This window comes from Streptomyces sp. NPDC048142, from assembly GCF_043202835.1.
Taxonomy (GTDB): domain Bacteria; phylum Actinomycetota; class Actinomycetes; order Streptomycetales; family Streptomycetaceae; genus Streptomyces.
This window is the reverse complement of sequence record NZ_JBIDBC010000005.1, coordinates 227,912-285,438: the sequence shown is the minus strand read 5'-3', so window position 1 is coordinate 285,438 and position 57,527 is coordinate 227,912. Positions and strand designations below refer to the sequence as shown.

Below are 57,527 nucleotides of genomic sequence, written 5' to 3'. Positions count from 1 at the left end.
GCCACGGCCGGGTCCGCTTCAGGACCAGGTGCGCGCCCTTGGACAGCCGGATGGAGGGGGCCGCGTTCGGGTCCTCCATCTTCCGCAGGTGGTCGACCCACGGGCCGGTGGCGTTCAGCACGAGCCGCGCGGTGACGCCGAACTCGGTGCCGTCCGTGCTGTCCTTCAGGTCGGCGCCCGTGACCCGGCCCCGGGTGAAGCGCAGTCCGGTGACGGCCGCGTGGTTCAGCACGACCGCGCCCGCGTCGACGGCCGCGCGGACCGTCATCAGCGCCATGCGGGCGTCGTTCATCTGGTCGTCGCCGTAGACCGCGACGGCCTTCAGGTTGTCGGTGCGCAGCTCGGGGACGTCGCGCTGCGCCTTGGCCGGGCTGATCACATGGCCGACGCCGTCGCCGAACGCGGAGAGCGCGGAGTAGGCGAAGACGCCCGCGCCGAGCTTGGCCGCGCCGTGCGGGCCGCCCTTGTAGACGGGCAGGTAGAAGGTGAGCGGGTTGGCCAGGTGCGGGGCCACCTCGCGGGAGACCGCGCGGCGCTCGAAGTGGTTCTCCGCGACCAGCTTGACCGCGCCGGTCTGGAGGTAGCGCAGACCGCCGTGGAGGAGCTTGGAGGAGGCGGAGGAGGTGGCGCCGGCGAAGTCACCGGCGTCCACCAGTGCCACCCGCAGCCCGGACTGCGCGGCATGCCAGGCGGTGGAGATGCCCAGGATGCCGCCGCCGATGACCAGGAGGTCGTACGTGGCCCGGGACAGCTGGTCCCGGGTCTCGGCGCGGCTCGGCAGCGAGCCGGAGGCCGGGTGCGTTCCGAGGGCGGGAACGCTCTGCAGGGTGGTCATGGTGATTGCTCCTCGTCAGCTTTCTTCGTCCTCGATCCAGCCCATGGTCCGTTCGACGGCCTTGAGCCAGCTCTTGTACTCGCGGGCACGGGTGTCCGCGTCCATGCGGGGGGTCCACTCGGCGGCCCGGCGCCAGTTGGCGCGCAGCGCGTCGGTGTCCGGCCAGAAGCCGACGGCCAGGCCGGCGGCGTAGGCGGCGCCGAGGCAGGTGGTCTCGGCGACCATGGGGCGCACCACGGGCGCGTCCAGGAAGTCGGCGAGCGTCTGCATCAGCAGGTTGTTGGACGTCATGCCGCCGTCGACCTTGAGCGCGGCCAGCTCGACGCCGGAGTCCTTCGTCATGGCGTCGCTGATCTCGCGGGTCTGCCAGGCGGTGGCCTCCAGGACGGCACGGGCGATGTGCGCCTTGGTGACGTAACGGGTGAGACCGGCGATCACGCCGCGGGCGTCGGGACGCCAGTAGGGGGCGAACAGACCGGAGAAGGCGGGCACGAAGTACGCGCCGCCGTTGTCCTCGACCGAGGAGGCCAGCGTCTCGATCTCGGCGGCCGACTTGATCAGGCCCATCTGGTCGCGCATCCACTGCACCAGCGAACCGGTGACCGCGATGGAGCCCTCCAGCGCGTACACCGGGGGCTTGTCACCGATCTGGTAGCCGACGGTGGTGAGCAGCCCGTTGTACGAGTTCACCGGGGTACCGCCGGTGTTCATCAGCATGAAGGTGCCGGTGCCGTACGTGGACTTGGCCTCGCCCTCGGCGAAACACGTCTGGCCGAACAGCGCCGCCTGCTGGTCACCGAGCGCGGAGGCGACCGGGATGCCGTCGAGGATGCCGCCCTTGGCGTGGCCGTACACCTCGGCGGAGGAGCGGATCTCGGGGAGCACCGCGGCGGGGATGCCGATGGAGGCGAGGATCTTCTCGTCCCACGCCATCGTGTGCAGGTTCATCAGGAGGGTGCGGGAGGCGTTGGTGACGTCGGTGACGTGCACACCGCCGTCGGTGCCGCCGGTCAGGTTCCAGATGACCCAGGAGTCCATGGTGCCGAAGAGGATGTCGCCGGCCTCGGCCCGCTCGCGCAGCCCCTCGACGTTGTCGAGCAGCCAGCGGACCTTGGGTCCGGCGAAGTACGAGGCGAGCGGCAGCCCGGTCTCGCGGCGGAACCGGTCCTGGCCCACGTTGCGGCCGAGCTCCTTGCAGAGCGCGTCGGTGCGGGTGTCCTGCCAGACGAGGGCGTTGTGCACCGGCTCACCGGTGTTTTTGTCCCACATCACTGTGGTCTCGCGCTGGTTGGTGATGCCGATCGCCTTGACGTCGGCGGAGGTGATGCCGGCCTTGACGATGGCCCCGGCGACGACCTCCTGGACGTTCTCCCAGATCTCGGCGGCGTCGTGCTCGACCCATCCCGGCTTCGGGAAGATCTGCTCGTGCTCCTTCTGGTCGACGGAGACGATCCGGCCGTCCTTGTCGAAGACGATGCAACGGCTGGAGGTGGTGCCCTGGTCGATGGCCGCGATGAACGGGCCGGTGCCGTGGGTGCCGGTGGTGTGTGCGTCGGTCACAGTGTGCTCCCGGAAGTCTGTGAAGTGATGTGGTGCGGCGAGGGCTGGGGGCTGTCCTGTCGATCATGGCCGGGTCCACGCCCTCCGGCATGGAGCCTCGCCCCTGATCGACAGGACACTCCCTACGCGAAGGCGAGGTTGTAGAGCCCGCCGGCGAGGGCGCCGCCGATCAGCGGACCCACGATGGGTACCCACACGTAGCCCCAGTCCGAACCACCCTTGTTCGGCAGCGGCAGCAGGGAGTGCACGATGCGCGGACCGAGGTCGCGGGCCGGGTTGATCGCGTAGCCGGTCGGGCCGCCGAGCGAGAGGCCGATACCGACGACGACCAGGGCGGTGATCAGCGCGCCGAGCGTGCCGAGACCGTTGCCCTCGTTGTTCAGGCCCTGGGTCAGGATCGCCAGGACCAGCACCACGGTCGCGATGATCTCGGTGATGACGTTCTGCACACCGTTGCGGACCTCCGGCCCGGTGGAGAAGATCCCGAGCACCGGTCCCGCCTTCGGGGCGGCGGTCCGGTCGACCATGCCCTCGTCGGTGGACTTGGTCCCGATGACCCCCGGGTCGGTGAGGTGGGCGTGGAACTGCCCGTAGTACACCGCGTAGACCAGTACGGCGCCGATCATCGCGCCGAGCAGCTGGGAGACGAGGTAGACGGGCACATCGCTCCACGCGGTGCCGCCCTCGATGGCGAGGCCGAGCGTGACCGCGGGGTTGAGATGGGCGCCCGATACGCCGCCGGCGAGATACGCGCCGGTCAGCACGGCGAAGCCCCACCCGAAGGTGATGGCCAGCCAGCCCGCGTCCCGGGCCTTCGAGCGCTTCAGCGTGACGGCGGCACAGACACCGCCGCCGAGCAGGATGAGTACGGCGGTACCTATGGTCTCGCCGATGAAAATGTCGGAGCTGGACACCCGCGACTCCTTTGTCCTTCGTCCAGGGGAGAGCGGATCACCGGGTCCCGCCGGTGTTCCGCGCCCCAGGTGGGTATCCACGAAGCGTGGGCAGCCCACCTGTATGGGCTTGACCGGCCCTTGGCACTGTCACACCCTAACGCGTATTGCCGTTAGGCGTTCGACAATGCCGACCGTTGAACGGCAGTGTTTCCCCCGAGTGAAGGAAGCGTCAAGGGTTCTGTGGCCCACGACTCGGTGCGCGACGCGATCGTTACCGCGACGGGCCCGGACGCGCCGGGCGATGGTCCGGTACGCAGGGCCGGGAGCGCCGGGGCGGGTCCGGTACGGAGGGCGTGGGGAGCACGGGGCCGGGCGATGGTCCGGTACGCGGGGTGGGGAGCGCGGGACCGGTAGCGGGCCGTGCGGGCCGCGCGGACCGTCAGAAGCGGCCGGCGCCCAGATCCCGGGAGACCGCGCGGGCGCAGTCCCGTACGGCAGCGATCAGCTCGGGGCGCAGCGTGCCGCCCGGGGCCACCCGCTCCACCGCGCCCGTCACGGCCACCGCGCCCACCGGCATCCTGCGCCGGTCGTGGACCGGGGCGGACACGGCGGCGACGCCCTCCCAGGTCTCCTCGGCGTCGGCGGCCCAGCCCCGGGCCCGGATCAGGTCGAGCATCGCCTCGAACTCGTCGGCGGCGGTGACGGTACGCCCGGTGAAGGAGCGGCGCTCCGCCTCCATGACCTCGCTGTGGGCCACCGGGTCGTACGCGGACAGCACCTTGCCCAGCGCCGTGGAGTGCAGCGGCTGCATGGCCCCGACCTCCAGCACCTGGCGGCTGTCGTCGGGCCGGAAGACGTGGTGGACGATCAGCACGCCGTGCTGGTGCAGCACCCCGAGGTGGACGCTCTCGCCGCTGGAGCGGGCCAGGTCGTCCGTCCAGACCAGGGCGCGCGCCCGCAGCTCGTGGACGTCCAGATAGCTGTTGCCCAGCCGCAGCAGCTCAGCGCCCAGCTGGTAGCGCCCCGACGCCGCGTCCTGCTCGACGAAGCCCTCCAGCTGGAGGGTGCGCAGAATGCCGTGCGCGGTGCCCTTGGCCAGCCCCAGTGAGGAGGCGATGTCGGAGAGCCCGAGCCGGCGCTCGCCGCCCGCCAGCAGACGCAGCATCGCGGCCGCCCGCTCCAGCGACTGGATGTTCTTGGCCATCGCGCCGTACTCCTCCACCTCGGTTCGACAATGCTGAACACTATCGGTCGATGCCGACCTTCGCCGGACTCCGGGGGAAAGTGTCGCCACCGGGCCACACACGCCGCACCCCGCACAGCATGCAGTCCGTCTCATGGACGCACCTACGCCCCCGGGCCCCGTCCGGCTACGCTGGCGGGGTGCGCCTTCCCCAAGAAGGACGCAAAGCCGACAGCCGTCGCATCCCTGGGAGATCATCCATGGCCTCGTTGCCGACATCCGCCGCCGACAGCCGGACCCGCGCAGACGCACTCCGAGAGGCACTCGCCACCCGCGTGGTGGTGGCCGACGGGGCGATGGGCACCATGCTCCAGGCACAGGACCCCACGCTGGAGGACTTCGAGAACCTCGAAGGCTGCAACGAGATCCTGAACATCACCCGGCCCGACATCGTGCGCTCCGTCCACGAGGAGTACTTCGCGGTCGGCGTCGACTGCGTCGAGACCAACACCTTCGGCGCGAACCACTCCGCCGCCAACGAGTACGAGATCGCCGACCGGATCTTCGAGCTCTCCGAGTCGGGCGCCCGGATCGCCCGCGAGGTCGCGGACGAGTTCGCGGAGAAGGACGGCCGGCAGCGCTGGGTCCTCGGCTCGATCGGCCCCGGCACCAAGCTGCCCTCGCTGGGCCACATCACGTACGACGTCCTGCGCGACGGCTATCAGAAGAACGCCGAGGGTCTCCTCGCGGGCGGCTCGGACGCCCTGATCGTCGAGACCACCCAGGACCTGCTGCAGACCAAGTCCAGCATCATCGGCGCGCGCCGGGCGATGGACGCCCTCGGTGTCGACGTGCCCCTGATCTGCTCCCTCGCCTTCGAGACCACCGGCGTCATGCTTCTGGGCTCCGAGATCGGCGCCGCCCTGACCGCCCTGGAGCCGCTGGGCATCGACCTGATCGGTCTGAACTGCTCGACCGGCCCGGACGAGATGAGCGAGCACCTGCGCTACCTCGCCCGCCACTCCCGTACGCCCCTGATGTGCATGCCCAACGCCGGCCTGCCCGTCCTCACCAAGGACGGCGCGCACTTCCCGCTCGGCCCCGACGGTCTCGCCGACTCCCAGGAGAACTTCGTCCGGGACTACGGCCTCTCCCTCATCGGCGGCTGCTGCGGTACGACCCCCGAGCACCTGCGGGCCGTCGTCGAGCGGGCCCGCGGCCTCACGCCGGCCGAGCGGAACCCGCGCCCCGAGCCCGGCGCGGCCTCCCTCTACCAGACGATCCCCTTCCGCCAGGACACCGCCTACCTGGCGATCGGGGAGCGGACCAACGCCAACGGCTCCAAGAAGTTCCGCGAGGCCATGCTGGAGGCCCGCTGGGACGACTGCGTGGAGATGGCCCGTGACCAGATCCGCGAGGGCGCGCACATGCTCGACCTCTGCGTCGACTACGTGGGCCGCGACGGCGTCGCCGACATGGCGGAGCTGGCCGGACGCTTCGCGACCGCCTCCACCCTCCCGGTCGTGCTGGACTCCACCGAGCTGCCCGTTCTGCGCGCCGGCCTGGAGAAGCTCGGCGGCCGGGCCGTGCTGAACTCGGTGAACTACGAGGACGGCGACGGCCCCGAGTCCCGCTTCGCGCAGGTCAGCGCCCTGGCCTCCGAGCACGGCGCCGCCCTGATCGCGCTGACGATCGACGAGGAGGGCCAGGCCCGCACGATCGAGCACAAGGTCGCCATCGCCGAGCGGCTGATCGAGGACCTCACCACCAACTGGGGCATCCACGAGTCCGACATCCTCATCGACACCCTGACCTTCACCATCTGCACCGGCCAGGAGGAGTCCCGCGGCGACGGCATCGCCACCATCGGGGCGATCCGCGAGCTGAAGAAGCGCCACCCGGACGTCCAGACCACACTGGGCCTCTCCAACATCTCCTTCGGCCTGAACCCGGCCGCGCGCGTCGTGCTGAACTCCGTCTTCCTCGACGAGTGCGTCAAGGCGGGCCTGGACTCCGCGATCGTGCACGCCTCGAAGATCCTGCCGATCGCCCGGCTGGAGGAGGAGCAGGTCAAGGTCGCCCTCGACCTCATCTACGACCGCCGCGCCGAAGGCTACGACCCCCTCCAGAAGCTCATGGAGCTCTTCGAGGGCGTCAACATGAAGTCGATGAAGGCGGGCAAGGCCGAGGAGCTGATGGCCCTGCCGCTGGACGAGCGCCTCCAGCGCCGCATCATCGACGGCGAGAAGAACGGCCTGGAGGCCGACCTCGACGAGGCCCTCCAGGACACCCCGGCCCTGGACATCGTGAACAACACGCTGCTGGAAGGCATGAAGGTGGTCGGCGAGCTGTTCGGCTCCGGCCAGATGCAGCTGCCGTTCGTCCTCCAGTCCGCCGAGGTCATGAAGAGCGCGGTGGCCCACCTGGAGCCGCACATGGAGAAGACCGACGACGACGGCAAGGGCACGATCGTGCTCGCCACCGTCCGCGGCGACGTCCACGACATCGGCAAGAACCTCGTCGACATCATCCTCTCCAACAACGGCTACAACGTCGTCAACCTCGGCATCAAGCAGCCCGTCTCCGCGATCCTGGAAGCCGCCGAGGAGCACCGCGCCGACGTCATCGGCATGTCCGGTCTCCTGGTGAAGTCGACCGTGATCATGAAGGAGAACCTCCAGGAGCTCAACCAGCGCAAGATGGCCGCCGACTTCCCGGTGATCCTCGGTGGCGCCGCGCTGACCAGGGCCTACGTCGAGCAGGACCTGCACGAGATCTACGAGGGCGAGGTCCGCTACGCCCGCGACGCCTTCGAGGGCCTGCGCCTCATGGACGCGCTCATCGGCGTCAAGCGCGGTGTGCCGGGCGCGGTCCTGCCCGAGCTCAAGCAGCGCAGGGTCCCCAAGCGGGACGCCCCCGTGCTGGAGGTCGAGGAGCCCGAGGGCTCGGCGCGCTCGGACGTCTCCACCACCAACCCGGTCCCCGAGCCGCCCTTCCGGGGCACCCGCGTCATCAAGGGCATCCCGCTCAAGGACTACGCCTCCTGGCTCGACGAGGGCGCCCTGTTCAAGGGCCAGTGGGGCCTCAAGCAGAACCGGACCGGCGACGGACCGACGTACGAGGAACTGGTGGAGACCGAGGGACGCCCGCACCTGCGCGGCTGGCTCGACCACCTCCAGTCCAACAACCTCCTGGAAGCCGCCGTCGTCTACGGCTACTTCCCCTGCGTCGCCAAGGGTGACGACCTGGTCCTCCTGCACGAGGACGGCTCCGAGCGCACCCGCTTCACCTTCCCGCGCCAGCGCCGCGGCCGCCGCCTCTGCCTCGCCGACTTCTTCCGCCCCGAGGAGTCCGGCGAGACGGACGTCATCGGCCTTCAGATCGTCACCGTCGGCTCCCGGATCGGCGAAGCCACCGCCGAGCTGTTCGCCGCCAACTCCTACCGCGACTACCTGGAGCTGCACGGCCTGTCCGTCCAGCTCGCCGAGGCGCTCGCCGAGTACTGGCACGCCCGGGTCCGCAGCGAGCTCGGCTTCGCGGGCGAGGACCCGGCGGACGTCGAGGACATGTTCGCGCTGAAGTACCGCGGCGCGCGGTTCTCGCTCGGTTACGGGGCGTGCCCGGACCTGGAGGACCGGGCCAAGATCGCCGACCTCCTGCAGCCGGAGCGGATCGGCGTGCACCTCTCCGAGGAGTTCCAGCTCCACCCGGAGCAGTCCACCGACGCCATCGTCATCCACCACCCCGAGGCGAAGTACTTCAACGCCCGGTAGCCCCGTACTCCCGCCACGGACTCGCGCCCTCCGCGCACCGTGGCCGGACACGTCGTACACTGGTCGGTCCAGTGCAGGCCGGTCGCCCTCCCGCTTTTCGGGAATGGCGGCCGGCCTTCTCGTCCCTTACGGAAGGTGTGCCGGATGACCAGTACGGTCCCCGCGTCCTTGACCCGCACGGCCGAAGGCGCCGCCCTGCAGGCGGTCCTTCTCGACATGGACGGAACCCTGGTCGATACCGAGGGCTTCTGGTGGGACGTCGAGAAAGAGGTGTTCGCCGGTCTCGGCCACCGGCTGGACGAGTCCTGGCGGGACGTGGTCGTCGGCGGACCGATGACCCGCAGTGCCGCCTACCTCATCGACGTCACCGGCGCCGACATCCGGCTGGACGAGCTGACCGTGCTGCTCAACGACGGCTTCGAGAAGCGCATCGTGCGCGGGGTGCCCCTGATGCCGGGGGCCGAACAGCTGCTCGCCGAGCTGGGCGCCTACGAGGTGCCCACCGCGCTCGTCTCGGCCTCCCACCGCCGGATCATCGACCGGGTGCTGGAATCTGTGGGCCGTCACCACTTCGCGCTCACGGTCGCCGGGGACGAGGTCGCCCGCACCAAGCCCCACCCCGAGCCCTACCTCACCGCCGCCGCGGGCTTCGGCGCCGACCCCTGGCGCTGCGCCGTCATCGAGGACACCGCGACCGGCGTCGCCGCCGCCGAGGCCGCCGGATGCCGGGTCGTCGCCGTGCCGTCCGTCGCCCCCATCGCGCCCGCGGCCGGACGTGTGGTCGTCGGCTCCCTCGAAGAGGTCGACCTCGCCTTCCTGCGCAAGCTCATCACCGGAGCGGGCGGAACGGGCTGACCCGCACGGACGCGCACACTCACCGAGGGGTGCGTCGGGGAACGGACAGCGGATCCTCAGCTCCCTCCGTGCGAGTTCCGGCAGTATTCCGTGGATGTGAATCAGCCACGAGGGACATATGTGAAGAGGGAGGACAGGTGACCTTCCTCACCCGAAAGCCTCTGGAAGTCCGCCGGGATCGGGTGAGCTGTCCGTAATGATGATCATATGTCTCCCCCTTCCGGCCGCCGGGGGAATGCGAGCACCCCTCCGGACGGTCGGAGGGGCCACCCGCGGCTACTAACTTTGATTCCTCACCTGCCGGGATGAGGGAGAACGTCCAGATGAACCGCAAGACCCTGGTGCTGCCGGCCGTCGTCGGCCTGCTCGCCCCCGTGCTGGCCGCCTGTGGCAGCACGGTCAGCGGCGCCGGTGGCAAGGGAGCCATCGTCGTCGGCACCACGGACCAGCTCGTGGCCTCCCAGGAGAACCCCGCGCCGCTCGACCCGGCCATCGGCTACGAAGCGGGCGTCTGGAACGTCCTGCGGCAGACCGTGCAGACCCTGACCGCGGTGCCGGGCGGCGGCGGCGCGCCGGTGCCCGAGGCCGCCCGCAGCTGCACCTTCACCGACACCGCGAACGAGAGCTACCGCTGCACCCTGCGGAAGGGGCTCACCTTCGCCGACGGCACGCCCGTCACTGCCGAGGACGTGAAGCACTCCATCCAGCGCGTCATCGACATCGACTCGGACAGCGGGCCGGTCGGCCTGCTCGCCAACATCGACATGATCGAGACCAAGGGCGAGGACCAGGTGATCTTCCACCTGAACACGCCGGACGCGACCTTCCCGTACAAGCTCGCCACCCCCGCCGCCGGCATCGTCCCGAAGGACCAGTACCCGGCGAAGGAGGCCCGTGCCGGCTTCCAGGTGAACGGCTCCGGCCCGTACACCATGAAGCCGCAGGTCCAGGACGGCCGGGTCGTCAAGATCGCCTTCACCAGGAACCCCCTGTACAAGGGTGAGCTGAAGGTGCTCAACGACAAGGTCGAGATGGCCCTCTTCCCCGACGCCGAGGCCATGGGCCGGGCGCTCGACGAGAAGAAGATCCACATGATGACCCGGGCGATGTCGCCCGAGCAGGCCCACGACATGCTCGTGAAGCCGAAGGAAGGCATCGAGCTCACCGAGATGCCCGGCCTGGCCATCAGCTACCTCGGGTTCGACACCAAGGACCCCGTGGTCGACAAGCCCGTCCGGCAGGCCATGGCGCAGATCATCGACCGGGGCGAGATCGCCGGCGAGGTGTACGGCACCACCGCCGAACCGCTCTACTCGCTGATCCCGTCCAGCATCGCCGGGCACACCAACGCCTTCTTCAACAAGTACGGCGAGCCCAGCACCGCCAAGGCCGCTACGATCCTCCGCGACGCCGGGGTCGAGACGCCGGTGAAGTTCACCCTGCACTACACCGACGACCACTACGGCTCGGCCACCGCCGAGGAGTTCAAGGCGATCCGGAAGCAGCTGAACAGCTCCGGACTCTTCGACGTCTCCGTCCAGGGCAAGGAGTGGTCGACGTACCGCCCCGAGCAGAAGCGCGGCGACTACGCGGCCTACGGCATGGGCTGGTTCCCCGACTTCCCGGACCCGGACAACTACACCGCGCCCTTCCTGGACGAGAACAACTTCCTCAACTCGCCCTACCGCTCGCGCGAGGCGCAGGAGGTCCTCATCCCGCAGTCCCGCCGCGAGGCCGACCGCACCGCCGCCGCCGCCACCTACAAGAAGCTCCAGGACATCGTCGCCACCGACGTGCCGGTGCTCCCGATCTGGCAGGGCAAGCAGTACGTGGCCTCCCGAGACGGGATCGCCGGAGTGGAACGGTCCGTCAGCGCCACCTCCGAGCTCCAGCTCTGGGAGCTCAACCGGCCCAGCGCCTGATTCCGGCCCACTTCCGGGCCACCTTCGGGCCATTTCCCGGACCACCGAAGCCGTCCGGCCCGCCCCTCCTGAGCCAACAGGACGGGACGGGCCGGACGGCTTCGTCGTATGCGGATTCGTTGCTGTGCGGCTTCGTCGTATGCGGAGAACCGCTGTTCGTCGTATACGGAGAACCGCTGCCGGGGCCGCTACTGCGCGCCGGGGCGCACCAGCCCGCTCTCGTACGCGTACACCGCGGCCTGCACCCGGTCGCGCAGGCCCAACTTCGTGAGCACATGGCCCACATGCGTCTTCACCGTCGTCTCGCTGACGAACAGATCCGCCGCGACCTCCGCGTTGGACAGCCCCCGCGCCACCAGCTTCAGCACCTCGACCTCACGGTCCGTCAACGTGTGCAGGGCGTCCGGAACCGGATCCTCACCGGACGGCAGATGATCCGCGTACTTGTCCAGCAGCCGGCGCGTGATGCTCGGCGCGAGCATCGCCTCGCCCGCCGCCACCACCCGGATCGCCTGCACCAGCTCCGCCGCCGGCGCGTCCTTCAGCAGGAAGCCGCTCGCCCCCGCACGCAGCGCCTCCACCACGTACTCGTCGAGATCGAAAGTGGTCAGCACCAGCACCTTCGCCGGGCCGTCCTTGCCGGGGCCGGTGATCTGACGGGTCGCCTCCACCCCGTCCATCCGCGGCATCCGGATGTCCATCAGCACCACATCGGGCTGCAACGCCCGCACCTGATCGATGGCCTGCAGACCGTCACCGGCCTCACCGACCACCGCCAGATCACCTTCGGCCTCCAGAATCATCCGGAAACCGGTGCGCAGCAGAGGCTGGTCATCGACCAGAAGGACGCGGATCGCCACAGGAACTCCTTAAGGGCCCTCAAGGGCCACGGCTCGGCCGGCCTCGGCCTGGACCGGTCCCATTCTGCCCTGGCCATCCTCATCCGAACCCGCCGGGCGGACCGCCAGCGGGTAGACCGGGGGAGTCCCGCCGAATTCCGGACACACCGCCTGGTGGTCGCACCAGCCGCACAGCTTCGTCGGCCGGGGCCGCCAGTCACCGGTCCGTGTCGCCAGCGCGATCGCGTCCCACAGCGCCAGCAGCTTGCGCTCCACCCGCTCCAGGTCCGCCACCACCGGGTCGTACGTCAGCACGTCCCCGCTGCCCAGGTAGACCAGCTGGAGGCGGCGCGGCACGACGCCTTTCAGCCGCCAGATCACCAGCGCGTAGAACGTCATCTGGAACAGCGGCCCCTCGGAATACTCCGGTCGCGGCGCCTTCCCCGTCTTGTAGTCGACGATCCGGACCTCGCCGCTCGGCGCGACGTCCACCCGGTCGATCACCCCGCGCAGCCGCAGCCCCGACTCCAGCTCCGTCTCGACGAACATCTCGCGCTCCGCCGGCTCAAGACGCGTCGGGTCCTCCAGCGAGAACCACCGCTCCACCAACCGCTCCGCCTCACCCAGCCAGCGCGTCAGGCGCTCGCCCCCGGTGTCCCCGGCGAACAGCTCGGTCAGCTCCGGCTTCGACTCCAGCAGCCGGTCCCACTGGCCGGGAATCAGCGCCCGCGCCCGCGGCGCCGTACGGTCGGCCGCCGGGGCGTCGAAGAGCCGCTCCAGCACCGCATGGACCAGCGTGCCGCGGGTAGCGGCCTCGCTGGGCTTCTCCGGCAGCTTGTCGATGACCCGGAAACGGTAGAGCAAGGGACACTGCATGAAATCGCTCGCCCGCGACGGCGACAGGGACGAAGGCGGCTGAGGCGGCCGCGGCACGGAAGTCATGTCTGAAGACCCTACGGCCCGCCACTGACAGCGAGCGGCATACCATCGACGGCAGACCCTCGCACACTGCATGATCGTGGCAAAGGCCACTCACCGAACCGAAGGGACCCCGTGGACGACAGCGGCGACAGCGGGCGGCCGCAGCCCGGCGCAGGGGGAACGGCCCCCGGCACCGACCCCGACAACGGCCGGCCGAAACGCCCCGCGGAACCGGGCGGCGGCCTGCTCATGGGCCGTCCCTTCGGCGTGCCCGTCTACGTCGCCCCCAGCTGGTTCGTCGTCGCCGCGCTGATCACCTGGGTGTTCGGCGGCCAGCTCGACCGCGTGCTGCCCGAGCTGGGCGGCGCCCGCTACCTCGTCGCCCTGTTCTTCGCCATCGCCTTCTACGCCTCCGTGCTCGTCCACGAACTGGCCCACACGGTCGCCGCCCTGCGCTACAAGCTCCCGGTCCGCCGCATCCAGCTCCAGTTCTTCGGCGGCGTCTCGGAGATCGAGAAGGAGAGCGAGACGCCCGGCCGCGAGTTCGTCCTCGCCTTCGTCGGACCGCTCCTGTCCCTGGTCCTCGGCGGCGTCTTCTACGGTGCGATGCAGTTCGTCGAGCCCGGCACGGTGCCCGGTGTCCTGCTCGCGGGCCTGATGATCTCCAACCTCATCGTGGCCGCCTTCAACCTGCTGCCCGGTCTGCCCCTCGACGGCGGCCGGATGCTTCGCGCCGTCGTCTGGAAGATCACCGGCAAGCCCATGAGCGGCACCATCGCCGCCGCCTGGGTCGGCCGCGGCCTCGCCGTCGTCGTCCTCGTCGGACTGCCGCTGCTCACCCACACCGGAACGCTCGGCGGCTCACCCCAGGACATCGGCGGGGTCGAGACCGTCATGGACGCGCTGCTCGCCGCGATCCTGGCCGGCATCATCTGGACCGGCGCCGGGAACAGCCTGCGCGTGGCCCGCCTCCGCGAGCACCTGCCCGACCTCCGGGCCCGCACCCTGACCCGCCGCGCCGTCCCCGTCGAATCGGCCACCCCGCTCTCCGAAGCGCTGCGCCGGGCCAACGAGGCGGGCGCCCGCGCCCTGGTCGTCGTCGACGGACAGGGCAACGCCAAGGGCGTCGTCCGCGAGGCCGCCATCGTCGGCGTCCCCGAACACCGCCGCCCCTGGGTCGCCGTCAGCGGCCTCGCCCAGGACCTCACCGACGGCATGAAGGTCCCCGCGGAACTGGCCGGCGAAGCCCTCCTGGACCGGCTCAAGGCCACCCCCGCCACCGAATACCTGGTAGTCGAGGAGACCGGCGAGATCTACGGAGTCCTCTCCACCGCCGACGTGGAGCGCGCCTTCGTCAAGGCCATGGCCCGCCCCGGCGCCTGAGGGCCTCCTCCGGCCGGAAGGCCGGGCGGTCGGCGGCCCGGGAATCACCGGTAGGCTGGTCACATGTCTGAACCGACCGGTGCCGCCCGCCGACGTGGGCCCTTCAAGGTCGGGGACCAGGTCCAGCTCACCGACCCCAAGGGACGCCACTACACCTTCACGCTCGAAGCCGGAAAGAACTTTCACACCCACAAGGGTTCTTTCCCGCACGACGAGCTGATCGGTGCTCCCGAGGGCAGTGTTGTCCGAACCACGGGAAACGTCGCCTATCTCGCGCTGCGCCCCCTGCTCCCCGACTACGTCCTGTCCATGCCCCGCGGCGCCGCCGTGGTCTACCCCAAGGACGCCGGCCAGATCCTGGCCTTCGCCGACATCTTCCCCGGCGCCCGCGTCGTGGAGGCCGGGGTCGGATCCGGCTCGCTCAGCACCTTCCTGCTGCGTGCCATCGGTGAGCAGGGCATGCTGCACTCCTACGAGCGCCGCGAGGACTTCGCCGAGATCGCCCAGCAGAACGTCGAGCGCTACTTCGGCTCGCCGCACCCCGCCTGGCAGCTGACCGTCGGCGACCTCCAGGACAATCTCTCCGACACCGACGTCGACCGCGTCGTGCTGGACATGCTCGCCCCCTGGGAGTGCCTGGAGGCCGTCTCCAAGGCCCTGGTGCCCGGCGGCATCCTCTGCGCCTACGTCGCCACCACCACCCAGCTCTCGCGCACCGTCGAATCCATCCGCGAGATCGGCTGCTTCGCCGAGCCACAGCCCTGGGAGTCGATGATCCGCAACTGGCACGTGGAGGGCCTCGCCGTCCGCCCCGACCACCGGATGATCGGCCACACCGGCTTCCTGGTCACCGCCCGCCGCCTCGCGGACGGCGTCGAGCCGCCGCTGCGCCGCCGCCGCCCGTCCAAGGGCGCCTACGGCGACGACTACGACGGACCCGGCAGCCAGAGCGGCTCCGCCGCCTCCCGTAGCTGATCCGTACAACGCACCGGCGCCGCCGCGCAGTTCCCCGACCGACCGGGGAACTGCGCGGCGGCGCCTTTTCGTTGACCCCCGCCGTTCCACCCGGATGTGAGGTGTGGCACGATGCTGGCCACCCCTCAGGGGTGTTCCCCACCCCCTCACCGGGCTTCCAGGAACCATCAGGAGACATACCGCGTGCAGACCTCCGCGCTCCCGGATCTCGCCCACACCGCCGCCAGGCCGGTGCACTGGCTCGCCACGGCCGCGGCGATGGCGGGAGTCGTCGCACTGGCCGGGCTGCTCCAGCCCCGTACGGCCACCGCGACCGCCACGGCCCCCGGGCAGCGGACCACCACCCAGCACGGCGCCCCCGCGCCCGCCCCGGACCCGGCCGGTGTGGACTTCCCGCTGGAGTGCGGCGGCGCCGGGACGACGGTCGCGAAGAAGGCCTCCGGGGATCTCGACGGCGACGGGCGGCCGGAAACCGTCGCCGTGGTGCACTGCGCCGCCGGATCGGGGACCCCGCCCGGCGGCATCTACGTCCTGACACAGAGCAGCGGGGCCGCACCCAGGGTCGTGGCGACCCTGGTGGACCCCGCTGACAGGAAGACGGTCGGGGACTTCGCCGTACGCGACGGGGTCGTCTCGGCGACCCTGCTCGGCTACTCCTCGCTCGACGTCCCCCGCTGCTGCCCCGACCAGGAGGAACAGGCCTCCTGGCGGTGGAAGGGGAAGGCGTTCGTCCGCACCCTCGGGGACCTCGCCCGAAGCGTCTGAGCGCGTCCCGCGGGCCTCGCCCGCGGTGTCCGGGCGGTCGGCCCCGACCGGCTAGCCGGCGTCCGGCCCGTACACCTCGACGCTGTCCTTGACGCGCCGCACGTGGATGCAGTCCCCGGGGCACTCCTTGGCCGAATCGACGACGTCCTGGAGGAGCGGCAGCGGCACCGGAGTGGTCGCCCCCGGGTCCTGCAGGAGCTCGTCGTCGCCGCTCTTCACATACGCCAGGCCGTCGATGTCCAGCTCGAAGACATCGGGGGCGTACTGCACACAGATGCCGTCGCCCGTACAGAGGTCCTGGTCGATCCAGACCTCCAGGTCCTGCGTGTCACTGTCGCCCGGCGAGTCCTGCTGCACGGTCATGTGTCCTGCCGTTCCTGCGTATCTGAACCAATTGGAGCCAGCCCTGACGGGTGTTGAACGGTTCGACGATACAACCGGCGGCTTTCCGGTGCCGAAGGGTGGGTATTCCCTTGACGTGAGGGAGAGCGCAAGGGTGAAGATCGGACACACCCCGCAGTCTTTGTGATCTAGGGGTTTCAATCACCACCCACCCAGGTAGGGTCAGGAAGCGTCCAGCTCCCCATGGAGGAGGTGAGGACCGTGGCAGCCCACGACGACGACATCAACCGCGGCATCCGGCCCGCGCGAGGGTCAGAGGACCCAGCCGGCCAGGTTGCCTATCTCGAGCAGGAAATCGCCGTCCTGCGACGTAAGCTCGCCGACTCTCCGCGTCATACGAGGGTTCTCGAAGAGCGGATCGTCGAGTTGCAGACGAACCTGGCAGGCGTGTCCGCACAGAACGAGCGGCTCGCCAACACGCTCCGTGAGGCGCGTGACCAGATCGTGGCCCTCAAGGAGGAGGTCGACCGGCTCGCGCAGCCGCCGGCCGGCTTCGGTGTCTTCCTGCAAGGCAACGAGGACGGCACCTGCGACATCTTCACCGGGGGCCGCAAGCTCCGGGTGAACGTCAGCCCCAGCGTCGAGCTCGAGGACCTCCGGCGCGGCCAGGAGGTCATGCTCAACGAAGCGCTCAACGTGGTCGAGGCCATGGAGTACGAGCGGGCCGGGGACATCGTCATCCTCAAGGAGATCCTTGAGGACGGCGAGCGCGCCCTGGTGGTCGGGCACACCGACGAGGAGAGGGTGGTGCGGCTCGCCGAGCCGCTGCTGGACATCACCATCCGCTCCGGCGACGCCCTGCTCCTGGACTCCAGGTCGGGTTACGTCTACGAGGTGGTCCCCAAGAGCGAGGTCGAGGAGCTCGTCCTCGAAGAGGTCCCGGACATCGACTACGAGCGGATCGGCGGCCTGGGCGACCAGATCGAGCTGATCCGCGACGCGGTCGAGCTTCCGTATCTGCACCCCGACCTCTTCAAGGAGCACGAGCTGCGTCCGCCGAAGGGCATCCTGCTCTACGGTCCGCCCGGCTGTGGCAAGACCCTCATCGCCAAGGCCGTCGCCAATTCGCTCGCCAAGAAGGTCGCCGAGGTCACCGGGCAGCCCACGGGGAAGAGCTACTTCCTCAATATCAAGGGCCCCGAGCTCCTCAACAAGTACGTCGGCGAGACCGAGCGGCACATCCGCCTGGTCTTCCAGCGTGCGAGGGAGAAGGCGAGCGAGGGCACCCCCGTCATCGTCTTCTTCGACGAGATGGAGTCCCTCTTCCGCACCCGCGGCAGCGGCGTCAGCTCGGACGTGGAGAACACCATCGTCCCGCAGCTGCTCGCCGAGATCGACGGGGTGGAGGGCCTGGAGAACGTCATCGTCATCGGCGCCTCCAACCGCGAGGACATGATCGACCCCGCCATCCTGCGCCCCGGCCGTCTCGATGTGAAGATCAAGATCGAGCGTCCGGACGCCGAGGCGGCGAAGGACATCTTCGCGAAGTACCTGACCCCGTCGCTCCCGCTGCACGCGGACGATCTGGCCGAGCACTCCGGCTCCCGGCCGGCCGCCGCCCACGCCATGATCCAGTCCGTCGTGGAGCGGATGTACACGGAGTCCGAGGAGAACCGCTTCCTCGAGGTCACGTACGCCAACGGCGACAAGGAAGTCCTGTACTTCAAGGACTTCAACTCCGGCGCGATGATTCAGAACATCGTCGACCGGGCAAAGAAAATGGCCATCAAGGCATTCCTGGAACAGGGCCAGAAGGGGCTGCGGGTCGCTCATCTCCTGCAGGCCTGCGTGGACGAGTTCAAGGAGAACGAGGACCTGCCGAACACCACGAACCCGGACGACTGGGCCAGGATTTCCGGCAAGAAGGGTGAGCGGATCGTCTTCATCCGCACACTCGTCACCGGAAAGCAGGGCGCGGACACCGGGCGCTCCATCGATACGGTGGCCAACACCGGCCAGTACCTGTAATGCGCGGACCGGCTGCGGAAGCCCCAGGGGCCTCCGCAGCCGGTCGCATTCCCCTGTTCCGGCCATGCCGGAGCAATGTCGTAATGGAGCTCCCCACCGGCGCAGAGGCGCTCTAGGCTCTGCGGTACCGCCGAGTCGCGCAGTGCGGTGACGGGCACCGCACACGCACCGGACACAGCAGCGGTACTTGAGCGTCGCTCCCGGACGGGACCGACGCCGGGCAAGGAGGGCCGCATGACCGTACGGCGAGTAATGGGCATCGAGACGGAGTACGGGATCTCCGTCCCCGGCCACCCCAACGCCAATGCCATGCTCACCTCGTCCCAGATCGTGAACGCCTACGCGGCGGCGATGCACCGGGCACGACGCGCCCGCTGGGACTTCGAGGAGGAGAACCCGCTGCGTGACGCGCGAGGTTTCGACCTCGCCCGTGAGACCGCCGACTCCAGTCAGCTCACCGACGAGGACATCGGCCTGGCCAATGTCATCCTCACCAACGGTGCCCGGCTGTACGTCGACCACGCGCACCCCGAATACAGCTCCCCCGAGATCACCAATCCGCGTGACGCGGTGCTCTGGGACAAGGCCGGCGAGCGGATCATGGCGGAGGCCGCCGAGCGGGCGGCCGCCATCCCGGGCGCGCAGCCGATCCACCTCTACAAGAACAACACCGACAACAAGGGCGCCTCCTACGGCACGCACGAGAACTACCTCATGCAGCGGGAGACGCCGTTCTCGGACATCGTGCGCCATCTGACGCCGTTCTTCGTCTCGCGCCAGGTCTTCACGGGGGCGGGCCGGGTCGGCATCGGCCAGGACGGCCACGAGCACGGCTTCCAGATCAGTCAGCGCGCCGACTACTTCGAGGTCGAGGTCGGCCTGGAGACCACGCTCAAGCGCCCCATCATCAACACCCGGGACGAGCCCCACTCCGACGCCGAGAAGTACCGCCGGCTCCATGTGATCATCGGCGACGCCAACCTCTCGGAGATCTCCACCTATCTCAAGCTCGGCACCACGTCCCTGGTGCTGTCCATGATCGAGGACGCCTTCATCACCGTCGATCTCGCGGTCGACCAGCCCGTGCGTACCCTGCACCAGGTCTCCCACGATCCGGAGCTGCGGCAGCTGATCACGCTCCGCAGCGGCCGGACACTCACCGCGGTCCAGTTGCAGATGGAGTACTTCGAGCTGGCCCGCAAGTACGTCGACGAGCGCTACGGCGCGGACGCCGACGAGCAGACCAAGGACGTCCTGACCCGCTGGGAGGACACCCTCAACCGGCTGGAGACCGATCCGATGAGCCTGTCGGGTGAGCTGGACTGGATCGCCAAGCGGGAGCTCATGGAGGGCTACCGCCGTCGCGACGCGCTGGACTGGGACGCCCCCCGGCTGCATCTGGTGGACCTCCAGTACGCGGACGTACGGCCCGACAAGGGCCTCTACAACCGCCTGGCGGCCCGCGGGAAGATGAAGCGCCTCCTGGACGAGGACGAGGTCACCAGGGCCCGTACGAAGCCTCCGGAGGACACCAGGGCCTACTTCCGCGGCCGCTGCCTGGAGCAGTACGCCGACGACGTGGCGGCGGCCTCCTGGGACTCGGTGATCTTCGACCTCCCGGACCGCGACTCCCTGCAGCGGGTGCCCACCCTGGAGCCGCTGCGCGGCACGAAGGAACACGTCAAGGACCTGCTGGACCGCTGCCGGACAGCGCAGGAACTGGTCCGTGTGCTGTCGGGCGGCTGAAAGGCCTCCGGGCTGGGAATCAATCACCCGAGCCCCGGACGTTGAACAACTACCGGGCCAAATGTCGGACCCCGTGGGTAGGGTCTGATCAAGAGCTTCGATTGCTTCGAACCGAGCGGGGTGAGCTGTATGGCGACCAAGGACACCGGCGGCGGACAGCAGAAGGCGACGCGTTCCACCGAGGAGGTCGAGGAGCAGGCGCAGGACGCGCAGGTATCCGAGGACCTCGCGGAACGCCAGGAAAAGCTGAGCGACGACGTCGACTCGGTTCTGGACGAGATCGACGACGTCCTGGAAGAGAACGCCGAGGATTTCGTGAGGTCATTTGTTCAAAAAGGCGGGGAATAGGGCTGAATGTCCGAAACTCCCGCCGGGAGGTAATGCTCCCGCTGTCGGAAGACTCTGCCGCGGCAGTCCTTCCCCGGTAACAGGGCCATGCGTGATGGCCTCCAGGCGTATGGCCGGAAGTGCTCCGTCGAGTACTGCCGGCGGCGTCAGGAGGCCAAGGGCGATTCGGTCCGGGCCAGGTGCCGCTGCCACGGAAACGCCGGCGTCGGACGCATGCGGCGCGGAGCGGAATCGGATCAGCCGCTTCAAGCGCCAGCACGGCCCTGCTCCTGCCGGGCCGGACGCGCTGATCGCGGCTCAGCAGGGCGTGTGTCGTATCTGTCCAATCACTCCGGCCGAGCATGTGGATCACTGTCATGAGGCGGGTAGGGTCCGTGGCGTACTGTGCTTCAGCTGCGACGCAGCCCTGGGGCAGTTCAAGGAACGGCCGGATGCCATAAGGCGTGCAGCCGCATACGTGGAGGGAAACGCGTGGAAGCCAACACTCGTAGCATCGGGCGTCTACCAGCTGCCTTCCTGACGCCGGGTTCGTCCTCGTTCATGGACTTCCTGTCCGACCAGTCGCCCGAGATGCTTCCGGGCAACCGGACCCTGCCGCCGCTCCAGGGGGCCATCGAGGCGCCGCACGGGACGACCATCGTCTCGGCGTCCTTCCCCGGCGGCGTGGTCCTGGCCGGCGACCGGCGCGCCACCATGGGCAACATGATCGCGCAGCGCGACATCGAGAAGGTCTTCCCGGCCGACGAGTACTCCGCGGTGGGCATCGCCGGCACCGCCGGGCTGGCCGTGGAGATGGTCAAGCTGTTCCAGCTGGAGCTGGAGCACTTCGAGAAGGTCGAGGGCGCACAGCTCTCCCTGGAGGGCAAGGCCAACCGGCTCTCCACCATGATCCGCAGCAACCTGGCCATGGCCATGCAGGGCCTCGCCGTGGTGCCCCTCTTCGCGGGATACGACGTCGACCGCGAGAAGGGCCGCATCTTCTCCTACGACGTCACGGGCGGCCGCTCCGAGGAGACCGGCTACGCCGCCACCGGCTCCGGCTCGATCTTCGCCCGCAACGCCATGAAGAAGCTCTACCGCGAGGACCTGACGGAGGAGCAGGCCCTCACCCTGGTCGTGCAGGCGCTGTACGACGCGGCGGACGACGACTCGGCGACCGGCGGCCCGGACGTGGCCCGCCGCATCTATCCGATCGTCACCGTCATCACCGACGAAGGCTTCCGGAGGCTGACCGACCAGGAGTCCTCCGAGATCGCGCGCTCCATCCTGGAACGCCGACTCGAGCAGCCCGACGGCCCGCGCGCCGCGCTGCTCTGACCCGGACCCCGAGCCTCCCCAGACGCAATCGTCACTGACAGAAAGGGACGGATAGCCGGTGTCGACGCCGTTCTATGTCTCACCCCAGCAGGCCATGGCCGACCGGGCGGAATACGCCCGCAAGGGCATCGCTCGTGGTCGCAGCCTCGTTGTGCTGCAGTACGCCGACGGCATTGTGTTCGTCGGCGAGAACCCGTCCCGTGCCCTGCACAAGTTCAGCGAGATCTATGACCGGATCGGCTTCGCGGCCGCCGGTAAGTACAACGAGTACGAGAACCTCCGCATCGGCGGAGTTCGCTACGCCGATCTGCGCGGATACACCTACGACCGGGACGATGTGACGGCCCGTGGGCTGGCCAACGTCTACGCCCAGACGCTCGGCACCATCTTCTCCAGTGCGGCCGAGAAGCCGTACGAGGTGGAGCTGGTGGTCGCCGAGGTCGGCAGCGAGGCCGAGGGCGACCAGATCTACCGGCTGCCGCACGACGGTTCGATCGTGGACGAGCACGGCTCGGTCGCGGTCGGCGGCAACTCCGAACAGATCAGCAGCTTCCTCGACCAGCGCCACCGCGACGGCATGACCCTCGCCGAGGCGCTCAAGCTGGCCGTCCAGGCGCTCTCGAGGGAGCCGGGCGGCGGCGAGCGGGAGATCCCCGCGGAGCGGCTGGAGGTCGCGGTCCTGGACCGCACCCGCCCCCAGCAGCGCAAGTTCAAGCGGATCGTCGGCCGTCAGCTGGCCCGGCTGCTGGACACGGAAGCCGCCGGCAGCACACCGACGGACGCTCCGTCCGACACCGAGGACAACGACTCCACCGACAGCACCGACAGTGGCACCCCCGACTCCACGGAGGAGACGGACAAGTAGGAGAGCGGTGCCCCGGGCCTTCTCGGCCCGGGGCACCGTCACGTCCGGTCGGCGGGCGGCGGTGCCGTGGAGCCGCGTACGACGAGCTCCACCGGCAGGCCGCCCGGCTCGGCGGGGCGGCCGTCCAGTACCGCGAGCAGCGCCTCCATGCCCCGCTCCCCGACCTGCTCCGCCGGCAGCCGCACCGTGGTCAGCTCCGGCTCCAGCGCGGTGGCCAGCGCCAGGTCGTCGAATCCGGTGACCGACAGTTCGTCAGGCACCCGCAGCCCGAGCCTGCGGGCGGCCTTGCACGCGCCGGCGGCCAGGATGTCGTCGTCGCAGACGATCGCGGTGGGCCGGTCGCCGGTGACCGCCAGGGCCGCTTCGACCGCCTCGCGCCCCGCCCGTACGTCCAGCGGGGCCCGCACCGTGCGCACCGTCGCGTCCCCTGCCGCGCCCAGCGCGTCGTGCAGCGCCCCGGCCCGCACCGCGAACGTCCAGGTGTCCACGGCTGACGCCAGATGCAGGAAGCGGCGGTGGCCGAGCCCCAGCAGATGGTCCGTCACCTGCCGCATCCCGTCGGCGATGCCGAGGTTCACATGGGCGTCGGGCCCGGCGTCCGAGGGGTCGCTGTCCAGCATCACCAGCGGCAGCTCCGCCCCGTGCAGCGCGCCCAGCGCGTCGGCGGCCATCGAGGACGCGATGACCCCGTCGAGCGCGGCGCGGGCCGAGGCGAACGGGTCCCGGGCCGGGCCCGTGCCGTCCGGTGAGGGATAGAGCACCACGCCGAAGTCGTGTTCGGCGGCGATCGCCGCCGCCCCGGCGTACACCCGCGCGAAGAACTCGTTGGTGAGCGCGGGCACCACCAGCAGCGCGGTCCTGGTGCGGCCGAGCCGCAGACTGCGGGCCGCCAGATTGGGCCGGTAGCCGATCTCCGTCACGGCCTCCCGGACCCGCTGGGCGGTGGCCTCCGACACCCTTCCCCGCCACTTCCCGCCGAGCACCAGGGAGACCGTCGCCTGGGAGACGCCCGCCGCGCGGGCCACGTCGCGGCTGGTGGGCCGGGCGGGGGCGGGCTGCTGCGCGCTGGTCACTCGTGCCTCCGTGCGAGATGTTTCGTCACGCCGCGAGGTGGACCCGCGAACTGCGCACATGGTACGTATGAACCTCGACGTTATACGTAACACTTCGGCGGGCGGTATGGCCGGCCGGGGCGGAGAGGGGCGGGAATGACCGCGGGATATCTGGACATCCTCCGGGCGCGGCATGCCGCCCGGCTGCTGACGGGCACCCTGGTGGGGCGGCTGCCCAACGGCACCGCGCACATCGCGATCGTGCTGTTCACCCGGGCGGAGGGCGGCGGCTACACGCTGGCAGGCGCGCTCACCGCCGCCTACGGACTGGCCACCGCCGTCGGGCAGCCGCTGCTCGGCCGGGCGGTGGACCTGTACGGGCAGCCGCGCGTCCAGCTCCCGGCCGCCCTGCTCTCCGCGCTCGGCATGGCCCTGCTGGCCTTCACCGGCCTCGGCTCGCTCCCGCTGGCCTACCTCGCCGTCATCGTCGCCGGAGTCGCCACACCGCCGCTGGAGGGCGGCCTGCGGGCCCTGTGGCCCAGCGTCCTCAAGGGTGAGGGCCAGGTGCACCGGGCCTACGCCATGGACGCCGTGGCGCAGGAGATCATGTTCACCGTCGGCCCGCTCCTGGTGACGCTGCTCGTCTCGCTCTGGTCCCCGGCCGCCGCCCTGCTCGTCATCAACGCCGTCGGCGTCATCGGCGCGCTGTCGGTCGTCCTGTCCGAGCCCTCGCGCGCCTGGCGCTCCGCACCGCGAGAGGCGCACTGGCTCGGCGCCCTGCGCTCGCCCGGACTCCTCGCCCTGCTCGGCGCGTTCTTCTTCGTCGGGCTCGCCCTCGGCTCCATCACGGTGGCCGGAGTGGCCTACGCGGACGACCACGGCCGGGAATCGGTGTACGGCTGGCTGATGGCCGCACTCGGTCTCGGCGCGCTGATCGGCGGCCTGGCCTACGGGGCGCGGCAGTGGGCCGGTGTGCCCGAGAAGCGGCTGCGGGTCATCGTCGGACTGCTGGCGCTGGGCTATCTGCCGTTGACCCTCACCCCCTCGGTGCCCGTCATGACCGCCCTCGCCGCGCTCGCCGGAGTGTTCCTCGCACCGGCCATCGCCTGCTCCTTCATCGTGGTGGACCGGCACGCCCCGCGCGGCACGGTGACCGAGGCGTTCTCCTGGCTCGTCACCACGTTCGGCGTGGGCGCGGCAGCCGGTGCGGCCGTCGCGGGACCGGCCGTCGAACTCGGCTCGACCGCCTGGAGCTTCGCCGTCGCGGGGGCCGGGGGAGTGGCGGCTCTGATCGTCCTGCTGGCCACCGGCAGGGTCCTCGCGGCTCCCGTCCGTACACCCGCCGTGGTGACGGGATCGGAAAATGATCGAAACGGGGCCGTCGAACCCGGTTTCAGCTCAGGCCATAAGGCGTAATGTTCAGTCATGGACCGCCGCATTTTCGGGCTGGAGAACGAGTACGGCGTCACGTGCACGTTCAGGGGACAGCGCCGACTGTCACCTGACGAAGTGGCGCGCTACCTCTTCCGCCGTGTTGTGTCATGGGGCCGCAGCAGCAACGTCTTTCTGCGGAACGGCGCCCGCCTCTACCTCGACGTGGGATCGCATCCGGAATATGCAACCCCCGAATGCGACAACGTGACCGAACTGGTCACGCACGACAAGGCGGGCGAGCGCATTCTCGAAGGCCTGCTCGTCGACGCCGAACGCCGCCTGCACGAGGAGGGGATCGCGGGCGACGTCTATCTTTTCAAGAACAACACCGACTCGGCGGGAAACTCCTACGGCTGCCACGAGAACTACCTCGTGGCCCGGCACGGAGAATTCTCCCGGCTCGCGGACATCCTCATTCCGTTCCTCGTCACCAGGCAGCTGATCTGCGGCGCGGGCAAGGTGCTCCAGACCCCGCGCGGCGCGGTCTACTGCGTCAGCCAGCGTGCCGAGCACATCTGGGAGGGCGTCAGCTCCGCGACCACCCGCTCCCGGCCGATCATCAACACCCGCGACGAACCCCACGCCGACGCCGAGCGGTACCGCCGCCTCCACGTCATCGTCGGTGACTCGAACATGTCCGAGACGACCATGCTGCTCAAGGTCGGCGCCACCGACCTGGTGCTCCGCATGATCGAGGCGGGCACGGTGATGCGTGACCTGACCCTGGAGAACCCGATCCGGGCGATCCGTGAGGTCAGCCACGACCTCACGGGACAGCGCAAGGTGCGCCTGGCCAGCGGCCGGGAGGCCTCGGCCATCGAGGTCCAGCGGGAGTACTACGAGAAGGCCGTGGACTTCGTCGAGCGCCGGGGCATCCGCACCGGCACCGTCGACCAGGTCCTGGAGCTGTGGGGCCGCACCCTGGACGCGGTCGAGGCCGAGGACCTCGACCGGATCGACACCGAGATCGACTGGGTCATGAAGTACAAGCTCATCGAGCGGTACCGGGCCAAGCACAACATGACCATGTCGAATCCGCGGGTCGCCCAGATAGACCTCGCCTACCACGACATCCACCGCCGCCGAGGCCTCTTCTACCTCCTGGAGCGCAAGGGGCAGACCGCCCGCATCTGCAACGACCTGAAGATCTTCGAGGGCAAGTCGGTGCCCCCGCAGACCACCCGGGCGCGGCTGCGCGGCGACTTCATCCGCAGGGCCCAGGAACAGCGGCGGGACTTCACCGTCGACTGGGTCCACCTCAAGCTCAACGACCAGGCGCAGCGCACGGTGCTGTGCAAGGACCCGTTCCGTTCCGTGGACGAGCGGGTGGAGAAGCTGATCGCCGGTATGTGAGCCGACGTCATCCATGACGGCCCCGGCCCCCAGGACCCACCGGTCCTGGGGGCCGGGGCCGTGACGCGGGGGGCGGCCCCAACCGAATCGGAGAGCCCGACGGCTGTCGTCGCGCGCCCGCCGGGGATGACGCGACAGCCCTTAGAGTGGTGCGGGACCGAATCACCGTGCCCCCTGAGATCTGAGGAACCAGTGCGCCGAATTGCCGGCCTTCTCGTCGCCCCCCTCCTGCTGCTGTCGGCAGTGGCGTGCGGCGACAAGGCCTCCGACTCCGCCTCGTCCAAGAACGGCGTCCCCGCGATCACCGCGGGCGCCGAGTTCGGCGAGAAGCCCACCCTCTCCAAGGGTGAGGGCGACCCGCCCAAGGAGCTGAAGACCGATGTCATCAGCGAGGGGGACGGTGCGAAGCTCAAGAACGGCGACGCGATCCAGGTCAACTACCTCGGCCAGGCGTGGGACTCCACCAAGCCGTTCGACAACAGCTTCGACCGCGATCGGCCCTTCGATCTGACGCTCGGCGCCGGAATGGTCATCCAGGGCTGGGACAAGGGCCTGGTCGGCCAGAAGGTCGGCAGCCGCGTCGAGCTGGTCATCCCGCCGGAGCTCGGCTACGGCGAGCAGGGCCAGGGCGACATCAAGCCCAACGCCACGCTCGTGTTCGTCGTCGACATCGTGAAGGCCACCCAGATCCCGGCCTCCGCCAAGGGCACCGAGGTCGCCCAGGACAACATCGACCTGCCCAAGGTCGGCGTGAAGACCGACGGCAAGGCCCCGACGGTCACCATCCCCAAGGGCGACCCGCCGAAGAAGCTCGTCTCCACCTACGTCCTGGAGTCCGACGGCGAGGCCGTCAAGGAGTCCGACAGTGTCGTCGTGAACTACGTCGGCATGATCTGGAAGGACGCCAAGGAGTTCGACAACACGTACACCGCGGGCAAGACCCAGACCTTCCCGCTGTCCCAGGTCACCCTCAAGGGCCTGAAGAGCGGCCTGGTCGACAAGAAGGTCGGCAGCCGGGTGCTGCTCGTCATCCCGCCGGACCAGGCCTTCGGTGACCAGCAGCAGCAGTCCATCCCGAAGAACTCCACCCTGGTCTTCGCCGTGGACATCCTCGCCAAGGTGTAAGACTGTCCCGGTTGTCCAGTTCATCATTTGGAGGAGCAGTTCAGTGAGCATCGAGAAGCCCGAGGTCGACTTCCCGGGTGGCGAGCCGCCGGCCGACCTGGAGATCAAGGACATCTGGGAGGGCGACGGCGCGGTGGCCCAGGCGGGCCAGTCCGTCTCCGTCCACTACGTGGGCGTGGCCTTCTCCACCGGCGAGGAGTTCGACGCCTCCTGGAACCGCGGCACCCCGCTGCGGTTCCAGCTCGGTGCCGGCCAGGTCATCTCCGGCTGGGACAAGGGCGTGCAGGGCATGAAGGTCGGCGGCCGTCGCCAGCTGACCATCCCCGCCCACCTCGCCTACGGCGAGCGCGGCGCCGGCGGCAAGATCGCCCCGGGCGAGACGCTGATCTTCGTCTGCGACCTCGTCGCGGTCTGATCCGTTCCGGTTGAGCGAAGGGGGGCCCTCGCCGTACGGCGGGGGCCCTCACCGCTGCCCGCCGGGGCCCTGACCGCTCTCCGGCCCGCGGCCCGGCTTTGGTCCCCACACCCCGGGGCGGTACGGTCGACGGTCGTAGCAACAAGAGAGAGGGCGTCGATGGCGATTGCCAAGGCCGAGCGGTTGATGAACCTCGCACTGTGTCTGCTGGGGACCCGGCGCCCGCTCAGCAAGCGCGAACTCCGCGGATCCATCGAGGCCTACCTCGAAGCGGGTTCCGACGACTCCTTCAACCGGATGTTCGAGCGCGACAAGGACGATCTGCGCGAGCTCGGCCTCGTCATCGAGACCGTCGAGAACCTCGACGGCGACACCGGATACCTGGCCCGCCGCGACAGCAACCGGCTGCCCCCCATCACCCTGGACGCCGAGGAGGCCGCCGCCCTCGGCCTCGCCGCCAAGGTCTGGCAGCAGGCCCGCCTCGCCGGGGCCGCCAGCGGCGCCCTGCAGAAGCTGCGGGCCGCCGGAATGCCCGAGGCCGAGGACGCCTACGAGGTCCACAGCGCCCTCGAACCCCGCATCCCTGTCCACGAGGCCGCCTTCGAGCCCCTCATGCTGGCCTGCCGCGACCGCCGCCCCGTGACCTTCGACTACCGCAAGGCCAACTCCGCCCGCCCCGAGCAGCGCCAGGTCGAACCCTGGACCCTCGAATGCTGGCGCGGCCACTGGTATCTGGCCGGCTGGGACCGCGAGCGGGGCGCCGAACGCGTCTTCCGGCTCTCCCGCATCACCGGCAAGGTCCGCTCCCGCGCCGGGGCCTTCAGCGCCGAGGTGCCCGACGTGGTCACCGTCCGCGAGACCGTCGAGAGCTGGGCCGGCGAGACCGCGACCCGTACCGCCCGGATCAGGCTGCGCGCCGGAGCCGGCTACCCGCTGCGATCGCGCGCGACCGCCGTGCGGGAACGCGGCGACGGCTGGGACGAGCTGGACATTCCGTACGGGCACGGCCTCGACGCCTGGCTCGTCGAGTTCGGCCCGGACGTCGTCGTGGAGGAACCCGCCGATCTGCGGGCCGATGTGGTGGACCGGCTCCGCGCCGTGGCCAAGGACTAGGGGCAGGAAACGATGGCCACGAACGCGATCGACCAGACCCGCCGGATGCTGTCCCTCGTGACGTATCTGCGGGAGCGACCCGGCGCCCATGTCCAGGACGTGGCACGGGCCTTCGGGATCACCGAGGACGAGCTGATCTCGGACCTCGACGTCCTGCCGATGTGCGGCACCAGCTTCCGCGGCGGCGACCTCCTCGACATCGACACCGACGGCGACCGGATCTGGTGGCACAACCCGGACGACGTCGCCGAGCCGCTCCGGCTCGCCGCCGACGAGGCCACCGCGCTGCTCGTCGCCGCCCGCGCCGTCGCCACCCTGCCCGGCCTGCGCGAGAGCGACCGGCTCGCCCTCGTCCGCGCGACCGCCAAGCTGGAGACGGCCGCCGGCGAGTCCGGGGCTGCCAGCTCCCGGCTCTCGGTGACCTTCGAGGCCGAGGGCGGCGTCTTCGCCGACGTCGACCGGGCCATCTCCGAACGCCGCCGGCTCTGGCTGCGCTACTACTCGCCCGCCCGCGACGAACTCACCGAACGCGAGGTCGACCCGATCCGGCTCTTCGCCGTCGGCCACACCTACATGGAGGGCTGGTGCCGGCTCTCCGAGGCCCGCCGGACCTTCCGGCTGGACCGGGTCGCCGAGATCCGTCTCCTCGACGCCCCCGCCGCCCCGCCCGAGCTGGAGCTGCGCGACCTGTCCGCAGGGCTGGTCCAGCCCGCGGCCGAGGACCCGGAAGTCGTGATCGAGGTCGGCACCGGCGGCCGCTGGGTCGCCGAGTACTACCCGCACGACTCCGCCGAGGAACTCCCCGACGGCGGCCTGCGGATCACCCTGCGCACCCCGGACCCGGCCTCGCTGCGCCGGCTCGCCCTGCGCCTCGGCGGCGACGGCCGCATCGTCACCCCGCCGGAGCTCGCGGACAGCGCCCGCGCGGCCGCCCGCGAGGCGCTCGCCGCCTACGAGGACGCGCTCCGAGACCCGGGGAGGGGAGACGAACGATGAACCGGACGACCCTGTTTCCGGCCGCCGCCACCGGAACCCGCCCGGCGCTCAGGCCCGGTCCCGTCCCCGTACCGGTACCCGCCGCCGTACGTTTCCGGGCCGCCTGCCCCGACTGCCGCGGGCGCTTCGAGCTGGCCGCCGCGGCACTGCGCCTGGCGATCGGCGCCACCCGCCGCACCACCTTCTACACCTTCACCTGCCCCGAGTGCGGCGCCTCGGTCCGCAAGCCGGCCGGGGAGCGCATCATCGAACTGCTCACCGGCGGCGGCGTACGGACCCTGCGCCTGCACACCGCCCGGTAGCGACCCGACGGCAGCCCGCCCGTCAAAAGCCCCTCTGGAAGCCCGTAGGAAGAGGCACCGCCGTATGTTCTGGCCCATGCTCGCCATCGCCCTCGGCTTCCTGGGCATCGCCGTGCTCGGTGTGCTCGGCATCAAGGTCTTCGTCGAGGCCCGGCGTCTCGGCCGGCAGGTCACGGTCACCACCGAGCGGATCAACCGGGCGTCGGAGGACCTGGAACGGGCGGCAACCCGCCTCGCCGCCACCGGTGACGGCCTGCGGTAACGACCCCCGGGGGGCCTGATGTCCGACAGCACCGAGGGGTACGCTGCACGGGTCGGCCCAGGCAGCGAGGTACGGGCCGCAAGCCGTAATACGCACGGGCATTGCCTCGCGTTTACTCCCGCGGGTTACGATCGCTGCCAAGCACAACGATCGTACGTATGCCCGGTCGAACGGGTAGCGAGCCCACCCTCCAGCCGCCTCAGTGAGAAGGAAGTCGCACATGATCGGCAATCTGAAGCCCCTAGAGATCGTTCTGATCATCGCTGTCATCCTGCTGCTCTTCGGTGCCAAGAAGCTTCCTGACATGGCGCGCTCGCTCGGCAAGTCGGCCCGCATCCTCAAGAGCGAGGCCAAGGCGATGAAGAAGGACGACGCGGCGAACGCGACGCCCACGACGGAGACCGTCGAGGACCCGGCGCCCCCGCAGTCCACCACCGCGCGCACCATCCAGGCCGCTCCGGGAGACGTCACCAGCTCCCGCCCGGTCAGCGAGGCCAAGCCCACCACCCAGAGCTGACAGCTGACGCGTTCCGCCGACAGCCGCCGCACGAGACGAGGGAAGTGGGTTGCTCAAGTCTGCCCGCAAGCAGGAGAAGGACGACGAGGGGCGGATGCCTCTCCTCGATCACCTGCGTGAGCTGCGAAACCGGCTGCTGAAGGCCGTGCTGGCGATCCTGATCGCCGTCATCGGGGCCGCCTTCTTCCACAAGGAGATCTTCGAGTTCCTGATGAAGCCGATCCTCGACTCGGTCGGCTGCAAGAACGGCGTGGAAACGATGGTCAACGGCCGCCCGTGCGCGGAGATGACCACCAACGGTCTGCTGTCCCCCTTCACCATCGCGCTGAAGGTGTCCCTCATGGCGGGCGTTCTCCTCGCCACGCCTGTCTGGCTGTACCAGCTCTGGGCCTTCGTCGCTCCCGGTCTCCACCAGAAGGAGAAGCGGTACTCCCTGGGGTTCGTGGCCGCGGGCGTCCCGCTGTTCACCGCGGGCGCGTACCTCGCGTACGCGATCCTGCCGCAGACGGCCGAGATCATGCTCGGCTTCACGCCGGACAACGTCACGAACCTCCTGCCGCTCGACGACTTCCTCGACCTGATCACCCGCATGGTGATCGTCTTCGGTCTCGCCTTCGAACTGCCGCTGCTGCTCGTCGCCCTCAACATGACCGGGATCCTCTCCGGCGCCCGCATGCTGCGCTGGTGGCGCGGCATGATCGTCGGTCTCACCGCCTTCGCGGCGATCGCCACCCCCGGCGGCGAGCCCATCTCCATGCTGCTTCTCGCGGGCCCGCTCGCGGTCCTCTACTTCATCGCCGTCGGCATTTCCCTGCTGAACGACAAGCGCCGCAACCGCAACAACCCGGACGCCGAGCTCAGCGACGACGAGGCCTCGGATCTCGATCTGACGCCCGAGCCCGTCGGCAGCATCGAGAACGGCTCCGGATCCCGCCCCGCTCTTCCGGGACAGGCATCCGGCGAGGCGGACGGTCCCGGATCGCACCGGATGAACGGTTACGACGACATCACCTGACCTTGTAGGGTCCGGAAGGGTGACCAGCGAGATCACTCTCTTCGTCAATCCCACCGCAGGACGCGGCCGGGGCGCGCACGCCGCGCAGCCGGCCGCTTCCGCGTTGCGGGACGCCGGATTCTCCGTCCGTACGGTGCTGGGCGAGGATGCCGATGACGCCCTGCGCCGGGCCCGCGAGGCCGTCGCGGCGGGGACCGGGGCACTGATAGCCGTGGGCGGGGACGGGCTGATGTCCCTCGCCCTCCAGGCCGTCGCCGGGACCGCCACCCCGCTCGGCGTCGTCGCCGCCGGCACCGGCAACGACTTCGCCCGCGCACTGGGTCTGCCGATCCGCGACCCGGCCGCCGCGGGACGGCTGGCCGCGCGGGCGATCAAGGAGAGCAGCCACCGCGACGTCGACCTCGGACGGGTCGGGGACCGCTGGTTCGGCTCCGTGCTCGCCTCCGGGTTCGACTCCCGGGTCAACGACCGGGGCAACCGGATGCGCTTCGTCGGCGGACGGTTCAAGTACGACCTCGCGATCCTCACCGAACTGGCCGCCTTCGAGCCGATCCCGTACCGGATCCGGCTCGACGGGGGCGAGGTCCGCGAGATCGAGGCCACACTCATCGCGGTGGGCAACGGAACCACGTACGGCGGGGGCATGCGGATCTGCGCCGACGCCGAGATGGACGACGGGCTCTTCGACGTGACCGTGGTGGGGGAGTGCACCCGTGCCACGCTCCTCAAGGTCTTCCCGAAGGTCTACAGGGGCACGCACCTGGGCCACCCCGCCGTCACCGTGCATCGGGTCTCCTCGATCGAGCTGGCGGCGGCCGGGGTCACGGCGTACGCGGACGGTGAACCGCTGGGCGCGCTGCCGCTCACCGCCACCTGCGTACCGGGTGCTGTGCGGGTGCTCACCGGGCGCTGACGGGTCGCTCACCGGGTGCCGGGCGGGCGCCGCGCGGGGGGAAGGGCCGAGGCATTTAAAGATCGCGCTGAGTGTCGGAGGTGACGGGTAGGCTCGTATGCAAGATGACAGAGGACCTCTCACCAGCTGAGCGATACCAGGCGTCTCAGGTCCGTGCGGCCGAGATGGCGACGGCCCTCGGGCCCTTCCGCGAGATGTACGAGTTCGGGCTGGACCCGTTCCAGATCGAGGCCTGCCAGGCACTGGAGGCGGGCAAGGGGGTGCTGGTCGCGGCCCCCACCGGGTCGGGCAAGACGATCGTCGGCGAGTTCGCCGTGCACCTGGCCCTGGAGCAGGGCCGCAAGTGCTTCTACACGACACCGATCAAGGCGCTCTCCAACCAGAAGTTCGCCGATCTGGTCAAGCGGTACGGCGCGGACAAGGTCGGCCTGCTGACCGGCGACAACAGCGTCAACTCCGAGGCGCCGGTGGTCGTGATGACCACCGAGGTCCTGCGGAACATGCTGTACGCGGGCTCCCAATCGCTGTCCGGCCTCGGCTATGTGGTCATGGACGAGGTGCACTACCTCTCCGACCGCTTCCGGGGCGCGGTGTGGGAGGAAGTGATCATTCACCTCCCGGAGTCGGTGACGCTGGTCTCCCTGTCGGCGACCGTCTCCAACGCGGAGGAGTTCGGCGACTGGCTGGACACCGTGCGCGGCGACACCGAGGTGATCGTCTCCGAGCACCGGCCCGTGCCGCTGTGGCAGCACGTGATGGCCGGACGCCGGATGTACGACCTCTTCGAGGAGGAGACCGACCACGGCGGCCGGGGCGCCGGACGCCGCGAGGTCAACCCGGACCTGGTCCGCCTCGCCCGGCAGGAGAACCAGCAGGGCTACAACCCGCGCGACCGCCGCCGGGGCAAGATGGTGCGCGAGGCCGACCGCGAGCGCGAGAGGCGTCAGCGCGGCCGGATCTGGACGCCCGGCAGGCCCGAGGTCATCGAGCGGCTGGACAACGAGGGCCTGCTGCCCGCCATCACCTTCATCTTCAGCCGGGCCGGCTGCGAGGCCGCCGTCCAGCAGTGTCTGTACGCCGGACTCCGGCTCAACGACGAGGACAAACGCCGGCTGGTCCGGGAGATCGTCGAGGAGCGGACCGCGTCCATCCCCGGCGAGGACCTGCATGTGCTGGGCTACTACGAGTGGCTCGAAGGCCTGGAGCGGGGCATCGCCGCGCACCACGCGGGCATGCTCCCGACCTTCAAGGAGGTCGTCGAGGAGCTGTTCGTCCAGGGGCTGGTGAAGGCGGTCTTCGCGACCGAGACCCTGGCGCTCGGCATCAACATGCCCGCGCGTTCCGTGGTGCTGGAGAAGCTCGTCAAGTGGAACGGCGAGCAGCACGCCGACATCACCCCCGGCGAGTACACCCAGCTCACCGGCCGGGCCGGACGCCGTGGCATCGACGTCGAGGGCCATGCGGTGGTCCTGTGGCAGCGCGGCATGGACCCGACCGCGCTGGCCGGCCTCGCGGGGACGCGTACGTATCCGCTGCGCTCCAGCTTCCGCCCCTCGTACAACATGGCGGTCAACCTGGTGCAGCAGTTCGGGCGGCACCGCTCGCGGGAGCTGCTGGAGACCTCGTTCGCGCAGTTCCAGGCGGACAAGTCCGTCGTCGGGATCTCCCGGCAGGTCCAGCGCAACGAGGAAGGCCTGGAGGGCTACCGGGAGGGCATGACCTGTCACCTCGGTGACTTCGAGGAGTACGCGCGCCTGCGGCGCGACCTCAAGGACCGCGAGACGGAGCTGGCCAAGCAGGGTGCGGCGCAGCGGCGGGCGGCGGCGGCCTCCTCGCTGGAGAAGCTGAAGGCCGGGGACGTCATCCATGTGCCCACGGGGAAGTTCGCGGGGCTTGCCCTGGTGCTGGATCCCGGGCTGCCTGCCGGGCGGGCCAACGGGCACCGCGGGTTCGACCACCACGACGGGCCCCGCCCGCTGGTGCTGACCGCCGAGCGGCAGGTCAAGCGGCTGGCCTCGATGGACTTCCCGGTGCCGGTGGAGGCGCTGGACCGGATGCGGGTCCCGAAGTCGTTCAACCCGCGCTCGCCGCAGTCCCGGCGCGATCTGGCCTCCGCGCTGCGGACCAAGGCCGGGCACATCGTGCCCGACCGGCACCGCAAGGGGCGGGCGCCTGCCGCCGACGACCGCGAGATCGGCCGGCTGCGGACCGAGCTGCGCGCCCACCCGTGCCACGGGTGCGACGAGCGGGAGGACCACGCGCGGTGGGCCGAGCGCTACCACCGGCTGCAGCGGGACACCCGGCAGCTGGAGAAGCGGATCGAGGGGCGGACGAACACGATCGCCCGGACCTTCGACCGGATCGTCGCGCTCCTCACCGAGCTGGACTACCTCCGGGGCAACGAGGTCACCGCGAACGGACGGCGGCTGGCCCGGCTGTACGGGGAGCTGGATCTGCTCGCCAGTGAATGTCTGCGGGAGGGCGTGTGGGAGGGGCTCAACCCCGCCGAACTCGCCGCGTGCGTCTCGGCGCTGGTGTTCGAGGCACGGCAGGCCGACGACGCGGTCGCACCCAAGCTGCCGTCCGGTCCCGCGAAGCTCGCCATGGGCGAGATGGTGCGGATCTGGGGGCGGCTGGATGCCCTGGAGGAGGACTTCAAGATCAACCAGGCGGAGGGGGTCGGGCAGCGCGAGCCCGATCTCGGCTTCGCCTGGGCGGTCTACATGTGGGCCTCCGGCCGGACGCTGGACGAGGTGCTGCGCGAGGCGGAGATGCCGGCGGGGGACTTCGTACGGTGGTGCAAGCAGGTGATCGATGTGCTGGGGCAGGTGGCTGCGGCGGCTCCTCGGGATGCGGGCGCCGGTGCCTCCGGCGTGGCGAAGAACGCGCGCAAGGCGGTGGACGCGGTGTTGCGGGGAGTGGTGGCGTACAGCTCGGTCGGGTGACCGGGCCGTACGGGATGGCCCTGGCGGGGCGAGGGGGCGGGGCGAGGGTCCTGGCGGGGCGAGGGTGAGGCTGCGCCCCTGGTGCCTGCGGCGGGCTTGTTCCCCTCCCCGGGCTTGCCGGAGCCGGGGCTCCGCGCCGGGCCCCGCTCCTGACGCGCCGGAGGGGCTGGGAAGCGACCGTCGGCGGGTCTGGAGAGGGGCGGGGCTCGTCGGAGGTGTGGAGGTGCGTCGTGGTCAGGTGCTGCGGCTCTTGGCCGCGGCTCCCGCGCAGACCATGCCCAGCAGGACCACCAGCCCGCCGACGATGATGTTGTTGATCACGATCCCGGCGTCGGGGCTGCTGCCCACCACCCAGGTCGACACGATGATCCACGCACCGATGGCGCAGAGGGCCCAGCTCAGACCGGCCATGCGCTCGGGCATCACGGTGAAGCCGAGGGCCAGTACCGCGATGGCGATACCCATCACCAGGTTGTGCGTCACCAGGGCCGGCTGGCTGGCCGTGAAGTGGAGCACCCAGGGGGAAACGGCGCAGTAGAGGCCGGCGAGGAACACCGGCGCGTCCACCAGGGCCACATCACGACCGCCCATCATGCGGTCGTACCGTGCACGCATTTCGGAGGCATCGGGGTGGCCCGATATGTCGCTCCTCGTGTGTGAGACGTTGCTCATGAGATTTCGTCTCCTTCGTTCCTGGGGGTCCCGTCGTCGTGCGGATGGATGAGGCGGGCACCCTTTCCTCCATAGTGCTCTTATCTGTCACTTATGTGTACATTTCGGGCGATATTGCTGGAGGGGATTCCCAGGTGACCCGGGGGCCCGCGGTGTCCAGCCGGGCGGCCAGGGTGATCAGGTCCCCGGTGGCCAGGCAACGGTCCCCGTAGCCGGGCAGTGGCGCGTGCAGGGTTCTGGTCCAGCGGTCCGGGACGGCCGCGATGCCGTACGCCGCTCCCGCCAGGCCGCCCGTCACGGCCGCCACCGTGTCGGTGTCCCCGCCCACGTCGACGGCGGCCACCAGGGCGTGTTCGAAGGTGTCCGTCGTGCGCAGGGCCCAGAGCGCGGTGCCCGGACAGGGCCACACCGCACCGTTGAACTCGGTTGCCAGGCCCGGGTGCCAGTCGGGCGCCAGTCGGGCGCCAGTACCGTCGCCCAGCGGGACCGGTGGTCGGCGTGCACCTCGGCCGGCGCCCCGGGGACGGCGGCGAACGGATCGTCGCCCATGAGGGCCACCCGGACCAGCTCGTGGAAGACGGCGGTCCCTTCCCGGGCGGCCCGGTCGCCATGAGTCAGTGCCGCGATCCGGCGCGCCGCCTCCATCGTCGCCGGGCGTCCGGCGTGCGCGAAGTACACCGCCGACGTGGTCGCCCGCATCAGTGAACCGTTGCCCGCGGCCCGGCCGTTGAGCTGGAAGTGCAGGGCCGCGGCCAGGTCCCACGGTTCGCCGTTGGTCAGCACGTCCTCGGTCTGCAGACCGATGTCCTTGGGCTCGCCCGCCGCCCACCGCCGGAACCTGCCGAACATGTCCGGCAGGTCCAGGCCGCCCCGCTCCAGCAGCGACTCGCCGACCAGCACCGCCATCTGCGTGTCGTCCGTCGCCTCGCCCGGGTTCCAGCCACCGCCCCCGCACAGCGTCCCGACGCCGTCCGGGAAACGGGCGGTGAGCACCCCGGCGGGGCCGAACTCGAACGGGGCGCCGAGCGCGTCCCCGGCGGCGGAGCCGACCACGGCTCCGGCCACGCGGCCGCCACGGCCCACGGACTCACGGTGCGTCATCCGGTCAGGCCAAGGGCTGTCCCGTACGGCAGCGCCCGCGCACGACGAAGGGCGGGGAGTCGTGGCGTACGCGGCTTGCCGTCCCTTGTCGATGAGGGATCATCGGGGGGTGCTTCGGGGGTATGGGGACCGTGTCGACGGTGTGGGCCCTCGCGTCGGCGGTCGGGGCGTTGCCGCAGACGGCCTCCGAGGAGTCGTTCATGGTCTGCTTCGATGCCCGAGCGGACCGCCGTCGGCCTGCTCGTCGCCGGCGTGTCGAAAGGCGGTCGCGCACCCGGTCGACGGGCCGATGGTGCGCCAGGGGCAGCACCCGGTACATGACGCTGCCCCAGGAGGCCTGGAAACGGGCGCGGTCCGCCACACCGCCACCGGCATCCCCGAGCCACGTCCTGCGGCTGTGCCGCTGCGCGGAGCGCTGCGCACCTGGCCGAGCACGGGCTTTACGCGTCGGCCGCCGAGCGGGTCGGCCCACGGCAGGGGCCGGCCGCTCGGTGCGCGGTGGAGTCAGGCGGCGGTCGTGCCGCTCTCCTGCTCGCGCTCCACCTGCTCGTTCCACTCGCGCTTCACGGCGCGCCAGGCGTCGTCGTTCTGGCCGAGGCGCCAGTAGCCCGAGATCGACAGCTGCGGCAGCGGGATCTGCCGCTCCACGCGCAGATACCGGCGGATCTCCTTCACGAAGCCCGCCTCCCCGTGCACGAAGGCCTGGACCTCGCCCTCGGGGAAGTCCAGCCCCTTCACGGCGGCCGTCAGCAGCTCGCCCACGGGCCGGCCGCCCCGGTGCAGCCACGTCACGGTCACTCCGTCGGGCGTCACGATCTTCTGCTCCTCCGAGGCGTCCGGCACCTCGACGAAGGCGTGCACCACCGCGCCCGAGGGCATCTGCTCCAGCGACGCCGCGATCGCCGGCAGCGCGCTCTCGTCGCCGACCAGCAGATGCCAGTCCGCCGACGCCTCGGGAACGTAACCGCCGCCGGGGCCGAGGAAGGTCACCTGCTCGCCCACCCGGGCCCGCTGCGCCCACGGACCGGCGAGGCCCGCGTCGCCGTGCACGACGAAGTCGACAGCCATCTCCCGGGCGACCGGGTCCCATGAACGCACCGTGTACGTACGGGTGGTGGGCCACAGCTCGCGCGGGTAGTCCTCCCGGACGGCGGCGATGTCGAACGGGTGCGCGTAATCCGCGCCCTCGGGCGCGAAGCACAGCTTGATGTAGTGGTCGCTGAAGCCGGAGAGAGCGAAGTCCGCGAGCCCTTCGCCGCCGAGAACCACCCGCACCATGTGCGGGGTGATCTGCTCGGTGCGCACGACCTGCGCCCCCTGGGCCTTGGGTCCCTGCCGAGCCGGCCGCTCTGCCACGAGGTACTCCCTGGTTCGAAGACTTAGGTATACCTAAGCTAACACCTCAGTGCTGAAGGACGGTCAGCAGTCGCTGGAGTGCTCCGCCCAGCCCCCACTGCTCCGCCAGCGCCTCCAGGGCGGCCGGGTCGTGCGGTTCGCGCGGCAGCGCCGGGTCGAAGTCGGGCAGCGGGACGTCCCCGGCCACCCGGACCACCTTCGGCGCGACGGCCACGTAGGCGCGCGACTCGTCCAGCCGCTTGCGCTGCGACGGGGTCAGCTTCGCCTTCGGGTCGTCCACCGCCGCCATGATCCCGTCGAGATCGCCGTACGCGTCCAGCAGCTTCGCCGCCGTCTTCTCGCCGATGCCGGGGACGCCCGGGAGCCCGTCGCTCGGGTCGCCGCGGAGCAGCGCCAGGTCGACGTACCCCGCGCCGTCCACGCCGTACTTCTCGCGCAGCCACGCCTCGTCGGTCATCTGGAGCGTGCCGACGCCCTTGAGCGGGTAGAGCACGCGCACCTGGCGGGCGTCGTCGACCAGCTGATACAGATCACGGTCGCCGGTGACGATGTCCACCGGTCCGGTCGCCCGCGCCGTGAGCGTGCCGATGACGTCGTCCGCCTCGTACGGCGTGACGCCGACCCGGGCGATCCCCAGGGCCGCCAGCACGTCCTCGATGATCGGGACCTGCGGGGACAGCGTGTCGGGGATCTCCTCCTCGTCCGTCTGTCCGGCGGGCTTCTCCTCGGCCACCCGGTGCGCCTTGTACGTCGGGATCAGGTCGACCCGCCACTGCGGACGCCAGTCGTTGTCCCAGCAGGCGACCAGATCGTCCGGCCGGTGGTCGTGCACCAGGCGGCCGATGAAGTCGAGGAGTCCGCGCACGGCGTTCACGGGTGTCCCGTCCGGCGCGCGCACCGAGTCGGGCACGCCGAAGTAGGCGCGGAAGTACAGGGAAGCGGTGTCGAGGAGCATCAGGCGTCGCGTCACAGACCCGATGATGCCCCACCGCACCCACAGTCGCTTCGGGTAATCGCTTACTGCCCCTCTGTCGCAGGCCGGTGACCTGGGTCACTGTCGTGTTTGGCTCGTGTAAGCGAGGGCAGGCGCGCCACCGGAGCGAACCACTTCGCATTTTCAACCAGTGCATGTGCCACGCGGACCGAACCCGCACCGCTCCACGGTCTGCCGGCGGGGGTGGCAGACCGTTTTTCGGTTCAACGCGTGAGGTGTATGTGTCCAGGCTGCAAGCCGAACACTTGTACAAAGTTTTTGGCAGACGACCCGACGAAGCCGTACGGAAGCTCGAAAGCGGCACCGACCGCGACGAGTTGCGCGCAGACGGAACGACCGCAGCGGTGATCGATGCCTCGTTCACCGTGGAACCGGGGCAGATCTTTGTCGTCATGGGGTTGTCCGGCTCGGGCAAGTCCACCCTGCTGCGGATGCTCAACGGTCTGCTCGACCCCACCGCGGGCCGGGTGCTGTTCGACGGCCAGGACCTCACCGCCCTGAGCCCCCGCGACCTGCGGCACGTCCGCTCCAGCAAGATCAGCATGGTGTTCCAGCACTTCGCGCTCTTCCCCCACCGGAGCGTCCTGGAGAACGCCGCGTACGGCCTGGAGGTCCAGGGCGTGTCGCGCGAGGAGCGCGAGGTGCGCGCCGCCGAGGCGCTCCGGCTCACCGGCCTCGAAGGCTGGGAGAAGTCCTGGCCCGACGAGCTGTCCGGCGGTATGCAGCAGCGCGTGGGCCTCGCCCGCGCCCTGGCCACCGACGCCGACCTGCTGCTCATGGACGAGTCCTTCAGCGCGCTCGACCCGCTGATCCGCCGTGACATGCAGGACCAGCTGCTGGAGCTCCAGAAGCGCCTGAAGAAGACCATCGTCTTCATCACCCACGACCTCAACGAGGCCATGCGCCTGGGCGACCGGATCGCCGTGATGCGCGACGGGGAGATCGTCCAGCTCGGCACCGCCGAGGACATCCTCGTCACCCCGGCCAACGACTACGTCGCCTCCTTCACCCAGGACGTCGACCGCTCCCGGGTGCTCACCGCCGGCGCGATCATGGCCGAGCCGCACACCGTGATGGGCACCAAGGCGGCGGACGGCAAGGAACTGCGTACCCCGCAGGACGTGCTCGCCGCGGCCCCCGCCACGGTCCCGGAGGCCACGCCGATCATCGAACTGTTCGCGCCCTGCTCGCAGAGCGCGAACCCGGTCGCCGTGACCGACTCCGAGGGCAAGCTCGTCGGCGTCGTCCCCGGCTCCCGGCTGCTCGCCGTCCTCGGCGAGCCGATGACCCCGGCCGAGGCCCCCGGCGACGCCGGGCCCGCGACCGCGGACGGCGTGAAGAAGGTGGCACGTGTTTAGGTTCCCCCTCGGCGAATGGGTCGACTCCGCGGTCGACTGGCTGCAGACCCACCTCGCCTGGCTCTTCGACGCCATCAGCTCCATCGTCAGCGGCATGTTCGACGGCATAGCCGCCGTGCTGTCCGCCCCCGCGCCGCTGCTGTTCGCGGGCATCGTCGCCGTCATCGCCTGGTGGCTGCGCGGGCTGCCCGCCGCCCTGCTCACCTTCGTCGGGTTCGCCCTCATCGACTCCGTCGAGCTGTGGGACGAGGCGATGGACACCCTCACCCTGGTGCTCGTCGCGACGCTCGTCACCCTGGTCATCGCCGTGCCCCTGGGCATCTGGGCCTCCCGGTCCAGGACGGTCAGCGCGATCACCCGGCCGGTCCTGGACTTCATGCAGACCATGCCCGCCATGGTCTACCTGATCCCCGGCGTCATCTTCTTCGGCGTCGGCGTGGTCCCCGGCATCATCGCCACCATCATCTTCGCGCTGCCCCCGGGCGTCCGGATGACCGAACTCGGCATCCGCCAGGTCGACGGCGAACTCGTCGAGGCGGCCGAGGCCTTCGGCACCACCTCGCGCAACACCCTGCTGCGCGTCCAGCTGCCGCTCGCCCTGCCCACGATCATGGCCGGAATCAACCAGGTCATCATGCTCGGCCTGTCCATGGTCGTCATCGCGGGCATGGTCGGCGGCGGCGGCCTCGGCGGCTCCGTCTACCGCGCCATCGGCAACGTCGACGTCGGCCTCGGCTTCGAGGCGGGCATCTCCATCGTCATCCTCGCCATGTACCTGGACCGGATGACGGGCGCCCTCGGCACCGAGGTCTCCCCGCTGGGCCGCCGCGCGGTCGCCAAGGCCCAGGCCATGGCCGACGGCTGGAAGATCTGGACCTACCGGCCGCAGCCCCGCATCGCGGCCGTCGGCATCGTCGTCCTCGCGCTCGTCGCGGGCAGCATGAGCATCTTCGGAGGCTCCAAGGACGACACCGCCGGCGAGCCCGCGCGGATCGGCGACGGCAAGAAGGTCAGCATCGGCTACATCCCTTGGGACGAGGGCATCGCCTCCACCTTCCTCTGGAAGGAGATGCTGGAGCGGCGCGGCTACGAGGTCGACGTCAAGCAGTACGAGGCCGGCGCCCTGTACACCGGCATGGCCAACGGGCAGATCGACTTCCAGACCGACTCCTGGCTGCCGGTCACCCACGCCAGCTACTGGGAGAAGTACCAGGACCGCCTGGAGGACCTCGGCGCGTGGTTCGCCCCGACGTCGCTGGAGCTCGCCGTCCCCGCGTACATGAAGGACGTCCAGTCGATGGACGACCTGAAGGGCCGGGCGTCCGAGTTCAAGGACCGGATCGTCGGCATCGAGCCGAGCTCCGGCGAGATGGGCCTGCTCAAGGACAAGCTGCTGCCGGGCTACGGCCTGGACGAGGAGTACAAGCTCATCGACGGCTCCACGCCGTCCATGCTGGCCGAGCTGAAGCGCGCGTACGCCAAGAAGGAACCGATCGTCGTTCCGCTCTGGTCGCCGCACTGGGCGTACAACGAGTACGACCTCACCAAGCTCAAGGACCCCAAGGGCCTGTGGGGTGAGGGCGACGGCGTCCACACCCTGGCGCGCAAGGGCTTCTCCGAAGACAACCCCGTGGTCAGCAAGTGGCTGAAGAGCTTCAAGATGACCGAGGACCAGCTCACCAGCCTGGAAGCCCAGATCCAGAAGTCCGGCTCCGGCAAGGAGCAGGAAGCCGTCCGCACCTGGCTGAAGGCCAACCCGGGCGTCGCCGACAAGTGGTCCCCGGTCCCGAAGGGCGACCGGGCCGCCGACGGCAAGGACGAGCGTGACCGTGCCGTCGAGGTCGCCTGGTTCCCCTGGGAGGAGGACATCGCCGCCACGTACCTGTGGAAGGCGGTCCTGGAGGAGCGCGGCTACAAGATCAACCTCAAGCAGTTCGACGTCGGCCCGATGTACGCGGCGATGTCGCGCGGCCAGATCGACGTGCAGTTCGACGGCTGGCTGCCGTACACCCAGAAGAGTTACTGGGACAAGTACGGCGACCAGCTGACCGACATCGGCTCCTGGTACGGGCCGACCTCCGTCGAGGTCGCCGTCCCCGACTACGTCAAGGACGTCAAGACCCTCGACGACCTCAAGGGCAAGGGCTCCGAGTTCAAGGGCCGGATCGTCGGCATCGAGCCCGGCGCCGCCGCCATGGAGAACCTCAAGAAGAACGTCCTGCCGCAGTACGGCCTGGACAAGGAGTACGAGGTCCTCGACTCCTCCACGCCCGGCATGCTGGCCGAGCTGAAGCGCGCGTACGCCAAGAAGGAGCCTGTCGCGGTCCTGCTGTGGACCCCGCACTGGGCGTACAACGAGTTCGGCATGACCAAGCTCAAGGACCCCAAGAAGACGTTCGGTGACGGCGACCGGCTGCACACCATCGCCTCCAAGGAGTTCCCGGAGCTGTACCCGCAGCTGACGGAGTGGTTCAAGGACTTCGAGCTCACCGAGGAGCAGCTCGGCGGCCTGGAGAACGAGATCCAGCAGCACGGCGTGGGGCACGAGGAGGAAGCCGTGAAGGCCTGGATGGACGAGAATCCGGGCATCGCGGACACCATGGCACCCCAGTAGGGGTCCCACGGGCACGAAAGCACAGGTCGCAAGGGGTGGCTCCCGCCTTCGGGCGGGGCCACCCCTTCCGGCTGCCCGGAGGTCGTTTACCGGACGTCGTGCGCAACCATGTGCGTAAGGTGCTGGCAACCGGGAGGATGGCGGGGGCGGGAGGGAGCTGGGACATGGACGACAAGGACACACCGCGGGTGGGCGCCGCCGTCCGCCGACGGCGCAGGACCCTGGGACTCACGCTGGCCGCGGTCGCCTCGCGCAGCGGCCTCTCCGTGCCCTTCCTCAGCCAGATCGAGAACGAGCGCGCCCGCCCCAGCGCCCGTTCCCTCGACCGGGTCGCCGAGGCACTGGAGACCACCACCGGCCGGCTGCGGGCCGCCGCCGACTCCGCGCGCGCCGTGGACGTCGTCCGGGCCGAGGAGGGCGAGGGCGTACGCCGCCTGGTGCGCGGCCGGCACCAGCTCAGCGCCCTGGAGTTCACCGGTGAGCCGGACCTCGGCCGCGAGTTCCAGCACCGCAACGACGAACTGATGTACGTCGTCGGGGGCGCCGTCGACGTCGAGGCCGAGGGCCAGGTCCACCGCCTGGAGCACGGCGACACCCTGTTCCTCTCCGGCGGGGTCCGCCACCGCTGGCGTGCCACCGTGCCCGGCACCCGGCTCCTGGTCGTCGCGGTGGCCGAACACATCGACGCCACCTTCGACTCGCGCCGCTGAGCCCGTACCGAGTCCCTGAGCCCGCACCCGTACTGAGTCCCCGCGCCCGTACCGAGTCCCTGAGCCCGTACTCGCGCCCCTGCGCCCGTACTGATCCGCTGCGGCCCGTACCGAACCGGGCCCACCCGTGAAAGGCCTGTCCGTGCGCGCCGTCTCCCTGGTCCCCTCGCTCACCGAGGCCGTCGCCCGCACCGCACCCGGGCTGCTCGTCGGCGTCACCGACTGGTGCACGCACCCCGCCGATCTCACCGCCGCCCGGATCGGCGGCACGAAGAACCCGGACGTGGCCGCGATCACCGCCCTCGCCCCCGACCTCGTGATCGCCAACGAGGAGGAGAACCGGGCCCCCGACCTCGACGCGCTCCGGGCCGCCGGCATCGACGTCCTGGTCACCGAGGTCCGCACTCTGGAGCAGGCCTTCGCCGAACTGCACCACGTCCTCGTCGAGCGCTGCGGGCTCGCCCGGCCCCGCTGGCTGGACGAGGCCGAGGCCGCCTGGGCAGACCTGCGCGCGCCCTCGGGAAGTGCGCGTCCCGCCGCGGTGCCGATCTGGCGCAGGCCCTGGATGGTCCTCGGCCACGACACCTTCGCCGGCGACCTCCTCGCCCGCCTCGGCATCCGCAACGTGTACGCGGACCACGCCGAGCGCTACCCGCGCATCCCGCTCGACGAGCTGAACGCCTCCGGGGCCGAGCTGGTCGTACTGCCCGACGAGCCGTACCGCTTCACCGCGGACGACGGACCCGAGGCCTTCCCCGCCCTGCCCGCCGTACTCGTCGACGGGCGGCTGCTCACCTGGTACGGGCCGTCGCTGGCCGAGGCGGCACGGGTGCTGCCGTCAGCGCTCCGCTGAGCACCCCGAGAGCCGTCCGCGTCCCGGCCGCCGCCCACGCCGCCACCAGGACCCCGTACAGCGCCACCGCCGGCCAGGTCAGCGCGTCGAGACCGGTGTGCCGCGCCAGACCCGCCACCCCGGTCACACACGTACCGACCGGGAAGGTGAACGCCCACCACGTCATCGCGAACCCCATGCCGTCCCGCGCGGCCCGCACCACCATCGCGGTCGCCAGGGCCAGCCACAACAGCGCGAAGCCCATCACCGGCACCCCGTACAGCACGGCGAACGCGCCGAACGCGGAGGCGTAGGGAGCCCCGATCGCGCCCGGAGCCACGTCGGCCAGCTGGTTGACGGCGGTCGTCGACTGCCCGAGCGGCCCCAGCACCAGAAACAGCGTCGGGGTCAGCGCGAGCGGCAGCGGACCGTGGTGGACCAGCCGGGAGAAGACCAGCGGCAGCACCACCAGCGTGGCCAGCAGCGACAGGCCGAACATCGCGTAGCAGGCCAGCAGCAGCGCCTCACGCCCCTGCCCGGCCGGGAGACGGGGCACCAGCAGCGCGCCCTGCGAGGCCGACACCATCGGCGCGACCAGCGGCAGCAGCCAGACCGGCGACGCGGTCCCGGGCGCGGGCCGGTGGCGTACGACCATCAGATACGGCACCACGGCCGCGGCCACCAGACCGATCGCCGTACCCGCCACGAACAGCACCACGTCCACCGCGAGCGCCGCCCGCACGCCCACCACGTCCGCGCCCACCGTCAGCGTGGCCCCGCCGACGGCCAGCAGCGCCATCGACAGACAGCCGTAGAACGGGGCGACGGCCGGGTCCAGCAGATGGGCGCGGGCCTGGTCGCGGTGACAGAGCCAGTGCCCGGCCCGTGCGGTGAGGACGGCCAGGAGCAGCACGGCCGACAGCGCCCACACGACGGTGCACGCGGCGCGCAGTCCGGGAACGTCCACCGGAAGCGCCGCGCCGGCGCTCGCGACGATCGCGGTGCCCATGACGCTCGCGTACCAGTTCGGGCCGATGTGCCGCAGGGACGGCAGCCGTCGTGCGCCCGGCCGCGGGTCCGTCCCCTGCGGGGGAAGAGCGGCGGCGGGAGGCGGTACAGCGGTCCGGGTCTGCGGAAAGATGGCCATGCCACGATTCTTGGCGGCCGGGCCCCCGCCCGCCAGGGACCCTGTCCCTATGAGGTCATAAGCTGGCTTTATGACCGGCGACGACGCACACGCACCCCGCATCCCCCTCTCCCACCGGGTTCCCGACCTCGGGGCGCTGGAACTGCTGCTCGCCGTCGCCCGGCACGGCAGCCTCGGACGGGCCGCCCGGGACGTCGGCATCACCCAGCCTGCCGCCTCCAGCCGCGTCCGGTCCATGGAGCGGCAGCTCGGCGTCGCCCTGCTGGACCGCTCCCCGCGCGGCTCCCGGCTCACCGACGCGGGCGCCCTGGTCACCGACTGGGCGCGCCGGGTCGTCGAGGCGGCGGAGGCCTTCGACGCGGGCGCCCAGGCGCTGCGCGACCGGCGCGACTCCCGGCTGCGGGTCGCCGCCAGCATGACGATCGCCGAATACCTGCTGCCGGGCTGGCTGATCGCCCTGCGCGGGGAGCGCCCGGACACCGCGGTCTCGCTCCTCGTCGGCAACTCCGCGGCCGTCGCCCGCCGTCTGGTCACCGGGGAGGCCGACCTCGGCTTCGTCGAGGGCCTGTCGATACCGGAGGGCCTCGACGGCACCGTCATCGCCCACGACCGCCTCGTCGTCGTGGTCGCCCCCAGCCACCCCTGGGCCCGCCGCCGCACCCCGCTGCTGCCCGGCGAGCTCGCCGTCACCCCGCTGATCCTGCGCGAACACGGCTCGGGCACCCGGCAGGTCCTGGACGCCGCGCTCGCCGTGCACGGCGGACTGGCCGAGCCCCTGCTGGAACTCTCCTCCACCACGGCGGTCAAGGGCGCGGCGGAGAGCGGCGCGGGCCCCTGCGTCCTGAGCGAACTCGCCCTGGGCGAGGAGCTGTCGTCCCGCCGTCTGGTCAAGGTCCCCGTCGCGGGCGTACGGCTGCGCCGCCAACTGCGCGCCGTCTGGCCCGGGGGCCACCGCCCCACCGGCCCCGCCCGCGATCTGCTGTCCCTGACCGGCCGGGACGCCTGACCCGAGCGGGCGGGGAACCCCGGGGGCCCTGTCGGAGCCGGACTCTAGAGTGTGGGCATGAGTTACGCGACGCCGCCCGGCTGGTATCCGGACACGGGTGCGCCCGGCCTTGAGCGCTGGTGGGACGGCGCGGCCTGGACCGCGCACACCCGCCCGTCCCCGGCCGCCCACGCCGGACCGCGACAGCCGCCCGCACCGGCGGAGTTCGGCCCGCCGTCGCTGCCGCTCCCGCACGGGCGCGACCCCCACGACGGATCCGGCGGCGGCCATCGTACGAAGGTCCTGGCGATCACGCTCTCCGGCGTGCTGGTCCTGGGCGCGGCCGTCACCGGCGCGGTGCTGCTGGGCCGCGACGAGGGCGGTACGCCGGCGGCACCGACGACGACCGCATCGGCCCCGCTCCCCGTCACCACCCCCACGGCCACCGCCGCCGCCTCCGCCGAGCCCGACCCGGACGAGGACCCCGCCGTCCTGGTCGACCAGCTCAACGGGGTCACGCTGCCGGTGCCCGAGGGCTGGGAGAAGCCGGAGAGCACCTCCGACGACGACCCCACCATCCGCACCGAACAGTCCTACGACTGCCCCGGCGCCGCGTCGTTCTGCTACCACGGCACGGTCACCACCCGCACCGCCCAGGGCGGCGGAACCGACCCCAAGGTGCTGGCCGAGCGCGACATCGTCACCGCGGCCGACAAGGCCTACGAGGAGGACAGCCTCGGCCGGCGTACCCACGGCGGCATCAGGTCCCACAAGGTACTCAAGGCGCAGGAGCTGACCGTCGCCGGGCGCACCGGCTATCTGGTGCGCTGGCAGGTCACCACCGGCAAGGGGCCCGGCGGGTACGTGCAGTCCCTCGCCTTCCCGTCCTCGGTGGGCACCGAGACCCCGGTGATCGTCCGCTTCGTCTTCGACGCGGACGTCGCCGGGCTGCCGCTCTCCCTGATGGACACGATCACCCAGGGCATCCGGCCGCTCGGCGGGAGCGGGACGAGCAGTGGCGTGGGCGCGTCGATCGGCCCCTGAACCCACGCACGCCGCAGGCCGGATCGGGCGGAGTCGGGCCAGGCCGGGGCATGTCAGGCGGGGCCGGGCCGGGTCAGAGGAAGGTCTGCCCCTCGCCCCGGTACGTCGGAACGCTCGCCGTGACCCGGTCGCCCTCGATCAGGCGCAGCGTGTCGAAGCGCTCGCACAGCTCGCCGGCCTTGGCGTGCCGGAACCAGACCTTGTCGCCGATCAGCAGGTCGTCGGCGGGGGAGCCCAGCAGCGGCGTCTGCACCTCGCCCGCGCCCTCCTGCGCGTCGTAGCGCAGCCCCTCCGGCAGATACGGCACCGGCGAGCGGTCCGCCCCGGCCGCGCCGGACGCCGGATAGCCGCCGCCGAGCACCGTCACGACGCCCACGCCCGGCCGGCGCACCACGGGCTGCGCGAACAGGGCCGCCGGGCGGCCGGTGAACGACGTGTAGTTGTCGAACAGCCGGGGCACGTACAGCCCCGATCCGGCCGCGATCTCGGTCACCGCGGCCTCGGCCGCGGTGTGCTGGACGCTGCCCGTACCGCCGCCGTTCACGAACTCCAGGTCCGGCACGACCGCCCGGACCGCCCGCACGACCTCGGCCCGGCGCACGGCCAGCTCCTTGCGGGCGGCGGACTGCATGAGCCGGATCGCCCGGGACCGCAACGGCCGCCCCGCCAACGCGTCCCCGACCCCGGCGACATGTCCCTCGTACGCCATCAGGCCCACCAGCCGGAAGCCCGGCCGCCGGGCCACCGAGCGGGCCAGCTCGGCGAGCTGCGCGGGGGAGCGGAGCGGCGAGCGCAGCGCTCCGATCCGCAACCGGCCGCCCAGCATCCGCAGCGAGGTGTCCAGCTCCAGGCAGACCCGGATCTCCTCCTGTCCGCCCGCCCTGGAGGCGTCGATCAGCTCCAGCTGGGTCTGGTCGTCGACCATCACCGTCACGGCCCCGGCGAGCTTCGGATCGGCCGCCAGCCCGGCGAACGCGGCCCGGTCGGCCGAGGGGTAGGCCAGCAGGACGTCGTCGAACCCGGCCCGCGCCAGCCACAGCGACTCCGCCAGCGTGTACGACATGATCCCGGCGAACCCGGGACGTGCGAGCGCCCGCTCCAGCAGGGCCCGGCACCGCACCGACTTGCTCGCCACCCGGACCGGCTTCCCGGCCGCCCGCCGCACCAGATCGTCGGCGTTGGCGTCGAACGCGTCCAGATCGACGATCGCGATCGGGGCGTCGAGATGGGCGGTGGCCCGGTCGTACCGGGTCCGGTCAGCGGGGCGGGCAGTCATGGCCGCAGCTTGCCAGAGAGCCGCTGCGGCTGGGTAGGGGACGATCAGGACAGATCCCGCCGCCGACCGGGGCGTCCCGTTCCCCGCCGCCCGCCCGCAGCCCGTAGAGTGACCTGCACGCGAGCACCAACGGGCCTGTCAGCGGCGGTGATCCGTGGTCGGTACGAGGACGTGTAAGCAGGGGGCCGGATGAGTACCGAAGCGCAGCGCACCCCTGTGCCGCCCCGCCCGACCACCCCTCCCACGACGCCTGCCCCCGCTTCGGCCCCTTCCTCCGCTTCGTCGCCTTCGGCATCCCCGGTACCCGCTTCGTCGCCCTCGGTGCATCCGGTTCCTGCTTCGGCGTCTTCGGCGCACCCGGGACCTGCTTCGGCGCTTCCGGTACCTGCTTGCGTGCCCGTGGCCCGTCTGGCCGCTACGGCCCCGAGGGGAGCGGCCGCTCCTCAGGGCCCGGCTGAGCAGACCCCGCAGACCCGCCCGGTTACGCCGGCCGGCCCCGGCCCGTCGGCGGCTTCCGGCCCGTCTGCGGCCCCGGCCCCGCAGGTCCCGCAGGCCCCGCAGGTCCGTTCGGCCCCGGATGTCCGGCAGGTCCCGCCGGTCCGTTCCGCCCTGTCGGCCTCTCCGGCTCGGCCGCCCGCGCCGGCCGGTTCTGCTCCGCAGGCCGCGCCGGCCGGTTCTGCTTCGTCGGCTTCTCCGACCTCGCAGGCCTCGCAGGTCCGTTCGGCCCCGGATGTCCGGCAGGCCCCGCCGGTCCGCTCCGCCCCGCCGGCCTCCCCGGCTCCACCGCCCCCGTCGTCCGCACCGGCCGGTTCTGCCCCGCCGGCCTCCCCGACCTCGCAGGTCCCGCAGGTGGCACTGACCCAGCAGGCCCCACACGCCCCTCAGACCGCACCGACCCGCTCCACCCGGATGGCCCCGCCCGCCCCCCAGGCCCCGCCCGTCCAGCGGCCCGTGCCTGCCAGGACGCCTGCGCCGCCCGCCGCGAGCCCCACGCCCCCCGGCCCGCCCTTCGCGAGCCCCGCGAGCCCCACGCCCCCAGGCCCGCCGCCCGTCACCCGGCGCAGGCCCGTCGGGGCCGTGGACCTGACGCCCGCGCCGGGAGCCGTTCCGCCACCGCCCGGCGGCTACCGGGTGCCGGTCCGCTACGGCTACCCGGAGACCCCCGTCGAGACCACCACCCGGCTGCGGCCGGTCCGGCCCCGGCAGCGGTGGCGTACGCCGGCGGCCGCCGCCTGCGTCGTGCTCGGCCTCGGGCTGATCGGCGGCGCGGCCACCGGAGCCTGGCTGACCGGCGACTCCTCGGCCGAGACCACCCAAACCCCCTACACCACCACACGCAGCGCCTGGCACAGCGTCCCCGTCGACACGCTGTTCCCGCGCACCCTCCAGGGCAGGGGCGCGGGCCCCGGCGGCACCCACCGCACCTGGACCCGGCTCGCCGTCGCCGCCGACAGCACCTGCACCGACGGACTCGACCCGCTGCTCCTGACCACGCTCCGGTCCGTAGGCTGCGAACGGCTGGTGCGTGCCACCTACACCGACGCCACCCGCTCCGCCGTCACCACCGTCGGCCTGGTCTTCACCGAGGCCGACGCCGCGGGCATGCAGGCCCTGCGCACCCGGTTCACCGGGCAGAAGCTCGGTGCGCGCAAGGACCTCATGCCCCGTACGTACGCCCCCGAGGGCACCCTCGCGGCCTCCTTCGGCGACGGGCAGCGCGCCAGCTGGACGGTCAACCCGCTCACCGAGATCCCGGTCGTCGTCGTCGCCGTCTCCGGTTTCGCGGACGGGCGCCCCGTCGCCGACCCGCAGCCCGCGCCGGCCGCCATGGCGTCCGGCGCCACCACGGACATCGCCCAGGCCGGGCTCGGCCACGAGGCGAAGGGGATCGCGGACCGGGTGGAGCGCGGACTGCGTACGACCGTCGCCGACCTCACGGAGCAGCCCGGATGACCCGACGACCCCACCGCGTCCTCGCCGCGGTCTGTGCCGCCACCGTCCTCGCCCTCACCTCCGTCGCACCCGCCCACGCGGACGCCATCCGCGACCAGCAGTGGGCCCTGGAGGCCCTGCACACGGACCGGGCCTGGGAGACCACCCGGGGGCAGGGCGTCACCGTCGCCGTCCTGGACACCGGGGTCGACGACGCCCACCCCGACCTGGCGGGCCAGGTGCTCCCCGGCAAGGACCTCGTCGGCTTCGGCGCCGCCCGCGGCGACTCCGCCTGGGCCCTGCACGGCACCGCGATGGCCGGGATCATCGCCGGACGCGGCAACGGCCCCGGGCGCGCCGACGGCGTCCTCGGCATCGCCCCCGAGGCCCGGATCCTGCCGGTCCGGGTGATCCTGGAGTCCAAGGACCCGGCCCGTGCCAAGGCCCGCAAGTCCCGCGGCGCCGCACTCGCCGACGGCATCCGCTGGGCCGCCGACAACGGCGCCGACGTCATCAACCTCTCCCTGGGCGACGACAGCAAGTCCGCCCACCCCGACCCCGGCGAGGACGCGGCCATCCAGTACGCCCTGTCCAAGGGCGTCCCCGTGGTCGCCTCGGCGGGCAACGGCGGCGAGAAGGGGGACCGGATCTCCTACCCCGCCGCCTACCCCGGAGTGATCGCGGTCGCCGCCGTCGACGAATACGGCACGCACGCCTCGTTCTCCACCCGCCGCTGGTACGCCACCGTCAGCGCCCCCGGCGTCGACATCGTGGTGGCCAACCCGGACGGGCACTACTACATCGAGTGGGGCACATCGGCGGCCGCCGCCTTCGTCTCCGGGGCCGTCGCCCTGGTCCGTGCCGCCCACCCCGGCCTCGGCCCGGCCCAGATCAAGAAGCTCCTCGCCGACACCGCCCGCGACGCCCCCGCCCAGGGCCGGGACGACGCCCGCGGCTACGGCATCGTCGACCCGGCGGAGGCCATCGAGGCGGGCTCCCGGCTGCGCCCGGCGGACCTGGACGCCAAGGCCGCGCCGGCAGGACACCAGGGGCGGTATTTCGGCGACGGCCCGGACCCGGCTCGTACGGCCGACGGGACGGCCAACTGGGCCGCTCCGCTCGCCGGCGGCCTCGGCGCGGCGCTGCTGGCCGCCGCCGTCGTCCTGTGGCGCGGCCGGAACGCCCCCGGCCGCCGCTGAACACGCCGCCCCCGGACGGCCCGCACCACCTCATCACCGCACCGGGCCGCACCGGACACCTCACCAGGCCGCACCGGGCCGCCCCGGACACCGCGCTCGTCCGGTCGCGCGGGGCCGGATCCGGGTCGCCGGTGGACGTGTCGCCGCGCGGGCCCGGATCCGGATCGCTGCCGGACGCGTCGTCGCGCGGCGTCCCCGCAGGGCACCACGGCCACCGCCACAAGGCGAGGTCCGGGCCGAGCACGGCCGACGCCCGCCCCCCGGCGACGGCGCACCGAGGCCGACGCCTGCCCCCCGGGTGACGGAGCGCTGGGCTTCGCCTCCGGCCCCACCTGCGGGCAAGCGGCAGGACCCCAGGCACTACCCTCGTCCCGTGGAGCTCAAGAACATCCCGGACCCCGGTTTCTCCGACGACGACGGCTCGGCGTCCCCCGCCCTGGCCAGGGCACTGGACGCCTGGTCCCGGGACCGGAGCGCCGTCGGCCCGGTCCTCGCGGCCCTGCGCGACGCCCGGCTCCTGGTCCCGGTCGTCGCCGTGCTCGGCGAGGTCGAGGAGGGCGGCCACGAGGGGGGCGAAGCTCCCGGGAAGGGCGCCGGCGGGCGACGGGGGAGCGGTCTCCGGCGCGAGAAGACCAGCGACATGGCCGTACCCACCCTTCAGGCCGGCGACCGGCGTGCGCTTCCCGCTTTCACCTCGACCGAATCCCTGGCCCGCTGGGACCCCGAAGCGCGCCCCGTCGCCGTACCGCTGCACCAGGCCCTCCAGGCCGCCGCCCACGAGAAGGCCGACACCGTCGTGCTGGACCTCGCCGGGCCCGTCGCCTTCGAGCTGAGCGGGCAGGCACTCCTGGCCCTCGCCGAGAACCGCACCACCACCGACCCGCTCCAGGACCCCGCGGTCATCGACGCCGTACGGGAGACCGTGGCCGCCGACCCCGCCGTGGTCCGCGCCCACCTCGGGCCCGGCAGTGCGGACGGCACCCTCGCGCTCGTCCTCGCCCCGGACGCGGTGCCCGCCGAGGCGGCCCGCCGCATCGCCCGCGCGCTGTCGTCCAGCGAGGTGCTGCGGGCCCGGCTGGTGAGCGGCCTGGACCTGGCCCTCCTCCCCGCCGGTACGGTCACCCCGGGGGAGCCTCTCTTCGCCCGCTGACGCGCCCGGCCGGTTGCGGCCCGACGAGCGCGAAGCTCCCGCCGCCGTGAGAATGATCGGGAACTCGGATAAATCCGACCAACCGACCAAGCTCGCGAGGTGGTTGCATGAAGACGCGGATCGTGGCGTCAGAGTTCCTCGGCACCCTGCTGCTGGTGTTCTTCGCCGTGGGGTCCGCGGTGCTCGCCGTCGAGTACCTCGGCACGGTGGGCATCGCCCTCACCTTCGGCTTCACCCTCCTCGCGCTCACCTACGCTTTCGGCCCGATCTCCGGCTGCCATGTCAACCCCGCGGTGACGCTGGGCATGTATATGGCGGGCAGGATCGGCATCCGTGCGGCCGTCGAGCGCTGGGTGGCTCAGATCCTCGGCGCGATCGTCGGCGCGGCCCTGCTGTTCCTGCTGGCCAAGCAGATCCCGGGTCTGGAGACCAGCGGCGAGTTCGGCAGCAACGGCTACGGCGACCGTTCGACCGTCGGCATCAACATCGGCGGCGCGTTCCTCACCGAGGTGATGCTCACGTTCCTGCTCGTCCACGTCGTCCTCGCGGTGACCCGCAAAGTGGCGGTCACCGGCTTCGGCGGGCTGGCCATCGGCCTGGCGTTCGCCGCGATCCACCTGGTGGGCATCCCGCTGACCGGCACCTCGGTCAACCCGGCGCGGAGCCTCGGCCCGGCGCTCTTCGCGGGCAGCGCGGCGCTCTCCCAGCTCTGGCTGTTCCTCGTCGCGCCCCTGGTCGGCGGAGTGATCGCCGCCTACGTCCACCGGCTCACCCACCCCTACCCCAACGTGCCGCCCGAGGAGACCGAGGACGCCATCTGACGGCATCTGACGCCGGCCGAGGAACCGCGAACCGTCCCGGCCGCCGCGCACACGCGGGAGCCCGCCGCCCCACGGGGGACGGCGGGCTCCCGGACGTACGGGGGAGGGGTGCGGCTAGCCGTAGACGGGACCGGTGTACTTCTCACCGGGACCGTGGCCGGGCTCGTCCGGCACCAGCGAGGCCTCACGGAAGGCGAGCTGGAGCGACTTCAGGCCGTCGCGCAGCGGCGAGGCGTGGAAGGTGCTGATCTCCGTGGCGCTCGCGTCCAGCAGGCCGGCCAGCGCCTGGACCAGCTTGCGGGCCTCGTCGAGGTCCTTGTGCTGCTCGCCCTCCTCGGTGAGGCCGAGCTTCACGGCGGCTGCGCTCATCAGGTTGACGGCGACCGTCACGATCACCTCGACCGCGGGGACCTCCGCGATATCGCGGGCCATGTCGTCGAAGCCGGGGTTCTCACTGCTGGGGGTCGCGTCACTCATGCCCACACGATAAGGCCAGGCCATCGCCCTCCCGCGCGCGGGAGGCGTGTCCGGGATCGCGCCAGGACATCCGGGATGCCGGGACAGACGCTGGGGCCATGCCAGGACAGATACAGGGACGATGCCGGGGCAGGCGCAGGGACGATGCCAGGACGGGCAACAGCGGCGACGCCGCAGGCAGCCGCAGGAGATGATGCCGGAAGTCGCAGGATTAGCGCACCCGGGACCGGGCTGCTAACCTTGTGTAACGACCGGCCGGACATCTATATGCCCGGCCCGCAAGTGGAGGCTCCGATCTCCCACCTGGCTGTCCTCACCGGACGGCGGGTCACCGGTCAGGCGGTCCCCATCGTTCCGTACGGACGATGGAGCCGTCCGATGCGCCCCGCGGTTGACCGCGGCGTGCTCCGGTAGTTCCTGGAGCCTCGCCTGTGTCCCGTCCGGGGCATTTTTGTGCTTCCGGCTCGGTTGGTCTTGACGTTATAAGACGTTACGCGGCTGTCCGCCAGGCGGTCGCGTGGTGCTACCGAGGAGGATCCATCAGCGCCGAGCCCCGCATCAACGACCGGATTCGCGTTCCCGAGGTCCGACTTGTCGGTCCCAGTGGCGAGCAGGTCGGGATTGTTCCGCTTGCCAAGGCCCTGGAACTCGCACAGGAGTATGACCTCGACCTGGTCGAGGTGGCGGCGACAGCCCGTCCGCCCGTGTGCAAGCTCATGGACTACGGGAAGTTCAAGTACGAGTCGGCCATGAAGGCCCGTGAGGCGCGCAAGAACCAGGCGCACACGGTCATCAAGGAGATGAAGCTCCGGCCGAAGATCGACCCGCACGACTATGACACCAAGAAGGGTCACGTCGTCCGGTTCCTCAAGCAGGGCGACAAGGTCAAGATCACGATCATGTTCCGTGGTCGTGAGCAGTCCCGCCCCGAGCTGGGCTTCCGACTGCTCCAGCGTCTCGCTTCGGACGTGGAGGACCTGGGCTTCATCGAGTCCAACCCGAAGCAGGACGGCCGGAACATGATCATGGTTCTGGGCCCGCACAAGAAGAAGACCGAAGCCATGGCCGAGGCCCGTGAGGCCCAGGCCGCCCGCAAGGCGGAGCGTCAGGGCACGACCGGCGCACCGTCCGAGGGCGACACCGCCGAGGCTCCGGCCGAAGCGGCCGAGGCTCCGGCCGAGACACCTTCCGAGGCGTGACCTCAGGGGCCGCCATCCAGGCGGCCCCGGGTCCCCCCGGAATCCCATAGAGATCTGACGCCCCTGCAGTCCGGTGCCCCGCACCGTGAGGGGCGCCACTGACGAGGAGAGAACGGCGCGATGCCGAAGAACAAGACGCACAGCGGTGCCAGCAAGCGCTTCAAGATCACCGGCTCCGGCAAGGTGCTCCGCGAGAGGGCCGGCAAGCGCCACCTGCTCGAGCACAAGTCGTCCAAGAAGACCCGCTCGCTGACCGGCACGGTCGTCGTGGCTCCGGCCGACGCCAAGAAGATCAAGAAGCTTCTCGGCAAGTGAGGCTCGGCCTCCGGCTCGCCCCGGAGGCACGACCTCGATCACACCGGGACCAATTCGTTTCCGGGCCGTGTGAAGACACCCACGGCCCCGCTACAAGGAGTTAACAAGTGGCACGCGTCAAGCGGGCAGTCAACGCCCACAAGAAGCGCCGGGCAATCCTCGAGGCGGCCAAGGGCTACCGCGGGCAGCGTTCGCGCCTGTACCGCAAGGCCAAGGAGCAGGTCACCCACTCCCTGGTCTACAACTACAACGACCGCAAGAAGCGCAAGGGCGACTTCCGTCAGCTGTGGATCCAGCGCATCAACGCCGCTGCCCGCCAGAACGGCATGACGTACAACCGCCTCATCCAG

At 71.1% G+C, this 57,527-nt stretch carries 51 protein-coding genes and 1 pseudogene (2 of these 52 running past the window's edge); 37 read left to right on the top strand and 15 right to left on the bottom strand.

Annotated features, from left to right (window positions below; all coding sequences use genetic code 11):
* The 4 genes from ACGF2Y_RS10010 to ACGF2Y_RS09995 form a co-directional block, all read right to left on the bottom strand.
* Positions 1–835, bottom strand: partial view of an FAD-dependent oxidoreductase gene (locus tag ACGF2Y_RS10010; RefSeq protein WP_392944724.1) — the 5' portion only. It extends 776 nt beyond the left edge of the window; the window shows 835 of its 1,611 coding nt (coding positions 1–835); the start codon lies at positions 833–835; its stop codon lies off the left edge, out of view.
* Between the two features lie 15 nt (positions 836–850).
* Positions 851–2,395 (bottom strand): glycerol kinase GlpK, encoded by a 1,545-nt coding sequence (glpK, locus tag ACGF2Y_RS10005; RefSeq protein ID WP_392944722.1) that lies wholly within the window; start codon positions 2,393–2,395, stop codon positions 851–853.
* A 122-nt stretch (positions 2,396–2,517) separates the two neighbouring features.
* Entirely contained in the window at positions 2,518–3,309 is a 792-nt protein-coding gene (locus ACGF2Y_RS10000) for an MIP/aquaporin family protein (protein ID WP_392944720.1), read from the bottom strand.
* 421 nt (positions 3,310–3,730) lie between these two features.
* A complete protein-coding gene (locus ACGF2Y_RS09995; protein WP_392944718.1) occupies positions 3,731–4,495 on the bottom strand; it encodes an IclR family transcriptional regulator in 765 nt (254 codons plus the stop codon).
* Between the two features lie 239 nt (positions 4,496–4,734).
* Here ACGF2Y_RS09995 and metH point away from each other — a divergent pair, with 239 nt between their 5' ends.
* From metH to ACGF2Y_RS09980, 3 genes are all read left to right on the top strand, one after another.
* Entirely contained in the window at positions 4,735–8,247 is a 3,513-nt protein-coding gene (gene metH / locus ACGF2Y_RS09990) for a methionine synthase (protein ID WP_392944716.1), read from the top strand.
* A 144-nt stretch (positions 8,248–8,391) separates the two neighbouring features.
* Positions 8,392–9,102 (top strand): HAD family hydrolase, encoded by a 711-nt coding sequence (locus ACGF2Y_RS09985; RefSeq protein ID WP_392944714.1) that lies wholly within the window; start codon positions 8,392–8,394, stop codon positions 9,100–9,102.
* Positions 9,103–9,425: 323 nt separating this feature from the next.
* Positions 9,426–11,024, top strand: coding sequence for an ABC transporter substrate-binding protein (locus ACGF2Y_RS09980; protein WP_392944712.1), 1,599 nt, complete (start codon positions 9,426–9,428; stop codon positions 11,022–11,024).
* A gap of 188 nt (positions 11,025–11,212) precedes the next feature.
* Here the strand turns inward: ACGF2Y_RS09980 and ACGF2Y_RS09975 are convergent, their stop codons facing one another.
* The gene (locus tag ACGF2Y_RS09975; protein WP_392944710.1) at positions 11,213–11,884 is read right to left on the bottom strand and encodes a response regulator; all 672 of its coding nucleotides are present in this window, start codon (positions 11,882–11,884) and stop codon (positions 11,213–11,215) included.
* A gap of 9 nt (positions 11,885–11,893) precedes the next feature.
* The gene (locus tag ACGF2Y_RS09970) at positions 11,894–12,739 is read right to left on the bottom strand and encodes a RecB family exonuclease (protein WP_392944708.1); all 846 of its coding nucleotides are present in this window, start codon (positions 12,737–12,739) and stop codon (positions 11,894–11,896) included.
* A gap of 177 nt (positions 12,740–12,916) precedes the next feature.
* On the opposite strand from ACGF2Y_RS09970, the gene ACGF2Y_RS09965 reads away from it, so the two are divergent.
* The 3 genes from ACGF2Y_RS09965 to ACGF2Y_RS09955 all read left to right on the top strand — a co-directional run bounded on the left by ACGF2Y_RS09965 (position 12,917) and on the right by ACGF2Y_RS09955 (position 15,907).
* On the top strand, positions 12,917–14,167 hold the full coding sequence (locus ACGF2Y_RS09965; protein ID WP_392944706.1) for a site-2 protease family protein: 1,251 nt from the start codon (positions 12,917–12,919) through the stop codon (positions 14,165–14,167).
* A 63-nt stretch (positions 14,168–14,230) separates the two neighbouring features.
* Positions 14,231–15,142, top strand: coding sequence for a tRNA (adenine-N1)-methyltransferase (locus tag ACGF2Y_RS09960; RefSeq protein WP_030583650.1), 912 nt, complete (start codon positions 14,231–14,233; stop codon positions 15,140–15,142).
* Between the two features lie 183 nt (positions 15,143–15,325).
* Complete coding sequence (locus tag ACGF2Y_RS09955) at positions 15,326–15,907, top strand: hypothetical protein (RefSeq protein ID WP_392944704.1); 582 nt, start codon at positions 15,326–15,328, stop codon at positions 15,905–15,907.
* A 51-nt stretch (positions 15,908–15,958) separates the two neighbouring features.
* On the opposite strand, the gene ACGF2Y_RS09950 is transcribed toward ACGF2Y_RS09955, so the two are convergent.
* A complete protein-coding gene (locus ACGF2Y_RS09950) occupies positions 15,959–16,270 on the bottom strand; it encodes a ferredoxin (protein WP_392944702.1) in 312 nt (103 codons plus the stop codon).
* A 240-nt stretch (positions 16,271–16,510) separates the two neighbouring features.
* On the opposite strand from ACGF2Y_RS09950, the gene arc reads away from it, so the two are divergent.
* From arc to prcA, 6 genes are all read left to right on the top strand, one after another.
* Positions 16,511–18,277, top strand: a complete 1,767-nt coding sequence (gene arc / locus ACGF2Y_RS09945; RefSeq protein WP_392944700.1) for a proteasome ATPase — start codon at positions 16,511–16,513, stop codon at positions 18,275–18,277.
* Positions 18,278–18,511: 234 nt separating this feature from the next.
* Positions 18,512–20,023, top strand: coding sequence for a depupylase/deamidase Dop (gene dop / locus ACGF2Y_RS09940; RefSeq protein WP_392944698.1), 1,512 nt, complete (start codon positions 18,512–18,514; stop codon positions 20,021–20,023).
* Between the two features lie 129 nt (positions 20,024–20,152).
* Complete coding sequence (locus tag ACGF2Y_RS09935; protein ID WP_392944696.1) at positions 20,153–20,371, top strand: ubiquitin-like protein Pup; 219 nt, start codon at positions 20,153–20,155, stop codon at positions 20,369–20,371.
* 94 nt (positions 20,372–20,465) lie between these two features.
* A complete protein-coding gene (locus ACGF2Y_RS09930; RefSeq protein ID WP_392944768.1) occupies positions 20,466–20,891 on the top strand; it encodes an endonuclease VII domain-containing protein in 426 nt (141 codons plus the stop codon).
* Positions 20,843–21,688 carry a proteasome subunit beta gene (prcB, locus tag ACGF2Y_RS09925; RefSeq protein ID WP_392944694.1) on the top strand — a complete coding sequence of 282 codons (846 nt, stop codon included), beginning with the start codon at positions 20,843–20,845 and terminating at the stop codon, positions 21,686–21,688. Before ACGF2Y_RS09930 ends, prcB begins: the two co-directional genes overlap by 49 nt.
* Before the next feature lie 58 nt (positions 21,689–21,746).
* A complete protein-coding gene (gene prcA, locus ACGF2Y_RS09920) occupies positions 21,747–22,553 on the top strand; it encodes a proteasome subunit alpha (RefSeq protein WP_392944692.1) in 807 nt (268 codons plus the stop codon).
* A gap of 38 nt (positions 22,554–22,591) precedes the next feature.
* On the opposite strand, the gene ACGF2Y_RS09915 is transcribed toward prcA, so the two are convergent.
* On the bottom strand, positions 22,592–23,626 hold the full coding sequence (locus tag ACGF2Y_RS09915; RefSeq protein WP_392944691.1) for a LacI family DNA-binding transcriptional regulator: 1,035 nt from the start codon (positions 23,624–23,626) through the stop codon (positions 22,592–22,594).
* Between the two features lie 135 nt (positions 23,627–23,761).
* On the opposite strand from ACGF2Y_RS09915, the gene ACGF2Y_RS09910 reads away from it, so the two are divergent.
* From ACGF2Y_RS09910 to ACGF2Y_RS09855, 12 genes are all read left to right on the top strand, one after another.
* On the top strand, positions 23,762–25,021 hold the full coding sequence (locus ACGF2Y_RS09910) for an MFS transporter (RefSeq protein ID WP_392944689.1): 1,260 nt from the start codon (positions 23,762–23,764) through the stop codon (positions 25,019–25,021).
* 9 nt (positions 25,022–25,030) lie between these two features.
* A complete protein-coding gene (gene pafA, locus ACGF2Y_RS09905; protein WP_030583618.1) occupies positions 25,031–26,392 on the top strand; it encodes a Pup--protein ligase in 1,362 nt (453 codons plus the stop codon).
* Positions 26,393–26,584: 192 nt separating this feature from the next.
* Complete coding sequence (locus ACGF2Y_RS09900) at positions 26,585–27,517, top strand: FKBP-type peptidyl-prolyl cis-trans isomerase (RefSeq protein WP_392944687.1); 933 nt, start codon at positions 26,585–26,587, stop codon at positions 27,515–27,517.
* Positions 27,518–27,560: 43 nt separating this feature from the next.
* Positions 27,561–27,932 (top strand): FKBP-type peptidyl-prolyl cis-trans isomerase, encoded by a 372-nt coding sequence (locus tag ACGF2Y_RS09895; RefSeq protein ID WP_392944685.1) that lies wholly within the window; start codon positions 27,561–27,563, stop codon positions 27,930–27,932.
* 159 nt (positions 27,933–28,091) lie between these two features.
* The gene (locus ACGF2Y_RS09890; RefSeq protein ID WP_392944683.1) at positions 28,092–29,045 is read left to right on the top strand and encodes a helix-turn-helix transcriptional regulator; all 954 of its coding nucleotides are present in this window, start codon (positions 28,092–28,094) and stop codon (positions 29,043–29,045) included.
* A 12-nt stretch (positions 29,046–29,057) separates the two neighbouring features.
* The gene (locus tag ACGF2Y_RS09885; RefSeq protein WP_392944681.1) at positions 29,058–30,041 is read left to right on the top strand and encodes a helix-turn-helix transcriptional regulator; all 984 of its coding nucleotides are present in this window, start codon (positions 29,058–29,060) and stop codon (positions 30,039–30,041) included.
* Positions 30,038–30,343, top strand: a complete 306-nt coding sequence (locus ACGF2Y_RS09880) for a hypothetical protein (RefSeq protein WP_392944679.1) — start codon at positions 30,038–30,040, stop codon at positions 30,341–30,343. The genes ACGF2Y_RS09885 and ACGF2Y_RS09880 overlap by 4 nt, the downstream gene beginning before the upstream one ends.
* Before the next feature lie 64 nt (positions 30,344–30,407).
* Positions 30,408–30,605 carry a membrane protein gene (locus ACGF2Y_RS09875; protein WP_030088268.1) on the top strand — a complete coding sequence of 66 codons (198 nt, stop codon included), beginning with the start codon at positions 30,408–30,410 and terminating at the stop codon, positions 30,603–30,605.
* A 220-nt stretch (positions 30,606–30,825) separates the two neighbouring features.
* Entirely contained in the window at positions 30,826–31,122 is a 297-nt protein-coding gene (tatA, locus tag ACGF2Y_RS09870) for a Sec-independent protein translocase subunit TatA (RefSeq protein ID WP_392944677.1), read from the top strand.
* Positions 31,123–31,171: 49 nt separating this feature from the next.
* A complete protein-coding gene (gene tatC, locus ACGF2Y_RS09865; protein WP_392944675.1) occupies positions 31,172–32,137 on the top strand; it encodes a twin-arginine translocase subunit TatC in 966 nt (321 codons plus the stop codon).
* Positions 32,138–32,156: 19 nt separating this feature from the next.
* A complete protein-coding gene (locus tag ACGF2Y_RS09860) occupies positions 32,157–33,050 on the top strand; it encodes a diacylglycerol kinase (RefSeq protein ID WP_392944673.1) in 894 nt (297 codons plus the stop codon).
* 104 nt (positions 33,051–33,154) lie between these two features.
* Entirely contained in the window at positions 33,155–35,995 is a 2,841-nt protein-coding gene (locus ACGF2Y_RS09855; protein WP_392944671.1) for a DEAD/DEAH box helicase, read from the top strand.
* 234 nt (positions 35,996–36,229) lie between these two features.
* Here ACGF2Y_RS09855 and ACGF2Y_RS09850 read toward each other — a convergent pair whose 3' ends face one another.
* The 4 genes and pseudogenes from ACGF2Y_RS09850 to ACGF2Y_RS09835 form a co-directional block, all read right to left on the bottom strand.
* Positions 36,230–36,667, bottom strand: a complete 438-nt coding sequence (locus ACGF2Y_RS09850; protein WP_392944669.1) for an SPW repeat protein — start codon at positions 36,665–36,667, stop codon at positions 36,230–36,232.
* Positions 36,668–36,758: 91 nt separating this feature from the next.
* Positions 36,759–37,768 (bottom strand): annotated as a pseudogene (locus tag ACGF2Y_RS09845) (ADP-ribosylglycohydrolase family protein).
* Between the two features lie 504 nt (positions 37,769–38,272).
* Positions 38,273–39,124 (bottom strand): siderophore-interacting protein, encoded by an 852-nt coding sequence (locus tag ACGF2Y_RS09840; RefSeq protein WP_392944668.1) that lies wholly within the window; start codon positions 39,122–39,124, stop codon positions 38,273–38,275.
* A 46-nt stretch (positions 39,125–39,170) separates the two neighbouring features.
* Positions 39,171–40,079, bottom strand: coding sequence for a 5'-3' exonuclease H3TH domain-containing protein (locus ACGF2Y_RS09835; RefSeq protein WP_392944766.1), 909 nt, complete (start codon positions 40,077–40,079; stop codon positions 39,171–39,173).
* A gap of 260 nt (positions 40,080–40,339) precedes the next feature.
* Here ACGF2Y_RS09835 and ACGF2Y_RS09830 point away from each other — a divergent pair, with 260 nt between their 5' ends.
* The 4 genes from ACGF2Y_RS09830 (at position 40,340) to ACGF2Y_RS09815 (ending at position 45,653) form a co-directional block, all read left to right on the top strand.
* Positions 40,340–41,476 (top strand): glycine betaine/L-proline ABC transporter ATP-binding protein, encoded by a 1,137-nt coding sequence (locus ACGF2Y_RS09830; RefSeq protein WP_392944666.1) that lies wholly within the window; start codon positions 40,340–40,342, stop codon positions 41,474–41,476.
* Complete coding sequence (locus ACGF2Y_RS09825) at positions 41,469–44,090, top strand: ABC transporter permease/substrate binding protein (RefSeq protein ID WP_392944664.1); 2,622 nt, start codon at positions 41,469–41,471, stop codon at positions 44,088–44,090. The genes ACGF2Y_RS09830 and ACGF2Y_RS09825 overlap by 8 nt, the downstream gene beginning before the upstream one ends.
* Before the next feature lie 164 nt (positions 44,091–44,254).
* Positions 44,255–44,800, top strand: coding sequence for a helix-turn-helix domain-containing protein (locus ACGF2Y_RS09820; protein WP_392944662.1), 546 nt, complete (start codon positions 44,255–44,257; stop codon positions 44,798–44,800).
* 142 nt (positions 44,801–44,942) lie between these two features.
* Positions 44,943–45,653: a helical backbone metal receptor gene (locus tag ACGF2Y_RS09815; protein WP_392944764.1), complete on the top strand. Its 711-nt coding sequence runs from the start codon at positions 44,943–44,945 to the stop codon at positions 45,651–45,653.
* Here the strand turns inward: ACGF2Y_RS09815 and ACGF2Y_RS09810 are convergent.
* Complete coding sequence (locus ACGF2Y_RS09810) at positions 45,592–46,779, bottom strand: TDT family transporter (protein WP_392944660.1); 1,188 nt, start codon at positions 46,777–46,779, stop codon at positions 45,592–45,594. The genes ACGF2Y_RS09815 and ACGF2Y_RS09810 overlap by 62 nt on opposite strands.
* 70 nt (positions 46,780–46,849) lie before the next feature.
* Here ACGF2Y_RS09810 and ACGF2Y_RS09805 point away from each other — a divergent pair, with 70 nt between their 5' ends.
* Complete coding sequence (locus ACGF2Y_RS09805) at positions 46,850–47,785, top strand: LysR family transcriptional regulator (RefSeq protein WP_392944658.1); 936 nt, start codon at positions 46,850–46,852, stop codon at positions 47,783–47,785.
* A 57-nt stretch (positions 47,786–47,842) separates the two neighbouring features.
* Positions 47,843–48,808: a DUF2510 domain-containing protein gene (locus ACGF2Y_RS09800; RefSeq protein WP_392944656.1), complete on the top strand. Its 966-nt coding sequence runs from the start codon at positions 47,843–47,845 to the stop codon at positions 48,806–48,808.
* Positions 48,809–48,881: 73 nt separating this feature from the next.
* Here ACGF2Y_RS09800 and ACGF2Y_RS09795 read toward each other — a convergent pair whose 3' ends face one another.
* Positions 48,882–50,084 carry an amino acid deaminase/aldolase gene (locus ACGF2Y_RS09795; RefSeq protein ID WP_392944655.1) on the bottom strand — a complete coding sequence of 401 codons (1,203 nt, stop codon included), beginning with the start codon at positions 50,082–50,084 and terminating at the stop codon, positions 48,882–48,884.
* Between the two features lie 1,077 nt (positions 50,085–51,161).
* Here ACGF2Y_RS09795 and ACGF2Y_RS09790 point away from each other — a divergent pair.
* The 4 genes from ACGF2Y_RS09790 to ACGF2Y_RS09775 all read left to right on the top strand — a co-directional run bounded on the left by ACGF2Y_RS09790 (position 51,162) and on the right by ACGF2Y_RS09775 (position 55,186).
* Positions 51,162–52,037 (top strand): hypothetical protein, encoded by an 876-nt coding sequence (locus ACGF2Y_RS09790; RefSeq protein ID WP_392944653.1) that lies wholly within the window; start codon positions 51,162–51,164, stop codon positions 52,035–52,037.
* On the top strand, positions 52,034–53,215 hold the full coding sequence (mycP, locus tag ACGF2Y_RS09785; protein WP_392944651.1) for a type VII secretion-associated serine protease mycosin: 1,182 nt from the start codon (positions 52,034–52,036) through the stop codon (positions 53,213–53,215). Before ACGF2Y_RS09790 ends, mycP begins: the two co-directional genes overlap by 4 nt.
* A 373-nt stretch (positions 53,216–53,588) precedes the next feature.
* Positions 53,589–54,365 (top strand): SseB family protein, encoded by a 777-nt coding sequence (locus ACGF2Y_RS09780; RefSeq protein ID WP_392944649.1) that lies wholly within the window; start codon positions 53,589–53,591, stop codon positions 54,363–54,365.
* Positions 54,366–54,472: 107 nt separating this feature from the next.
* On the top strand, positions 54,473–55,186 hold the full coding sequence (locus ACGF2Y_RS09775) for an MIP family channel protein (RefSeq protein WP_392944647.1): 714 nt from the start codon (positions 54,473–54,475) through the stop codon (positions 55,184–55,186).
* Between the two features lie 114 nt (positions 55,187–55,300).
* On the opposite strand, the gene ACGF2Y_RS09770 is transcribed toward ACGF2Y_RS09775, so the two are convergent.
* On the bottom strand, positions 55,301–55,663 hold the full coding sequence (locus ACGF2Y_RS09770) for a DUF1844 domain-containing protein (protein ID WP_010057174.1): 363 nt from the start codon (positions 55,661–55,663) through the stop codon (positions 55,301–55,303).
* A gap of 482 nt (positions 55,664–56,145) precedes the next feature.
* Between ACGF2Y_RS09770 and infC the strand changes: the two genes are divergently transcribed.
* The 3 genes from infC to rplT form a co-directional block, all read left to right on the top strand.
* Positions 56,146–56,862: a translation initiation factor IF-3 gene (gene infC, locus ACGF2Y_RS09765; RefSeq protein WP_392944763.1), complete on the top strand. Its 717-nt coding sequence runs from the start codon at positions 56,146–56,148 to the stop codon at positions 56,860–56,862.
* A 120-nt stretch (positions 56,863–56,982) separates the two neighbouring features.
* A complete protein-coding gene (rpmI, locus tag ACGF2Y_RS09760; protein WP_003970213.1) occupies positions 56,983–57,177 on the top strand; it encodes a 50S ribosomal protein L35 in 195 nt (64 codons plus the stop codon).
* A gap of 107 nt (positions 57,178–57,284) precedes the next feature.
* Positions 57,285–57,527: the 5' portion of a 50S ribosomal protein L20 gene (rplT, locus tag ACGF2Y_RS09755; RefSeq protein ID WP_007457565.1), read on the top strand. 141 nt of this gene lie beyond the right edge of the window; 243 of the gene's 384 nt are visible here — the first part of the coding sequence; it begins with the start codon at positions 57,285–57,287; the stop codon falls past the right edge of the window.

Bases quoted from the DNA above. Each gene is read 5' to 3' on its own strand.
- ACGF2Y_RS09995 (WP_392944718.1), bottom strand. From the start codon at position 4,495: ATGGCCAAGAACATCCAGTCGCTGGAGCGGGCGGCCGCGATGCTGCGT.
- metH (WP_392944716.1), top strand. From the start codon at position 4,735: ATGGCCTCGTTGCCGACATCCGCCGCCGACAGCCGGACCCGCGCAGAC.
- ACGF2Y_RS09985 (WP_392944714.1), top strand. From the start codon at position 8,392: ATGACCAGTACGGTCCCCGCGTCCTTGACCCGCACGGCCGAAGGCGCC.
- ACGF2Y_RS09980 (WP_392944712.1), top strand. From the start codon at position 9,426: ATGAACCGCAAGACCCTGGTGCTGCCGGCCGTCGTCGGCCTGCTCGCC.
- ACGF2Y_RS09970 (WP_392944708.1), bottom strand. From the start codon at position 12,739: ATGCAGTGTCCCTTGCTCTACCGTTTCCGGGTCATCGACAAGCTGCCG.
- ACGF2Y_RS09960 (WP_030583650.1), top strand. From the start codon at position 14,231: ATGTCTGAACCGACCGGTGCCGCCCGCCGACGTGGGCCCTTCAAGGTC.
- ACGF2Y_RS09950 (WP_392944702.1), bottom strand. From the start codon at position 16,270: ATGACCGTGCAGCAGGACTCGCCGGGCGACAGTGACACGCAGGACCTG.
- dop (WP_392944698.1), top strand. From the start codon at position 18,512: ATGACCGTACGGCGAGTAATGGGCATCGAGACGGAGTACGGGATCTCC.
- ACGF2Y_RS09935 (WP_392944696.1), top strand. From the start codon at position 20,153: ATGGCGACCAAGGACACCGGCGGCGGACAGCAGAAGGCGACGCGTTCC.
- ACGF2Y_RS09930 (WP_392944768.1), top strand. From the start codon at position 20,466: ATGGCCTCCAGGCGTATGGCCGGAAGTGCTCCGTCGAGTACTGCCGGC.
- ACGF2Y_RS09910 (WP_392944689.1), top strand. From the start codon at position 23,762: ATGACCGCGGGATATCTGGACATCCTCCGGGCGCGGCATGCCGCCCGG.
- pafA (WP_030583618.1), top strand. From the start codon at position 25,031: ATGGACCGCCGCATTTTCGGGCTGGAGAACGAGTACGGCGTCACGTGC.
- ACGF2Y_RS09890 (WP_392944683.1), top strand. From the start codon at position 28,092: ATGGCGATTGCCAAGGCCGAGCGGTTGATGAACCTCGCACTGTGTCTG.
- ACGF2Y_RS09885 (WP_392944681.1), top strand. From the start codon at position 29,058: ATGGCCACGAACGCGATCGACCAGACCCGCCGGATGCTGTCCCTCGTG.
- ACGF2Y_RS09880 (WP_392944679.1), top strand. From the start codon at position 30,038: ATGAACCGGACGACCCTGTTTCCGGCCGCCGCCACCGGAACCCGCCCG.
- ACGF2Y_RS09875 (WP_030088268.1), top strand. From the start codon at position 30,408: ATGTTCTGGCCCATGCTCGCCATCGCCCTCGGCTTCCTGGGCATCGCC.
- tatA (WP_392944677.1), top strand. From the start codon at position 30,826: ATGATCGGCAATCTGAAGCCCCTAGAGATCGTTCTGATCATCGCTGTC.
- ACGF2Y_RS09855 (WP_392944671.1), top strand. From the start codon at position 33,155: ATGACAGAGGACCTCTCACCAGCTGAGCGATACCAGGCGTCTCAGGTC.
- ACGF2Y_RS09850 (WP_392944669.1), bottom strand. From the start codon at position 36,667: ATGAGCAACGTCTCACACACGAGGAGCGACATATCGGGCCACCCCGAT.
- ACGF2Y_RS09835 (WP_392944766.1), bottom strand. From the start codon at position 40,079: ATGCTCCTCGACACCGCTTCCCTGTACTTCCGCGCCTACTTCGGCGTG.
- ACGF2Y_RS09820 (WP_392944662.1), top strand. From the start codon at position 44,255: ATGGACGACAAGGACACACCGCGGGTGGGCGCCGCCGTCCGCCGACGG.
- ACGF2Y_RS09810 (WP_392944660.1), bottom strand. From the start codon at position 46,779: ATGGCCATCTTTCCGCAGACCCGGACCGCTGTACCGCCTCCCGCCGCC.
- ACGF2Y_RS09805 (WP_392944658.1), top strand. From the start codon at position 46,850: ATGACCGGCGACGACGCACACGCACCCCGCATCCCCCTCTCCCACCGG.
- ACGF2Y_RS09800 (WP_392944656.1), top strand. From the start codon at position 47,843: ATGAGTTACGCGACGCCGCCCGGCTGGTATCCGGACACGGGTGCGCCC.
- ACGF2Y_RS09795 (WP_392944655.1), bottom strand. From the start codon at position 50,084: ATGACTGCCCGCCCCGCTGACCGGACCCGGTACGACCGGGCCACCGCC.
- mycP (WP_392944651.1), top strand. From the start codon at position 52,034: ATGACCCGACGACCCCACCGCGTCCTCGCCGCGGTCTGTGCCGCCACC.
- ACGF2Y_RS09775 (WP_392944647.1), top strand. From the start codon at position 54,473: ATGAAGACGCGGATCGTGGCGTCAGAGTTCCTCGGCACCCTGCTGCTG.
- ACGF2Y_RS09770 (WP_010057174.1), bottom strand. From the start codon at position 55,663: ATGAGTGACGCGACCCCCAGCAGTGAGAACCCCGGCTTCGACGACATG.
- rpmI (WP_003970213.1), top strand. From the start codon at position 56,983: ATGCCGAAGAACAAGACGCACAGCGGTGCCAGCAAGCGCTTCAAGATC.